The sequence below is a fragment of the Pseudomonas sp. X4 genome, assembly GCF_040784925.1.
GTDB classification, from domain to species: Bacteria; Pseudomonadota; Gammaproteobacteria; order Pseudomonadales; family Pseudomonadaceae; genus Aquipseudomonas; species Aquipseudomonas putida_Z.
On sequence record NZ_CP160798.1, the window covers coordinates 3,724,860 to 3,779,530 of the forward strand.

The 54,671-nt window shown below is 64.2% G+C and carries 56 protein-coding genes and 1 riboswitch (2 of these 57 cut by a window edge); of the genes, 36 read left to right on the top strand and 20 right to left on the bottom strand.

What is annotated here, in order from left to right; all coding sequences use genetic code 11:
* The 7 genes from fghA to rpoS all read left to right on the top strand — a co-directional run.
* Window positions 1-837, top strand: partial view of an S-formylglutathione hydrolase gene (gene fghA, locus ABX298_RS16590; RefSeq protein WP_025337989.1) — the 3' portion only. The gene continues 18 nt to the left of window position 1, outside the view; the window shows 837 of its 855 coding nt (coding positions 19-855); its start codon lies beyond the left edge, outside the window; the stop codon is at window positions 835-837.
* A 175-nt stretch (window positions 838-1,012) separates the two neighbouring features.
* Entirely contained in the window at window positions 1,013-1,486 is a 474-nt protein-coding gene (gene ispF / locus ABX298_RS16595; RefSeq protein ID WP_015269207.1) for a 2-C-methyl-D-erythritol 2,4-cyclodiphosphate synthase, read from the top strand.
* On the top strand, window positions 1,483-2,541 hold the full coding sequence (truD, locus tag ABX298_RS16600; RefSeq protein ID WP_085593278.1) for a tRNA pseudouridine(13) synthase TruD: 1,059 nt from the start codon (window positions 1,483-1,485) through the stop codon (window positions 2,539-2,541). Before ispF ends, truD begins: the two co-directional genes overlap by 4 nt.
* Window positions 2,529-3,278 carry a 5'/3'-nucleotidase SurE gene (surE, locus tag ABX298_RS16605; RefSeq protein WP_025337991.1) on the top strand — a complete coding sequence of 250 codons (750 nt, stop codon included), beginning with the start codon at window positions 2,529-2,531 and terminating at the stop codon, window positions 3,276-3,278. The genes truD and surE overlap by 13 nt, the downstream gene beginning before the upstream one ends.
* Before the next feature lie 35 nt (window positions 3,279-3,313).
* Entirely contained in the window at window positions 3,314-3,952 is a 639-nt protein-coding gene (locus ABX298_RS16610) for a protein-L-isoaspartate(D-aspartate) O-methyltransferase (RefSeq protein WP_015269209.1), read from the top strand.
* A gap of 220 nt (window positions 3,953-4,172) precedes the next feature.
* Complete coding sequence (locus ABX298_RS16615; RefSeq protein WP_084785063.1) at window positions 4,173-5,030, top strand: peptidoglycan DD-metalloendopeptidase family protein; 858 nt, start codon at window positions 4,173-4,175, stop codon at window positions 5,028-5,030.
* 108 nt (window positions 5,031-5,138) lie between these two features.
* Window positions 5,139-6,146 carry an RNA polymerase sigma factor RpoS gene (gene rpoS, locus ABX298_RS16620; protein ID WP_013971277.1) on the top strand — a complete coding sequence of 336 codons (1,008 nt, stop codon included), beginning with the start codon at window positions 5,139-5,141 and terminating at the stop codon, window positions 6,144-6,146.
* Between the two features lie 618 nt (window positions 6,147-6,764).
* On the opposite strand, the gene fdxA is transcribed toward rpoS, so the two are convergent.
* Both fdxA and mutS read right to left on the bottom strand, forming a co-directional pair.
* The gene (gene fdxA, locus ABX298_RS16625) at window positions 6,765-7,088 is read right to left on the bottom strand and encodes a ferredoxin FdxA (RefSeq protein WP_004375459.1); all 324 of its coding nucleotides are present in this window, start codon (window positions 7,086-7,088) and stop codon (window positions 6,765-6,767) included.
* A 140-nt stretch (window positions 7,089-7,228) separates the two neighbouring features.
* Window positions 7,229-9,802 carry a DNA mismatch repair protein MutS gene (gene mutS / locus ABX298_RS16630; RefSeq protein ID WP_075046894.1) on the bottom strand — a complete coding sequence of 858 codons (2,574 nt, stop codon included), beginning with the start codon at window positions 9,800-9,802 and terminating at the stop codon, window positions 7,229-7,231.
* A gap of 639 nt (window positions 9,803-10,441) precedes the next feature.
* Between mutS and ABX298_RS16635 the strand changes: the two genes are divergently transcribed.
* The 3 genes from ABX298_RS16635 to recX all read left to right on the top strand — a co-directional run bounded on the left by ABX298_RS16635 (window position 10,442) and on the right by recX (window position 12,587).
* Complete coding sequence (locus tag ABX298_RS16635; RefSeq protein WP_025337995.1) at window positions 10,442-10,924, top strand: CinA family protein; 483 nt, start codon at window positions 10,442-10,444, stop codon at window positions 10,922-10,924.
* A gap of 103 nt (window positions 10,925-11,027) precedes the next feature.
* The gene (gene recA, locus ABX298_RS16640; protein ID WP_015269214.1) at window positions 11,028-12,095 is read left to right on the top strand and encodes a recombinase RecA; all 1,068 of its coding nucleotides are present in this window, start codon (window positions 11,028-11,030) and stop codon (window positions 12,093-12,095) included.
* A 21-nt stretch (window positions 12,096-12,116) separates the two neighbouring features.
* A complete protein-coding gene (gene recX / locus ABX298_RS16645) occupies window positions 12,117-12,587 on the top strand; it encodes a recombination regulator RecX (RefSeq protein ID WP_085619270.1) in 471 nt (156 codons plus the stop codon).
* 208 nt (window positions 12,588-12,795) lie between these two features.
* Here recX and ABX298_RS16650 read toward each other — a convergent pair whose 3' ends face one another.
* Window positions 12,796-13,914 carry an LOG family protein gene (locus ABX298_RS16650; protein WP_025337997.1) on the bottom strand — a complete coding sequence of 373 codons (1,119 nt, stop codon included), beginning with the start codon at window positions 13,912-13,914 and terminating at the stop codon, window positions 12,796-12,798.
* 161 nt (window positions 13,915-14,075) lie between these two features.
* Here ABX298_RS16650 and ABX298_RS16655 point away from each other — a divergent pair, with 161 nt between their 5' ends.
* On the top strand, window positions 14,076-14,285 hold the full coding sequence (locus ABX298_RS16655; RefSeq protein WP_025337998.1) for a hypothetical protein: 210 nt from the start codon (window positions 14,076-14,078) through the stop codon (window positions 14,283-14,285).
* Window positions 14,286-14,298: 13 nt separating this feature from the next.
* On the opposite strand, the gene ABX298_RS16660 is transcribed toward ABX298_RS16655, so the two are convergent.
* Window positions 14,299-14,718 carry a quorum-sensing-regulated virulence factor family protein gene (locus ABX298_RS16660; protein ID WP_075043996.1) on the bottom strand — a complete coding sequence of 140 codons (420 nt, stop codon included), beginning with the start codon at window positions 14,716-14,718 and terminating at the stop codon, window positions 14,299-14,301.
* A 362-nt stretch (window positions 14,719-15,080) separates the two neighbouring features.
* Between ABX298_RS16660 and ABX298_RS16665 the strand changes: the two genes are divergently transcribed.
* The 3 genes from ABX298_RS16665 (at window position 15,081) to ABX298_RS16675 (ending at window position 16,959) form a co-directional block, all read left to right on the top strand.
* Entirely contained in the window at window positions 15,081-15,791 is a 711-nt protein-coding gene (locus ABX298_RS16665) for a tRNA-uridine aminocarboxypropyltransferase (protein ID WP_075043997.1), read from the top strand.
* Between the two features lie 78 nt (window positions 15,792-15,869).
* Window positions 15,870-16,520 (top strand): response regulator transcription factor ErdR, encoded by a 651-nt coding sequence (gene erdR, locus ABX298_RS16670; RefSeq protein ID WP_025338000.1) that lies wholly within the window; start codon window positions 15,870-15,872, stop codon window positions 16,518-16,520.
* Between the two features lie 73 nt (window positions 16,521-16,593).
* A complete protein-coding gene (locus ABX298_RS16675) occupies window positions 16,594-16,959 on the top strand; it encodes a diacylglycerol kinase (protein ID WP_025338001.1) in 366 nt (121 codons plus the stop codon).
* On the opposite strand, the gene finR is transcribed toward ABX298_RS16675, so the two are convergent.
* The gene (gene finR, locus ABX298_RS16680) at window positions 16,956-17,882 is read right to left on the bottom strand and encodes a LysR family transcriptional regulator FinR (protein WP_004375481.1); all 927 of its coding nucleotides are present in this window, start codon (window positions 17,880-17,882) and stop codon (window positions 16,956-16,958) included. The genes ABX298_RS16675 and finR overlap by 4 nt on opposite strands.
* A gap of 121 nt (window positions 17,883-18,003) precedes the next feature.
* Between finR and fpr the strand changes: the two genes are divergently transcribed.
* Window positions 18,004-18,783, top strand: coding sequence for a ferredoxin-NADP reductase (gene fpr / locus ABX298_RS16685; RefSeq protein WP_004375483.1), 780 nt, complete (start codon window positions 18,004-18,006; stop codon window positions 18,781-18,783).
* Window positions 18,784-18,970: 187 nt separating this feature from the next.
* On the opposite strand, the gene ABX298_RS16690 is transcribed toward fpr, so the two are convergent.
* Window positions 18,971-19,465, bottom strand: a complete 495-nt coding sequence (locus ABX298_RS16690) for a SprT family zinc-dependent metalloprotease (RefSeq protein ID WP_025338002.1) — start codon at window positions 19,463-19,465, stop codon at window positions 18,971-18,973.
* 131 nt (window positions 19,466-19,596) lie between these two features.
* On the bottom strand, window positions 19,597-20,196 hold the full coding sequence (locus ABX298_RS16695; RefSeq protein ID WP_003252385.1) for a Yip1 family protein: 600 nt from the start codon (window positions 20,194-20,196) through the stop codon (window positions 19,597-19,599).
* Window positions 20,197-20,458: 262 nt separating this feature from the next.
* On the opposite strand from ABX298_RS16695, the gene ttcA reads away from it, so the two are divergent.
* Both ttcA and ABX298_RS16705 read left to right on the top strand, forming a co-directional pair.
* A complete protein-coding gene (ttcA, locus tag ABX298_RS16700) occupies window positions 20,459-21,283 on the top strand; it encodes a tRNA 2-thiocytidine(32) synthetase TtcA (protein WP_012270926.1) in 825 nt (274 codons plus the stop codon).
* Window positions 21,284-21,287: 4 nt separating this feature from the next.
* Window positions 21,288-21,959, top strand: coding sequence for a DNA-3-methyladenine glycosylase I (locus ABX298_RS16705; RefSeq protein ID WP_367393353.1), 672 nt, complete (start codon window positions 21,288-21,290; stop codon window positions 21,957-21,959).
* A gap of 132 nt (window positions 21,960-22,091) precedes the next feature.
* Here the strand turns inward: ABX298_RS16705 and ABX298_RS16710 are convergent, their stop codons facing one another.
* From ABX298_RS16710 to arsC, 3 genes are read right to left on the bottom strand one after another with little or no spacing between them, the layout of a single operon-like run.
* Window positions 22,092-22,505 (bottom strand): DUF2069 domain-containing protein, encoded by a 414-nt coding sequence (locus tag ABX298_RS16710; RefSeq protein ID WP_075043999.1) that lies wholly within the window; start codon window positions 22,503-22,505, stop codon window positions 22,092-22,094.
* Window positions 22,498-23,103 carry an NAD(P)H:quinone oxidoreductase gene (wrbA, locus tag ABX298_RS16715; RefSeq protein ID WP_075044000.1) on the bottom strand — a complete coding sequence of 202 codons (606 nt, stop codon included), beginning with the start codon at window positions 23,101-23,103 and terminating at the stop codon, window positions 22,498-22,500. Before wrbA ends, ABX298_RS16710 begins: the two co-directional genes overlap by 8 nt.
* On the bottom strand, window positions 23,100-23,453 hold the full coding sequence (arsC, locus tag ABX298_RS16720; protein WP_075044001.1) for an arsenate reductase (glutaredoxin): 354 nt from the start codon (window positions 23,451-23,453) through the stop codon (window positions 23,100-23,102). Before arsC ends, wrbA begins: the two co-directional genes overlap by 4 nt.
* Window positions 23,454-23,538: 85 nt before the next feature.
* Here arsC and ABX298_RS16725 point away from each other — a divergent pair, with 85 nt between their 5' ends.
* Window positions 23,539-24,003: a TlpA disulfide reductase family protein gene (locus ABX298_RS16725; protein ID WP_015269224.1), complete on the top strand. Its 465-nt coding sequence runs from the start codon at window positions 23,539-23,541 to the stop codon at window positions 24,001-24,003.
* Window positions 24,004-24,129: 126 nt separating this feature from the next.
* Here ABX298_RS16725 and ABX298_RS16730 read toward each other — a convergent pair whose 3' ends face one another.
* The 4 genes from ABX298_RS16730 to ABX298_RS16745 form a co-directional block, all read right to left on the bottom strand.
* Complete coding sequence (locus ABX298_RS16730; protein ID WP_004375489.1) at window positions 24,130-24,534, bottom strand: META domain-containing protein; 405 nt, start codon at window positions 24,532-24,534, stop codon at window positions 24,130-24,132.
* Complete coding sequence (locus tag ABX298_RS16735) at window positions 24,531-24,968, bottom strand: hypothetical protein (protein ID WP_004375491.1); 438 nt, start codon at window positions 24,966-24,968, stop codon at window positions 24,531-24,533. Before ABX298_RS16735 ends, ABX298_RS16730 begins: the two co-directional genes overlap by 4 nt.
* A gap of 31 nt (window positions 24,969-24,999) precedes the next feature.
* Complete coding sequence (locus tag ABX298_RS16740) at window positions 25,000-25,989, bottom strand: 2-hydroxyacid dehydrogenase (protein ID WP_025338007.1); 990 nt, start codon at window positions 25,987-25,989, stop codon at window positions 25,000-25,002.
* A gap of 166 nt (window positions 25,990-26,155) precedes the next feature.
* Window positions 26,156-28,912, bottom strand: a complete 2,757-nt coding sequence (locus ABX298_RS16745) for a response regulator (RefSeq protein ID WP_286919185.1) — start codon at window positions 28,910-28,912, stop codon at window positions 26,156-26,158.
* Between the two features lie 193 nt (window positions 28,913-29,105).
* On the opposite strand from ABX298_RS16745, the gene ABX298_RS16750 reads away from it, so the two are divergent.
* The 7 genes from ABX298_RS16750 to ABX298_RS16780 all read left to right on the top strand — a co-directional run bounded on the left by ABX298_RS16750 (window position 29,106) and on the right by ABX298_RS16780 (window position 37,520).
* Window positions 29,106-29,825 carry a response regulator transcription factor gene (locus ABX298_RS16750; RefSeq protein ID WP_085619258.1) on the top strand — a complete coding sequence of 240 codons (720 nt, stop codon included), beginning with the start codon at window positions 29,106-29,108 and terminating at the stop codon, window positions 29,823-29,825.
* Window positions 29,826-29,828: 3 nt separating this feature from the next.
* A complete protein-coding gene (locus tag ABX298_RS16755) occupies window positions 29,829-31,220 on the top strand; it encodes a sensor histidine kinase (RefSeq protein WP_286101178.1) in 1,392 nt (463 codons plus the stop codon).
* Between the two features lie 159 nt (window positions 31,221-31,379).
* Complete coding sequence (gene cysM, locus ABX298_RS16760; RefSeq protein WP_025338011.1) at window positions 31,380-32,279, top strand: cysteine synthase CysM; 900 nt, start codon at window positions 31,380-31,382, stop codon at window positions 32,277-32,279.
* Window positions 32,280-33,638, top strand: a complete 1,359-nt coding sequence (gene rlmD, locus ABX298_RS16765; RefSeq protein WP_061551293.1) for a 23S rRNA (uracil(1939)-C(5))-methyltransferase RlmD — start codon at window positions 32,280-32,282, stop codon at window positions 33,636-33,638.
* A 96-nt stretch (window positions 33,639-33,734) separates the two neighbouring features.
* Window positions 33,735-35,975, top strand: a complete 2,241-nt coding sequence (relA, locus tag ABX298_RS16770; RefSeq protein WP_015269231.1) for a GTP diphosphokinase — start codon at window positions 33,735-33,737, stop codon at window positions 35,973-35,975.
* A gap of 145 nt (window positions 35,976-36,120) precedes the next feature.
* Complete coding sequence (gene mazG / locus ABX298_RS16775) at window positions 36,121-36,954, top strand: nucleoside triphosphate pyrophosphohydrolase (RefSeq protein ID WP_025338013.1); 834 nt, start codon at window positions 36,121-36,123, stop codon at window positions 36,952-36,954.
* 26 nt (window positions 36,955-36,980) lie between these two features.
* Window positions 36,981-37,520, top strand: coding sequence for a DUF2058 domain-containing protein (locus ABX298_RS16780; protein WP_025338014.1), 540 nt, complete (start codon window positions 36,981-36,983; stop codon window positions 37,518-37,520).
* 30 nt (window positions 37,521-37,550) lie between these two features.
* Here the strand turns inward: ABX298_RS16780 and ABX298_RS16785 are convergent, their stop codons facing one another.
* The 4 genes from ABX298_RS16785 to purM all read right to left on the bottom strand — a co-directional run bounded on the left by ABX298_RS16785 (window position 37,551) and on the right by purM (window position 40,485).
* Window positions 37,551-37,748 carry a hypothetical protein gene (locus ABX298_RS16785; RefSeq protein ID WP_367393354.1) on the bottom strand — a complete coding sequence of 66 codons (198 nt, stop codon included), beginning with the start codon at window positions 37,746-37,748 and terminating at the stop codon, window positions 37,551-37,553.
* A 306-nt stretch (window positions 37,749-38,054) separates the two neighbouring features.
* Window positions 38,055-38,765 carry a DUF3108 domain-containing protein gene (locus tag ABX298_RS16790; protein WP_025338015.1) on the bottom strand — a complete coding sequence of 237 codons (711 nt, stop codon included), beginning with the start codon at window positions 38,763-38,765 and terminating at the stop codon, window positions 38,055-38,057.
* Between the two features lie 8 nt (window positions 38,766-38,773).
* A complete protein-coding gene (gene purN, locus ABX298_RS16795; RefSeq protein WP_025338016.1) occupies window positions 38,774-39,427 on the bottom strand; it encodes a phosphoribosylglycinamide formyltransferase in 654 nt (217 codons plus the stop codon).
* On the bottom strand, window positions 39,427-40,485 hold the full coding sequence (gene purM / locus ABX298_RS16800; RefSeq protein WP_085593182.1) for a phosphoribosylformylglycinamidine cyclo-ligase: 1,059 nt from the start codon (window positions 40,483-40,485) through the stop codon (window positions 39,427-39,429). The genes purN and purM overlap by 1 nt, the downstream gene beginning before the upstream one ends.
* Window positions 40,486-40,825: 340 nt before the next feature.
* Between purM and ABX298_RS16805 the strand changes: the two genes are divergently transcribed.
* The 5 genes from ABX298_RS16805 (at window position 40,826) to ABX298_RS16825 (ending at window position 45,400) form a co-directional block, all read left to right on the top strand.
* The gene (locus tag ABX298_RS16805) at window positions 40,826-41,893 is read left to right on the top strand and encodes a DUF2066 domain-containing protein (RefSeq protein ID WP_085593180.1); all 1,068 of its coding nucleotides are present in this window, start codon (window positions 40,826-40,828) and stop codon (window positions 41,891-41,893) included.
* A 12-nt stretch (window positions 41,894-41,905) separates the two neighbouring features.
* Entirely contained in the window at window positions 41,906-42,979 is a 1,074-nt protein-coding gene (locus ABX298_RS16810; RefSeq protein WP_085665678.1) for an AI-2E family transporter, read from the top strand.
* 261 nt (window positions 42,980-43,240) lie between these two features.
* On the top strand, window positions 43,241-43,948 hold the full coding sequence (gene hda, locus ABX298_RS16815; RefSeq protein ID WP_015269238.1) for a DnaA regulatory inactivator Hda: 708 nt from the start codon (window positions 43,241-43,243) through the stop codon (window positions 43,946-43,948).
* A gap of 125 nt (window positions 43,949-44,073) precedes the next feature.
* Window positions 44,074-44,727 (top strand): C40 family peptidase, encoded by a 654-nt coding sequence (locus tag ABX298_RS16820; protein ID WP_084785065.1) that lies wholly within the window; start codon window positions 44,074-44,076, stop codon window positions 44,725-44,727.
* Window positions 44,728-44,866: 139 nt separating this feature from the next.
* Window positions 44,867-45,400 carry a C40 family peptidase gene (locus ABX298_RS16825; RefSeq protein WP_013971371.1) on the top strand — a complete coding sequence of 178 codons (534 nt, stop codon included), beginning with the start codon at window positions 44,867-44,869 and terminating at the stop codon, window positions 45,398-45,400.
* On the opposite strand, the gene ABX298_RS16830 is transcribed toward ABX298_RS16825, so the two are convergent.
* Window positions 45,366-46,712, bottom strand: coding sequence for a sorbosone dehydrogenase family protein (locus tag ABX298_RS16830; RefSeq protein WP_286101862.1), 1,347 nt, complete (start codon window positions 46,710-46,712; stop codon window positions 45,366-45,368). The genes ABX298_RS16825 and ABX298_RS16830 overlap by 35 nt on opposite strands.
* Before the next feature lie 1,099 nt (window positions 46,713-47,811).
* Window positions 47,812-48,390 (bottom strand): hypothetical protein, encoded by a 579-nt coding sequence (locus ABX298_RS16835; RefSeq protein WP_085619516.1) that lies wholly within the window; start codon window positions 48,388-48,390, stop codon window positions 47,812-47,814.
* 167 nt (window positions 48,391-48,557) lie between these two features.
* Window positions 48,558-48,778, top strand: a riboswitch (cobalamin riboswitch).
* A 119-nt stretch (window positions 48,779-48,897) separates the two neighbouring features.
* Between ABX298_RS16835 and cobO the strand changes: the two genes are divergently transcribed.
* The 6 genes in view from cobO to ABX298_RS16865 are tightly spaced (each overlapping or abutting the next) and all read left to right on the top strand, a layout consistent with a single transcriptional unit that may run on beyond the window.
* Window positions 48,898-49,509 carry a cob(I)yrinic acid a,c-diamide adenosyltransferase gene (cobO, locus tag ABX298_RS16840; protein ID WP_013971375.1) on the top strand — a complete coding sequence of 204 codons (612 nt, stop codon included), beginning with the start codon at window positions 48,898-48,900 and terminating at the stop codon, window positions 49,507-49,509.
* Entirely contained in the window at window positions 49,506-50,801 is a 1,296-nt protein-coding gene (locus ABX298_RS16845) for a cobyrinate a,c-diamide synthase (protein WP_075044014.1), read from the top strand. The genes cobO and ABX298_RS16845 overlap by 4 nt, the downstream gene beginning before the upstream one ends.
* On the top strand, window positions 50,798-51,448 hold the full coding sequence (gene bluB, locus ABX298_RS16850; RefSeq protein ID WP_025338024.1) for a 5,6-dimethylbenzimidazole synthase: 651 nt from the start codon (window positions 50,798-50,800) through the stop codon (window positions 51,446-51,448). The genes ABX298_RS16845 and bluB overlap by 4 nt, the downstream gene beginning before the upstream one ends.
* Window positions 51,445-52,353 (top strand): adenosylcobinamide-phosphate synthase CbiB, encoded by a 909-nt coding sequence (gene cbiB / locus ABX298_RS16855; protein ID WP_015269245.1) that lies wholly within the window; start codon window positions 51,445-51,447, stop codon window positions 52,351-52,353. Before bluB ends, cbiB begins: the two co-directional genes overlap by 4 nt.
* Window positions 52,346-53,338, top strand: a complete 993-nt coding sequence (gene cobD, locus ABX298_RS16860; protein WP_367393355.1) for a threonine-phosphate decarboxylase CobD — start codon at window positions 52,346-52,348, stop codon at window positions 53,336-53,338. The genes cbiB and cobD overlap by 8 nt, the downstream gene beginning before the upstream one ends.
* A protein-coding gene (locus tag ABX298_RS16865; protein ID WP_085721795.1) for a cobyric acid synthase crosses the window boundary here: on the top strand, window positions 53,335-54,671 show its 5' portion. It continues 118 nt past the right edge of the window; the window shows 1,337 of its 1,455 coding nt (coding positions 1-1,337); the start codon lies at window positions 53,335-53,337; its stop codon lies off the right edge, out of view. The genes cobD and ABX298_RS16865 overlap by 4 nt, the downstream gene beginning before the upstream one ends.

Genomic DNA, 54,671 nt, shown 5'->3' on the forward strand with positions numbered 1-54,671 from the left:
TCCTGCCAGAAGAGCTTCGGCGGCTGGCACAAGCGTTACCGGCATCACTCCAAGGTGCTGGGCTGCGACATGGTGTTCGCCGTCTACCTGCCGCCGCAGGCCGAACAGGGCGAGAAGCTGCCGGTGCTGTACTGGCTCAGCGGCCTCACCTGCACCGACGAGAACTTCATGCAGAAGGCCGGCGCCCAGCGCCTGGCCGCGGAGCTTGGGTTGATCATCGTTGCCCCCGACACCAGCCCGCGTGGCGAGCAGGTGCCGGGCGACCCGGACGGTGCCTGGGACTTCGGCCTGGGTGCCGGCTTCTACCTCAATGCTACTCAGCAGCCCTGGGCCCAGCACTACCGCATGCACGACTATGTGGTGGAGGAGTTGCCCGCGTTGATCGAGGCGCACTTCCCGGCTTCGGGCGAGCGCAGCATCAGTGGCCACTCCATGGGTGGGCATGGCGCGCTGGTGTGCGCCTTGCGCAACCCGGGGCGCTACCGCTCGGTGTCCGCATTCTCGCCGATCAGCAACCCGATGGATTGCCCGTGGGGCGAGAAAGCCTTCAGCCGCTACCTGGGTGAAGACCGTGCGCGCTGGCGCGAGTGGGATGCCAGCGTGCTGCTGGCCGAAACCCCGGCCGGCGAATGCCCGCCGTTGCTGGTGGACCAGGGCGACCGCGACGACTTCCTCGAGAAGCAGCTCAAGCCTGAAGCCCTGGAGCAGGCGGCACGCAAAGGTGGGCATGAACTGACCCTGCGCCTGCAGCCTGGCTATGACCACAGCTACTACTTCATCGCCAGCTTCATCGAGGAGCACCTGCGTCATCATGCGGTGGCCTTGGGGCGGGTGTAAGGCGTAGCTGTGGTGCTTGCTTCATCGCAGGCAAGCCAGCTCCCACCTCGACCGCATGGGCCTCGGACCTGTGCCGTACCTGTGGGAGCTGGCTTGCCGGCGATGGGCTGCGAAGCAGCCCCAATGCCTCAAAAGCAGGTAGAATCACGCCCTGACTCATTCAGGGCGTTTTTCTATGCGTATTGGCCACGGCTACGATGTGCACCGTTTCTGCGACGGTGATTTCATTACCCTGGGCGGGGTGCGTATCCCCCACAAATACGGCCTCCTGGCCCACTCCGATGGCGACGTGCTGCTGCACGCCCTGAGCGATGCCTTGCTTGGCGCGGCGGCGCTGGGTGACATCGGTAAACACTTCCCCGACACCGATCCACAGTTCAAGGGCGCCGACAGCCGGGTGCTGCTGCGCCATGTGGTCGGCATCGTCCAGGCCAAGGGCTGGAAGGTCGGCAACATCGACGCCACGATCGTCGCCCAGGCGCCGAAGATGGCCCCGCACATCGAGACCATGCGCAAGCTGATCGCCGAAGACCTGCAGGTCGAACTCGACCAGGTCAACGTCAAGGCTACCACCACCGAGAAGCTCGGCTTCACCGGCCGCGAGGAGGGCATCGCCGTGCATTCGGTAGCCCTGCTGCTGCCAGCATGACCGAACTGGAACTGCTGGGCCCGCGCGCATCGGGCGAACCACTGGGTACCGCCGTCCTCAAGGCGGTGGCCGAGGATTTCCAGGTCGACGAGGTGCTGGACATCCCCCTCTCGGGCCAGGGCGAACACCTGTGGCTGTGGGTCGAGAAGCGTGACCTGAACACCGAAGAGGCGGCCCGCCGCCTGGCCCGTGCCGCTGGGGTGCCGGTGCGCACGATCAGCTACGCCGGCCTCAAGGACCGCCAGGCCCTGACCCGCCAGTGGTTCAGCCTGCACCTGCCCGGCAAGGCCGACCCGGACCTGTCGCGTGCCGAGGATGCCAGCCTGCGTGTGCTCAAGCAGGTGCGCCACCAGCGCAAGCTGCAGCGCGGTGCGCATTCGGCCAACGGCTTCACGCTGCGCCTGACTGCCCTGGCTGCCGATCACCAGGCGGTGGATGCACGCCTGGAACAGCTCAAGCAGCACGGTGTGCCGAATTATTTCGGCACCCAGCGCTTCGGCCACGGTGGCGGCAACGTTCACGACGCTCTCGATTGGGCCGCACGCAAGGCCCTGCCTGAACAGCGCAACGTGCGTTCGCGGTTGCTCTCGGCCGGGCGCAGCTACCTGTTCAACCAGGTGCTGGCAGCCCGTGTTGCCGACGGCAGCTGGGCGCGTGCGCAGGTGGGCGACCTGTTGGCGTTCACCACGAGTCGTAGCTTCTTTCCTGCTGGGGAGTCGGAATGTTCCGATCCTCGTCTGGCGATCCTTGACCTGCATCCGACCGGCCCGCTGTGGGGGGCAGGCGATTCGCCGGCTACGGGGAGTACTGCGCAACAAGAGGATGCGATCGCCGCACGGCAGCCGGCACTTTGCCAGTGGCTGGCCTTGGCGGGCATGGATCACGAACGACGCATTCTGCGGCTCCCTATTGGCGGTCTTACGTGGCATTATCCGGAGCCTGATATCCTGCAACTGGAATTCGTCCTTCCGGCCGGATGCTTCGCCACCGTGGTGGTGCGCGAAGTCGTGGATCTGGTGTCGGCGGGGCAGACGGACAGCTCATGCGTATTCTGATTTCGAACGACGACGGTGTTACCGCACCCGGCATCGCCGCGCTGCACGCTGCGCTGGCGGATTACGCCGAGTGCGTGGTTATTGCCCCGGATCAAGACAAGAGCGGCGCCAGCAGTTCGCTGACGCTGGACCGGCCACTGCATCCGCAGACCTTGGCCAATGGCTTCATCAGCCTCAACGGCACGCCGACCGACTGCGTGCACCTGGGGCTCAATGGGCTGTTGCCACAGGCGCCGGACATGGTCGTGTCGGGGATCAACCTCGGTGCCAACCTGGGCGACGACGTGCTCTATTCGGGCACGGTCGCGGCCGCGTTGGAAGGCCGTTTTCTTGGCGGTACCTCGCTGGCGTTTTCGCTGTTGTCGCGCCAGCCGGACAACCTGCCAACCGCGGCCCATATCGCCCGCCGCCTGGTCGAGGCGCAGTCGCGCCTGGCCTTGCCGCCGCGCACCGTGCTCAACGTCAACATCCCCAACCTGCCGCTGGAGCACATTCGTGGCATCCAGCTCACCCGCCTCGGTCACCGGGCGCGGGCGGCGGCGCCGACCAAGGTGGTCAACCCGCGCGGCAAGGAAGGCTACTGGATCGCCGTGGCCGGGGATGCCGAGGACGGTGGCCCGGGTACCGACTTCCACGCGGTGATGCAAGGCTATGTATCGATCACTCCGCTGCAGCTCGACCGCACCTTCAGTGATGCCTTCGAGCAGCTCGACGGTTGGCTGGAGGGCCTGCTCTGATGCGCGAGGACGATATGCTGCGGCGTGGCATCGGCATGACCTCCCAGCGTACCCGGGAGCGGCTGATCCAGCGCCTGTGCGAGGAGGGCGTTTCGAACACCAAGGTGCTCGACGTGATCCGTCGTACCCCGCGCCACCTGTTCGTCGACGAGGCGCTGGCGCATCGCGCCTACGAAGACACCGCGCTGCCGATCGGCCACAACCAGACCATCTCGCAACCGTTCATGGTTGCTCACATGAGCGAGCTGCTGCTCGAGGCCGGGCCGCTGGACAAGGTGCTGGAGATCGGCACCGGCTCGGGCTACCAGACGGCAATCCTGGCCCAGTTGGTCGAGCGGGTGTTCTCGGTGGAACGCATCAAGGTGTTGCAGGACCGGGCCAAGGAGCGCCTGGTGGAACTGAACCTGCGCAACGTGGTGTTCCGCTGGGGCGACGGTTGCGAAGGCTGGCCGGCGCTGGCGCCGTACAACGGCATCATCGTCACCGCCGTGGCGCCGGAAGTGCCGCAGGCATTGCTCGACCAGCTGGCGCCCGGTGGCCGTATGGTGATCCCGGTGGGGCCAGCCGGCGAAACCCAGCAGCTGATGCTGATCGTGCGCGAGGAGCATGGATTCTCCCGCCGCGTGCTGGGGGCAGTGCGCTTCGTACCGCTGCTCAACGGCCCGCTGGCCTGAACACTGCTGGTTCGAGCCGCGCGATATTTTTGCGCCAGCACCGAATTCTTGCAGCAACGCCCTGTCTATCTGGCGGGGTGAAGCGCTAGCGCACAGCGTGTGCCATGGCTTTGCAGCAGTCTTTCACCAACCCTGCCAATGCGGGCGGGCTTGGTTATAATTGCAATAATATTGCATTTCTTGTCTTCATATCGTTTTCGGCACCATGAGGGGAGCGCGGGTGGGTCACACAGTCATTCGGCAGCGCAAGGACGGGTCGGGTTTCACGCTTCTGGTGATTGCACTGGCCATGGGCACGCTACTGGTGGGTTGCTCGAGCACCAGCAGCAACAGCGCGCGGGTGGTCGACCGCAATAACACCGTGCCCAAGCGCCCGGCGGTAACCACCGGGCAGTACATCGTCAAACCTGGCGATACGCTGTTCTCCATTGCCTTCCGTTATGGCTGGGACTACAAGGAACTGGCTGCGCGCAACGGCATCGCGGCGCCTTACACCATTCGCCCGGGGCAAGCGATTCGTTTCAGCAGCGGCTCTACCGGCAGCACCACGGTGGTGTCCAGCCCGTCGTCGTCGAGCAAGACCACGGTCATCCGGCGGCCTGTGGGAAGCACCAGCACACCCCCTGCCAGTACCAGCAAACCGGCCACGCCGGCAGCCTCCAGCAGCGCCCCGGTAGTCGCCACGGTGCCTGCCGCGGAGCGTGCGGTAGGCGGCTGGACCTGGCCTGCCAATGGCGTGCTGATTGGAAAATTCGCTTCAAACGGTAGTTTGAATAAAGGCATTGATATCGCCGGTGATTTGGGACAGCCTGTTTTTGCTGCGTCTGATGGTGCAGTGGTGTACGCCGGGAGTGGCTTGAGGGGCTACGGCGAACTGATCATCATCAAGCACAGCGATACCTACGTCAGTGCCTACGGCCATAACCGCAGGCTGTTGGTTCGGGAGGGGCAGCAGGTCAAGGCAGGGCAGTCGATTGCTGAAATGGGGTCCACGGGCACAGATCGGGTGAAGCTGCATTTCGAGATTCGCCGCCAGGGCAAACCCGTCGATCCGCTCCAGTTCCTGCCACGTCGTTGACCGTTGTACCCGGCCTGTTCCTGTGATGTAGAGGGGACAGGCTCCAGCGCTGCCAGGGAGATAGGTGCCGCTCGAGTCTGAGTTCGAACTCAGCAAAGGACTATAACAATGGCTCTCAGTAAAGAAGTGCCGGAGTTTGACATCGACGATGACCTGCTTCTGATGGAGACGGGTATCGTTTTGGAAACGGATGTGGTGTCAGACGAACCTGCTGTATCTTCGGTTCGGACGAGGGCCAAGTCGGGCTCTTCGCTCAAGCAACACAAGTATATCGATTACAGCCGGGCGCTCGATGCCACCCAGTTGTATCTCAACGAGATCGGATTCTCGCCTCTGCTTTCGCCGGAAGAGGAAGTGCATTTTGCGCGCCTGTCGCAAAAGGGCGACCCTGCCGGCCGCAAGCGCATGATCGAAAGCAACCTGCGCCTGGTTGTAAAAATTGCCCGTCGTTACGTGAACCGCGGCCTGTCGCTGCTCGACCTGATCGAGGAGGGCAACCTGGGGTTGATCCGTGCCGTCGAGAAGTTCGACCCGGAGCGTGGTTTCCGGTTCTCGACCTATGCGACCTGGTGGATTCGCCAGACCATAGAGCGGGCGATCATGAACCAGACCCGCACCATTCGCCTGCCGATCCACGTGGTCAAGGAACTGAACGTCTACCTGCGCGCTGCGCGCGAGCTGACCCAGAAACTGGATCACGAACCCTCGCCAGAAGAAATCGCCACGCTGCTGGAGAAACCGGTCGCCGAGGTCAAGCGCATGCTGGGCCTGAACGAGCGGGTGTCTTCGGTGGATGTGTCGCTCGGCCCGGACTCGGACAAGACCCTGCTCGATACCCTGACCGACGACCGCCCGACCGACCCGTGCGAACTGCTGCAGGATGACGACCTGTCGCAGAGCATCGACCAATGGCTGGGCGAGTTGACCGACAAGCAGCGTGAAGTGGTGGTGCGCCGCTTTGGCCTGCGCGGGCATGAAAGCAGTACCTTGGAAGATGTCGGCCTGGAGATTGGCCTGACCCGTGAGCGGGTGCGGCAGATCCAGGTCGAGGGGCTCAAGCGTTTGCGTGAGATCCTCGAGAAGAACGGCCTGTCCAGTGAGTCGTTGTTCCAGTAGCGGAAGCCTGCAACACAAAGCGCCCCGATGATTTCGGGGCGTTTTTGTATGTTTCGATCAGAGGTGCCCCATTCAAAATTGCCGGGGGCGCTTTGCGCCCCTTTCGCGACACAAGGCCGCTCCCACAGGTATTTCATCGCCTTCGAATGCGCCACTATCCTGTGGGAGCGGCCTTGTGTCGCGAAAGGGCTGCAAAGCAGCCCCAAGACATTATGTACTGCGCTACCCCAGTAACATCGCATGTAAGCCTTTGCTTACTTGTTTTGTAAGCCTTCTATGTACGCTTCAGTAAATCATTGTCGTATCCAGATCCTGCGTTTTCCCAACTCATTGAAAAACCTGGCTTATTCAGCTGTGAGGAAATGTGTCACCTGCAACACCCTGTGAGGTTTAGCGGTTGCTCGCCCGGCTCAAGTCGCTAGTATTCGAACTGTGCACAGGGACATGCACAGGCTTTCAGGAGGAAAGCCAGGGACGTCGCAAGAGGCGATTTCATCAGGATGATGTTTGGGACAAGCAGGGACTACGGAAAAAATGTGGGCGGGTCAAACCGCCCCTTTTTTTTGCCCGCAGAAAACAAAAAAGGCCCCAAGGGGCCTTTTTCGTGTCCGGACGCTATCAGCGCTCCAGGTCTGCAATCTTGCCAGTCTTGCCATCCCACTCTTCAGCGTCCGGCAGGGCGTCCTTACGCTCGGTGATGTTCGGCCAGATTTCCGCCAGTTCGGCGTTCAGCTCGATGAAGTTCTCCATGCCCGCAGGCACTTCGTCTTCCGAGAAGATGGCTTGCGCTGGGCATTCCGGCTCGCACAGAGCGCAGTCGATGCACTCGTCCGGGTGGATGACCAGGAAGTTCGGGCCTTCGTAGAAGCAGTCCACCGGGCAGACTTCCACGCAGTCGGTGTATTTGCATTTGATGCAGTTGTCGGTGACGACGAAGGTCATTTCTAATTCTCTCCTCAGGCGACGGCGGCGGCCCTTCCTCTCAGGGCCGCGCGGTTTGCGGGCATGTGGCTGCAGGCCAGGCTAATAACCTGCAGCACCAGCAAACCGCGGCGGATTCTACCAGCTTGTAGTGGGCGCCGTTATAACAGGTTCTTTAGTTGATATAGCATTTCGATAGCTTGACGCGGGGTCATGTCGTCCAGCTGCAGCTTGCCCAGCTTCTCGATGGCGGGGTGTGGCAGGCTGGCGAACAGGTCACTCTGGTGCGGGACCTGTGGCACGTCCTTGGCCTTTTGGGCCGGGGGCTGTTCATGCGGCAGGCTGGTGGTTTCCAGCCTTGCCAAGTGTTCACGGGCACGCTGGATGACGGCCGTCGGCACGCCGGCCAGCTGCGCCACGGCCAGGCCGTAGCTCTGGCTGGCAGGGCCAGGCAGCACGTGGTGCAGGAATACGATGCGTTCGTTGTGCTCGGTGGCGTTCAGGTGCACGTTGGCCACCAGCGGCTCGCTTTCCGGCAGCACGGTGAGCTCGAAGTAGTGCGTGGCGAACAGCGTGTAGGCACGCAGCTGGGCCAGGCGCTCGGCGGCGGCCCAGGCCAGCGACAGGCCGTCGAAGGTACTGGTGCCACGGCCCACTTCGTCCATCAGCACCAGGCTGCGGTCGGTGGCGTTGTGCAGGATGTTGGCGGTTTCGCTCATCTCGACCATGAAGGTCGAACGGCCGCCGGCCAGGTCGTCGCTGGAGCCGATGCGGGTGAAGATGCGGTCGACCAGCGACAGCTCGCAGCTGGCTGCCGGCACGAAGCTGCCGATATGCGCCAGCAGCACGATCAGGGCGGTCTGGCGCATGTAGGTGGACTTACCGCCCATGTTCGGGCCGGTGATGATCAGCATGCGTGTGCTGTTGTCCAGGCCCAGGTCGTTGGCCACGAATGGCGTGGTCAATACCTGTTCCACCACAGGGTGGCGGCCCTGCTCGATGCGCAGGCACGGCTCGTCGACGAAGCGCGGGCAGTTCAGGTCCAGGTTCAGTGCACGTTCGGCGAGGTTGCTGAGCACGTCCAGTTCGGCCAGGGCGGCGGCGCTGTCCTGCAGCGGTGCCAGGTGGCTGATCAAGGTTTCCAGCAGGGCGTCGTAGAGCATCTTTTCGCGGGCCAGGGCGCGGCTCTTGGCCGACAGGGCCTTGTCCTCGAACGCCTTCAGCTCCGGGGTGATGAAGCGCTCGGCGCCTTTCAGGGTCTGACGGCGGATGTAGTCGCCCGGGGCCTGCTCGGCCTGCTTGGTCGGCAGCTCGATGAAGTAGCCATGCACCCGGTTGTAGCCGACCTTGAGGTTGGCCAGGCCGGTGCGGGCCTTTTCCCGGGCTTCCAGGTCGATCAGGAACTGGCCCGCGTTCTCGCTGATCGCCAGCAGCTCGTCCAGTTCGTTGTCATAGCCGGCCTTGAGCACGCCGCCATCGCGGATCACCGCCGGCGGGTTGTCGATGATCGCCCGTTCCAGCAGGCTGGCCAGTTCGGGGTAGGTGCCGGTAATGGCGGCCAGGCGTGCCAGGTGCGGCGCCTCCAGCTCGGCCATGGCGTTCTGCAGCTCGGGCAGCGCGCCCAGGGCATCGCGCAGGCGTGCCAGGTCGCGTGGGCGGGCGTTACGCAGGCCGATACGGGCGAGAATCCGCTCGATATCGCCGATTTCCTTGAGCTGCGGCTGCAGCTTCTCGAAGCGGTAGCCGTCGAGCAGGCAGCGGATCGAATCCTGGCGTGCCTGCAGCACCTTGAGGTCGCGCAACGGGCGGTTCAACCAGCGGCTCAGCAATCGGCTGGCCATGGCGGTCTGGCAGCGGTCGATCACCGACTGCAGGGTGTTGTCACGGCCGCCGGCCAGGTTGATGTCCAGCTCCAGGTTGCGGCGGCTGGCGCCGTCGAGGATGACCGTGTCGTCCAGGCGTTCGTGGCGCAGGCTGCGCAGGTGCGGCAGGGCGGTGCGCTGGGTTTCCTTGGCGTAGATCAGCAGGCAACCGGCGGCGCCGATGGCCAGGGTCAGCTTGTCGCAGCCAAAGCCCTTGAGGTCCTTGGTCGCGAACTGCTGGCACAGGGCCTTGCGCGCCGAGTCGCGGTCGAAGTCCCATGGCGCACGGCGACGGGCGCCCGGGCGTTTCTCGGCAGGCAGGTCGCGCGGCCAGTCGTCGGGGATCAGCAGCTCGACCGGGTTCAGGCGCTCGAGCTCGGCCAGCAGGTTTTCCCAGCCCTTGATCTCCTGCACACTGAAGTTGCCACTGGTGATGTCCAGTACGGCCAGGCCGAACAGGCGCTCGTCACCGAGCAGCGCGGCAATCAGGTTGTCGCGACGCTCGTCGAGCAGGGCCTCGTCGCTGACCGTACCCGGGGTGATGATGCGCACCACCTGGCGTTCCACCGGGCCCTTGCTGGTGGCGGGGTCGCCAATCTGCTCGCAGATCACCACCGATTCGCCGAGCTTGACCAGCTTGGCCAGGTAGCCTTCCAGCGAATGGAACGGAATCCCGCACATGGGGATGGACTGGCCGGCCGACTGACCGCGCGCGGTCAGGGTGATGTCCAGCAGTTTTGCGGCTTTTTTCGCATCTTCGTAGAAGATCTCGTAGAAGTCGCCCATGCGGTAGAACATCAGCTGGTCCGGGTGCTGGTTCTTCAGCTTCCAGTACTGCTGCATCATCGGGGTGTGTGCGGAGAAATCGGAAATTGCTTTATTCATCAAGGGCTTAGAAAGTAGGTCTCAATATTGTGGGGCAAATTGGGGCGTTCTGTGTTGCATGCGCGACGCCGAGACCCACCGGATTTTCAAGCCGCATAGGTTAACACGGCTACCCGGCAGGCTGTACCTGCAAGTCCGGCGAGTGTGCAGGGATGCACTGAAGGCATGTTGACAGAAGCGCAACTGGGCCGAGCACCGTCGCTCACCGATGAAGAATATCTGGCGTAGTGTGCTGCGGCTGAATTTCTGATTGGGTGTGGGCTTGAGGTGCATGCCTTGAGCGGTATGGTGCCTGTGAGATCGAGCGCCGCCCGCGCGGCGCATCGCCGGCAAGCCGGCTCCCACATCTGTTTCGGGCCAGTCATGCCTGTGAGGCCTCCGCTGCCCGCCTTGTTTGCCCGACTCGATATTGAGGCGATACCCAAGGGTCGCGCGCCGCTGCCCCAGGAGTAATTGGCCCGAAACAGATGTGGGAGCCGGCTTGCCGGCGATGCGCCGCGCGGGCGGCGCTCGGTCTCATGGGCGATAAAAATCTCAAGGCGAACACCCCAGGTCCCGCGCGCCGTTCGATGCCCTTTCCTCGCATCCAAAATGCTAGGGTAGAGGCCAGCCTTCAAGGAGCCCGACATGGACCCGATCACCACGCTTGCCACCCGCCTGGGTGAACACCTGCGCCGCTTCAACGCGCAGGTGACCACCGCCGAATCCTGCACCGGTGGCGGCATCGCCGAGGCCATCACCCGCGTGCCCGGCAGCTCGGCCTGGTTCGAGGCTGGGTACGTGACCTATTCCAACACCCAGAAAACCCGTCAGTTGGGAGTGCCCGCGGCGTTGTTCGGCCAGGTTGGCGCGGTCAGCCAGGAAGTGGTCGAAGCCATGGTCCGCGGCGCCCAGGCCGCCAGCGGCGCGCGCTTTGCCGTGGCGGTGAGCGGCGTGGCCGGGCCGGACGGTGGTTCGCCGGCCAAACCGGTGGGCACCGTGTGGCTGGCCTGGGGCGACGGCAACCATGTGTTCAGCGAGCGGCGCCAGTTCGACGGCGACCGTGAGGCAGTGCGCCGACAGACGGTGATCGCCGCGTTAGACGGCTTGTTACAGCTTGGTGCCGAGTAAATCGACGACAGGGGTTTGCGCGGGCGCTTGCCTGTGGAATAATACTGGCTACTTATACAGGTATTCCGGCCGTCAGGGCCAAGTCGAACACGTGAGGATTTCAATGGACGACAACAAGAAGCGCGCCTTGGCTGCGGCCCTGGGTCAGATCGAACGCCAATTCGGCAAGGGCGCCGTCATGCGCATGGGCGACCACGAGCGCCAGGCTATCCCTGCCATCTCCACCGGCTCGCTGGGCCTGGACATCGCACTGGGCATCGGCGGCCTGCCAAAAGGCCGTATCGTCGAGATCTACGGCCCGGAATCGTCGGGTAAGACCACGCTGACCCTGTCGGTCATCGCCGAAGCCCAGAAAAACGGCGCCACCTGCGCCTTCGTCGACGCCGAACACGCCCTCGACCCCGAGTACGCCGGCAAGCTGGGCGTCAACGTCGACGACCTGCTGGTTTCGCAGCCGGACACCGGCGAACAGGCCCTGGAAATCACCGACATGCTGGTGCGTTCCAACGCTGTTGACGTGATCATCGTCGACTCCGTGGCTGCTCTGGTACCGAAGGCCGAGATCGAAGGCGAGATGGGTGACATGCACGTGGGCCTGCAGGCGCGCCTGATGTCCCAGGCGCTGCGCAAGATCACCGGTAACATCAAGAACGCCAACTGCCTGGTCATCTTCATCAACCAGATCCGTATGAAGATTGGCGTGATGTTCGGCAGCCCGGAAACCACCACTGGTGGTAACGCCCTGAAGTTCTACGCCTCGGTGCGTCTGGATATCCGCCGTACCGGCGCGGTCAAGGAAGGCGACGAGGTGGTCGGTAGCGAAACCCGCGTCAAGATCGTCAAGAACAAGGTTTCGCCGCCATTCCGTCAGGCCGAGTTCCAGATCCTCTACGGCAAGGGTATCTACCGTAACGGCGAGATCATTGACCTGGGTGTTTCCCAAGGCCTGGTCGAGAAGTCCGGGGCCTGGTACGCCTACCAGGGCAACAAGATCGGTCAAGGCAAGGCAAACGCTGCCAAGTACTTGGCTGAGAACCCGGCTATTGGTGCCGAGATCGAGAAGCAGATTCGCGAGAAGCTGCTGACCTCTGGTGCTGTTGCGGCTGCTGGTAAGGCTGCTGCTGCCGAAGCCGATGCCGATGACATGGCCGACGCTGACGCCGGTTATTGATTGCGCGGTAGATAGCCGAACATGTCCGCCGTACTCGACACCCCCGTCGCCATTCGGCGGACAGCCATGGACCTGCTCGCGCGACGTGAGCACGGTCGCGTCGAGCTGACGCGCAAGTTGCGTCAGCGCGGCGCTTCGGACGAGCTGATCGAGCCTGAACTCGACCGGCTCGCCGAAGAAGGGCTGCTTAGCGAAGCCCGTTACCTCGAAAGTTTCATCCGATACCGTTCCAGCTCCGGCTACGGCCCTGCGCGTATTCGCGAAGAGCTAGGCCAGCGCGGTTTGGCGCGTGCTGATATCGAGCAGGCGCTACGCGAAAGCGAGGTGGATTGGGGCGAGCGCATGCGTGACGTATGGCAGCGCAAGTTTGCTGGTCAGCGCCCGCAAGATCCCCGCAGCCGTGCCCAGCAGACCCGGTTTCTGGCTTACCGGGGTTTCCCCATGGACATGATCGGCCGCCTGCTCAGTGGGCGTGATATCGACGACTACTGAAGACTGGGGCCGCTTTGCGGCCCTTCGCGGGCTTGCCCGCTCCCACAGGTTTGGTGCAAGGTTCAGAAAATGCGCAGTCCCTGTGGGAGCGGGCAAGCCCGCGAATACCGGCAACGCCGGTGCCATCCACCGCGTTGCGTTCTTCGCGGGCGCGTCGGACCGCCGCTCCCACAGGTTGCGCGGCGCGCTTTGGAAATTTGTTCGACAATCAACTGACCTTCAACGCCTCCCTGGCCCGCTGTGTGGTATGCATGGGCTGCGGCTTGGCCCAGTTCTCCGGCAGGTTGATGAAGTCCACCAGCTCGCGCAGCCTGCCCTGGTCCCGGCCATTGAAAGCAAATGACAAACGGGTCAGGTGGCTGAAATTGCCCACTTCGTGCTCGGCACTGCTGTCAGGTTGCTGGTGATACTTGCCACTCAGGCGCAAGTCGGCAAAGCCTTCCTGGATGTCATACAGCGCCGCCTCGCTGAGCGGGTGATGCATGCGGATCACGAACTGGCTCTTCAGCCAGCGGCTGGAGTGGTAGTTGCTGTAGAACTGGTTGATTTCTTCCACTGCCTCGTCAGCGCTGTGCACCAGGCGCAGCAGTTTCAGGTCGCTGGGCAGGATGTAGCGGTTTTCCTCCAGTTGGCGGCTGATGAAGTCCAGGCAGTCGCGCCAGAAGCTGCCACCTGGCGAGTCCAGCAGCACCACCGGTACCAGCGGACTCTTGCCGGTCTGGATCAGGGTCAGCACCTCCAGCGCTTCATCCAGAGTGCCGAAACCACCCGGGCACAGCACCAGGGCATCGGCCTCCTTGACGAAGAACAGCTTGCGGATGAAGAAGAAATGGAACGGCAGCAGCTTGTCGGTGCCGTCCACCGTGGGGTTGGCGTGTTGTTCGAAGGGCAGGGTGATGTTGAACCCCAGGCTGTGGTCGCTCCCGGCGCCTTCGTGGGCAGCTGCCATGATGCCGCCGCCAGCACCGGTGATGACCATCAGGTCGGAGCGCGCCAGGGTTGCGCCCAGTTCGCGGGCCAGAGCGTACATCGGATGCTCTAGCGGAGTGCGCGCCGAGCCGAACACGGTCACCTTGCGCCGGCCCTTGTAGCGTTCCAGGGTGCGGAACGAATGGTCCAGTTCGCGCAGGGCCTGCAGGGTGATCTTGGCGCTCCAGCGGTCGGTGTCGTCATGGGCCATGCGCAGGATGGTCAGCATCATGTCGCGGTACAGCGGCAGGTTGGGGCTGTTCGGTGCCACCAGTTGCAGTTGTGCGTCGATGTTGCTCAGGTCGATGTTGTTGTCGCGGAAGTGGCTGAACAGCAGTTCACTCGATTGGTAAGGCATGCAACGTCTCCTTCTGCACCAATACCTCTGACCTCAATCTAGACCCTTGCGGTCAATTGTGCCGGAGGGTTCGGCACAGCCGCCCGTCGGCATGCAGCCACGGGGGATGCGGGTTTGGTTAACTGGGTAAAGCGAAACGTGTCGATGCAGGAGGTGGCGGTATGCATCGCTTGATCATCGAAGTGGACCGGCAGCTTTACCAGCAGCTGGAGAATGCGGCCCAGGTGCATCACCTGAGCCTGGAGGCCGAATGCCGGCGCAGGCTGTCGGGGCTGGAATGCCAGTCGCGCTACCTGCAGGCGCTGCTGGCAGAGATGCGCGCCGATGCCGCTGAAGGGCGCTGGCGCGCCCGTGAAGACGAGAAGGCGTAGCGATCGAAGTTGGTTACTTCTTCTTGTTGCCGGCCACGCAGCTGGCATTGTCGAACGCCTGGTCCATGATCGGCTGGTTGGTCTTGTAGACCGTGAAGCGGTAGACCATGACCGCGCCTTTGGACATCAGGTTGCGGAAACCGCTGTTGCGGCAGACGCTGTCACCCAGCTGGCTGCGTACCTGTTCGGGGTTGGCCTGCATGCGCTCGGCATGCTCCTGGCGCACGCTCAGGTGGTTGACCAGTGCCTTGCCTTCCACGGTGTAACCCTGGTCGAGGATGTCCTCGTTGATGGCTCGCGGGGTGCCGACACTGCTCTCTTTGGCAACCTTCTGCAGCGTGTTGTTCAGGTCGTATTCCTGCTTGGAAGCCGCCTGGGCTGCCAGGGGCAGGGCGAGCAGCAGGCTCAGGGCGGGGACGATACGGCGCAGCATGAATCTCTCCTGGTTCGATGACTGGCGCTTTGACATGCGCGGGTCGACGGCGTTCCGTGAAAACCCCACTGTGGCTGCAATTGGGGCCGCAGTGCGGCCCATCGCCGGCAAGCCAGCTCCCACAGGGATTGCACATGGCCTGGGGGCAATGCGGTCGAGGTGGGAGCTGGCTTGCCGGCGATGGGCTGCGCAGCAGCCCCAGAAGCGCGCAGGCGCGAGGCTGGGGTAGGGTAGAAACAACGATTATAAGGGCCGCGCCGCCACCTGCACAGCAATTGCCCCCTGTTCTGGTAGACTGGCGCCCTTAGTTTTTTCCGAGTCATCCTTGTGTCCATTCCCAACCTGTCCAGAGGCCTGCCGGCATGAGCCATGCGGTAGCGCGCCTGCGCGCCGAACGCCTGGCCCGCAGCAACAAGCCCTTCATCGCCCGTGGTTCGCGTGCCGAGCGCTGCCCCGATTGCCGGGTCATCGCCACTCATTGCCTGTGCGCCTGGAAGCCGCGGGTGCAGGCCGAGTCCGGCGTGTGCCTGCTGATGCATGACACCGAGCCGCTGAAGCCCACCAATACCGGCTGGCTGATCGCCGACCTGATCGAGGACACCTCGGCCTTCGGCTGGCTGCGCACTTCGGTCGACGAACGCTTGCTGGCGTTGCTGGGCGATCCGCATTGGCAGCCCTACATCGTCTTCCCCGGCGAATTCGTTGCCCAGGAGCGGGTGGTCAGCGAGGTAGTACGCGAGCCGGGCAAGCGCCCGCTGTTCATCCTGCTGGATGCCACCTGGACCGAAGCGCGCAAGATGTTCCGCAAAAGCCCGTACCTTGACCGCTTCCCGGTGTTGAGCCTGCAGGCCGAGCAGATGTCTCGCTACCGCCTGCGCCGCTCCAAGCGCGACGATCACTTCTGCACCGCGGAAGTCGCTGCCATGTGCCTGGACCTGGCCGGTGATACCCAGGCCTCGCAGGCGCTGGACGCCTACCTGGATGTGTTCAGCCTGCATTACCTGAGCGGCAAGCGGCGCCTGCCGCTGGACGAGCAGGACGACACCCACCAGCGTTTGCATACCTTCCTATAGTCCAAGGGGCACAACCCCTGCTTTGGTTCATAATGACCCTTACCCGAGTGCCCGACACAGAACAGGATCCCCAGATCGATGGCCACTTACGAAATCCTGATTGCCGATGACCACCCGCTGTTCCGTGGCGCCTTGCGCCAGGCCGTTACCCTCGGCCTGGGCCCGGATGTACGCCTGGTTGAAGTCGCCAGCATTGCCGAACTGGAAACCCGTCTGAGCGAAAAAGCCGACTGGGACCTGGTGTTGCTGGACTTGAACATGCCGGGTGCCTACGGTTTTTCCGGGCTGGTGCTGCTGCGCGGGCAATACCCGCAGATCCCCGTGGTGATGGTATCGGCGCAGGAAGAGGCCGCAGTGGTGGTCAAGTCCCGCGAGTTTGGCGCCAGTGGCTTCATTCCCAAGTCCAGCACCCTGGAAGTGATCCAGGATGCGGTGCGCAAGGTGCTCGACGGCGAGGTCTGGTGGCCGCCGCAGGCGTTCGAAAAGGTCGATGTCTCGGCCGAGGCCAAGGCCGCCAGCGAAGGCCTTGCCAGCCTCACGCCGCAGCAGTTCCGCGTGCTGACCATGGTCTGCGAAGGCTTGCTGAACAAGCAGATCGCCTATGAGCTGAACGTGTCGGAAGCGACCATCAAGGCTCACGTGACCGCGATCTTCCGCAAGCTGGGTGTGCGTACCCGCACCCAGGCGGCGTTGTTGCTGCAACAACTTGAATCGGTTGCCAGCAGCTGAGTGCGCGTGGCTTCACGCTTTTTTGACCCGTGCCGGTCTAGTCTGCTGGCCTTTCCGTTGTGAAGTGACTCACATGACATCGCCATTCAAGGGCCAGACCGGCCTCAAACGTATCCTCAACGCCGCCGGCTATTCGCTGGACGGCCTGCGCGCCGCCTTCAAGGGCGAGGCCGCGTTCCGCCAGCTGGTGCTGCTCAACGTGCTGTTGGTCCCGGTCGCCTTCTGGCTGCCGGTCAGCCGTGCGGAGCGGGCGATCATGATCGCCGTGTGCCTGTTGGGCCTGATCGTCGAACTGTTCAATTCGGCGGTGGAAGCAGCCATCGACCGCATTTCGCTGGAGCGCCACCCACTGTCGAAAAACGCCAAGGACATGGGCAGCGCCGCGCAACTGGTGGCACTGACCATGGTGGCGCTGGTGTGGGGTGTGATCCTGCTTTAAGCGATCGGTGGCAATACGATCTCGTCACTGCGGGTGAAGCCCGCAGTGAAGTTGCGGCACAGTTCGAGAAATTCGCGCATGGCCGAGGTCTGGTACTTCTGTTTGTGCCAGATGAAGTAGAACTGGCGCATCAGGTCCAGCTCCGGGGTTTCTACCGCTACCAGGCTACCGCGGCGGAAGGCGTCACGCAGGGCCAGGCGCGAGATGCAGCCGATGCCCAGGCCCGACTCCACCGCGCGCTTGATCGCTTCGGTGTGTTCCAGCTCCAGGCGGATGTTGAGGTTGGTGCGGTGGTGGCGCATGGCCTGGTCGAAGGTCAGGCGCGTGCCCGAGCCCTGTTCACGCAGGATCCACGCTTCCTGGGACAAGGTCTGTACATCGGCGCGGCCCAGCTTGGCCAGCGGGTGCTGTGGCGCGCAGAACACCACCAGCTCGTCCTCGACCCAAGGCTGCACTTCCAGGTCCGGGTGGTTGCAATCGCCTTCGATCAGACCCAGATCAATTTCGTAATGCGCCACCTGTTGCACGATATGCGCAGTGTTCTGCACATGCAGCTTCACCTGGCTTTCCGGGTGCACCTGCATGAAGCTGCCGATCAGCAGGGTGGCCAGGTAGTTGCCGATGGTCAGCGTGGCGCCGACCGCCAGCGAGCCGAAACCGGACTTGCCGTTGAGCAGGTCTTCGATTTCCTTGGCCTGGTCGAGCAGGGCCACGGCCTGCGGCAACAGTTGCTGGCCCAGGGCGTTGAGGCTCAGGCGCTTGCCGGCGCGGTCGAACAGCTGGCAGCTGGACTGGCGCTCAAGCTCGGTGATCGAGGTGCTGGCGGCCGACTGCGACAAGGCCAGCACACTGGCGGCGCGCGAAACGCTCTGGTGCTGGGCCACGGCAACGAAGACTTGCAGCTGACGAAGTGTAAATCGCATATCGATATAACCGATAACACATATCTTGATAATCCAGTTAACAGATATTGTCGCTGCCCCTAAACTATCGCGCAACTGCGCGTCTTGCGCGCGCCGCGTCTTTCTTCAGGAGCCCCATTAAATGAGCAACATGAACCACGAACGTGTCCTCAGTGTGCACCACTGGAACGACACCCTGTTCAGCTTCAAGTGCACTCGCGACCCGGGCCTGCGCTTCGAGAACGGTCAGTTCGTGATGATCGGCCTGCAACAAGAAAGCGGCCGTCCGCTCATGCGCGCCTATTCCATCGCTTCGCCGAACTGGGAAGAGCACCTGGAGTTCTTCAGCATCAAGGTGCCGGACGGTCCGCTGACCTCGCAGCTGCAGCACCTGAAGGAAGGCGACGAGATCATCATCAGCAAGAAGCCTACCGGTACCCTGGTACTCGACGACCTGAACCCGGGCAAGCACCTGTACCTGCTGAGCACCGGCACTGGCCTGGCACCGTTCATGAGTGTCATCCAGGACCCGGAAACCTACGAGCGCTTCGAGAAGGTGATCCTGGTCCACGGCGTGCGCTACGTGAATGAAGTGGCCTACCGCGAGTTCATCACCGAGCACCTGCCGCAGAACGAATTCTTCGGTGAGTCGGTTCGCGACAAGCTGATCTACTACCCGACCGTGACCCGTGAACCGTTCGAGAATCAGGGCCGCCTGACCGACCTGATGCGCAGCGGCAAGCTGTTCAGCGACATCGGCCTGCCACCGATCAACCCGCAGGACGACCGCGCGATGATCTGCGGCAGCCCGAGCATGCTCGACGAGACCAGCGAAGTACTGGACAGCTTCGGCCTGAAGATCTCCCCGCGCATGCGCGAGCCGGGTGATTACCTGATCGAGCGTGCCTTCGTCGAGAAGTAAGGCGCAGGCTGATGCAAAGAAGGCGACCCTTGGGTCGCCTTTCTTGTGCCTGTGATTCATGTATCGCCTGTTCCGGCCCTATCGCCGGCAAGCCAGCTCCCACAGGAATCCCACAACATTTGAAACCTGTGCCGAACCTGTGGGAGCTGGCTTGCCGGCGATGAGGCCAGTGCAGGCAAACCCCAATCTATTCCACGCGCGTCTCGCCGCTATACACCAATATCTCCCGACACCGCTTGCACAGGTAGCGCCGCCCCTGGCGCACCAGCTTGTGCCGCTGCGCGGTAAACGGGAAGTCGCTTTGCGGGCACGGGCAGCGGTAGATGTAGCGGGTCACCACGCGCCGTTGCACTTCGTAGTTGTGGCAACGGTTGGGCGGCAGTTCATACACCCCGCGCATGATCAGCTGCCACTCCTCGCCATGGGCCTGGATGCGGTCGCCGAACAGCTGGTGGGCCACCAGATGCGCCACTTCATGGGCCACGGTCTGGCGCAGGAAGTCTTCCTGGTTTTCGCGGTAAAGCTGCAGGTTGAAGCGCAGCAGGTTCTCGTGCAGGTGGGCGACACCGGCTTTTTGCCCGCGCAGCTTGAAGCTGACTTCCGGGCGCGGGAAGGGGCGTTTGAAGAAGGTTTCAGCTTGCTGGTAACAGGTTTCGACGCGTTGTCTGAGCAGCTCGGGCATGGCGGGGTGGTTCTCCTGACCGGGCATTATGCCGCAACCCCGGGCAGCCTGCCGAGCCACCGGTCAGCGCACAGCCAGAGGCCGCCTTGCGGCGGCCCCAGGTTGATGCCCCAGTGTTGGTCGAGTCTGTTCTAGTTGGTGTAGACGGGCCCCACGCCCAGTCCCCAGATGATCACCGTGGCGGCCATGATCGCCACCAGTACCACAAGGCCCACTGCCAGCACCGAGCTGGAGAACAGGAAGCCTTCGTCGGACGGTATGTTCATGAACGTCGGCAAGCCGACGTACAGCAGGTACACCGTGTAGCAGATGGCGGCGGTGCCGATCAGCATGCCCAGCCACAGGTGCGGGTACAGTGCCGCCAGGCCGCCGATGAACAACGGGGTGGCGGTGTAGGTGGCAAAGGCGATGCACTGTGCCATGGACGGGTTGGCATCGTAGGTGCGGGCCATCCAGTGGATGAACGCCCCCATTACCGCCACCCCGGCAAGCATCGCCAGGTACGACATGATGCTCATCCAGATGGCGCTTTCCATGGTCAGCATCACCGCTGGCCGGTCGCCGATCACCCAGCCGACCTGGGTGGTACCGATGAACGCCGAAACGGCGGGGATCGCAGCCAGGATCAGGGTGTGCGTCAGGTACATGTGGCTGATGGTTTCTTCTTCGCCACGAATTTCCCGCCATTCCTGGTCGGGATGGGTAAACAGCCCCACAACGTGATGAATCATGCCGATCACTCCTCTCAATGTTGCCAAACGCCCCCCAGATGGAGCGCAAGCGGCCCGAGGCCCGAACACCGAAGCAAGCGGTAATGTGGCCTTATGTCGCAGTATAGGAAGCCGTTACCCGCATAAACCGAGCTTTTTAGAGCAAATTGCGCTGTAAGGCGCGCTGTTGATTACAATGAAGTCTTTATCGGAATGCCTACAGCGCCGCCGCGTTTGTGCGTAAAATAGCCGGCTTTTGTCACACCTCGCGGATCCAAGCGCTATGGGCACCCTCTCGGTCAACCAGAACAAACTGCAAAAACGCCTGCGTCGTCTCGCCGGCGAAGCCATCACCGACTACAACATGATCGAGGATGGCGACAAGGTCATGGTCTGCCTGTCCGGCGGCAAGGACAGCTACACCATGCTCGACGTTCTGTTGCACCTGCAGAAGGTGGCACCGATCAAGTTCGAGATCGTCGCGGTGAACATGGACCAGAAGCAGCCGGGTTTCCCCGAGCATGTGCTGCCGGCCTACCTCAAGGAACTGGGTGTCGAGTACCACATCGTCGAGAAGGACACCTACTCGGTGGTCAAGGAGCTGGTCCCCGAGGGCAAGACCACCTGCTCGCTGTGCTCGCGCCTGCGCCGTGGCACCCTGTACACCTTCGCCGACGAAATCGGCGCGACCAAGATGGCGCTGGGGCACCACCGCGACGATATCGTCGAAACCTTCTTCCTCAACATGTTCTTCAACGGCGCGCTCAAGGGCATGCCGCCGAAGCTGCGCGCCGACGATGGCCGCAACGTGGTGATCCGCCCGCTGGCCTACTGCAGCGAGAAGGATATCCAGGCCTACTCGGACATGAAGGAATTCCCGATCATCCCGTGCAACCTGTGCGGTTCGCAGGAAAACCTGCAGCGCCAGGTGGTCAAGGACATGCTGGTGGAGTGGGAGCGCAAGCACCCGGGGCGTACCGAGAGCATCTTCCGTGCCCTGCAGAACGTGGCGCCGTCGCAGCTGGCTGACCGCAACCTGTTCGACTTCACCAGCCTGAAGATCGACGAAAACGCTACCCCGCGTTTCCTTGACGTGCTGAACATCTGAGCCCATGCGCGATTACCAGTGGTTGCACGAGTACTGCCTGAACCGCTTCGGCTCGGCCCAGGCCCTGGAGGCCTTCCTGCCGCAGCCGCGCACACCGGCGCAACTGCGTGATATCAGCGACGACCGCTACCTGTCGACCTTGGCCCTGCGCGTGTTCCGCGCCGGGCTCAAGCACAGCCTGGTGGATGCCAAGTGGCCGGCGTTCGAGCAGGTGTTCTTCGGCTTCTACCCGGAGAAGGTGGTATTGATGGGCGCCGAGCACCTCGAGCGGCTGATGCACGACGAGCGCATCATCCGCCACCTGGGCAAGCTCAAGAGCGTGCCGCGCAATGCGCAGATGGTTCTTGACGTGGCCAAGGAGAAGGGCAGTTTCGGCGCCTTCATCGCCGACTGGCCGGTGACCGACATCGTCGGTTTGTGGAAGTACCTGGCCAAGCACGGCAACCAGCTGGGCGGGTTGTCGGCACCGCGTTTCTTGCGCATGGTCGGCAAGGATACGTTCATCCCTACCGATGACATGGCTGCGGCGTTGATTGCGCAGAAGGTGATCGACAAGCCGCCGACCAGCCAGCGGGACCTGGCCTTGGTGCAGCAGGCGTTCAACCAGTGGCATGCCGAGAGTGGGCGGCCGTTGTGCCAGTTGTCGGTGATGCTGGCGCATACCGTCAACCATTGAGATTTTGGGGCTGCTTTGCAGCCCAATCGCCGGCAAGCCAGCTCCCACAGGTACAGCACAGGTCTCAAGCCTTGCGCTGTACCTGTGGGAGCTGGCTTGCCGGCGATTGGGCCGCAAAGCGGCCCCCGGATATCAACTGCCTTCGCCCGCCATGCGCCGCTCATGCTGGAACTTCCAGCGCACATACAGCAGCCCGGCAATGAACAGCCCCAGGCTCACCAGCACTTCTACCCAGCCAAATACCGCCCGCGCCGGGTCGAACGCCGCCAGCACCCCCTTGATGAAATAGATATTCACCACGAAGCAGGTCCAGGCATGTGCCCGGGCGCTGCCCGTCAGCATGCCCGGCAGCAACAGCAGCAACGGCACCAGTTCGATCGCCAGGATCACCTCGACCCGCGCCCCGTGCAGGTTGGCGAACCACAGGTTGTTCACCACCAGCAGGGCAATCAGGCCAAAGAAAAACGCCAGGCTCAACGCCCGCGTCAGGCGCAGACGCGGTGCCAGCCATTCCAGCGCCGGCAATACCTTGGGCTTTTTAGCCACGTGCGGCCTCCAGGGCCTTGGCGGTGTTCGCCAGGCGTTGGCCAAGGGCGCGGCACAGGGCTATCTCGTGCTGGTCGAGCTCGCGCTTGCCATCGGCGCCAGCATGATGGCTGGCGCCATACGGGGTGCCGCCGCCGCGGGTCTCGAGCAGTGCCGATTCGCTGTACGGCAGGCCCATTACCAGCATGCCGTGGTGAATCAGTGGCAGCATCATCGACAGCAGGGTGGTTTCCTGCCCGCCATGCAGGCTGGCGGTTGAGGTGAACACGCCCGCCGGCTTGCCGACCAGTTCACCGCCCAGCCACAGGCTGCTGGTGCCATCCAGGAAGTACTTGAGCGGCGCTGCCATGTTGCCGAAGCGGGTCGGGCTGCCCAGTACCAGGCCGGCGCAGTGGCGCAGGTCGTCCAGGGTGGCGTAAAGCGCGCCACTGGCCGGGATGTCCGGGGCCACTGCTTCGCACTCGGTGGAAATCGCCGGCACCGTGCGCAGGCGGGCTTCCATGCCGGCCAGCTCGATGCCGCGGGCGATGTGCCGGGCCATCTCGCTGGTCGAACCATGGCGGCTGTAATACAGCACCAGGATGTAGGGCTGGCTCACGGCAGGATCTCCAGTACTTTCTCGGGCGGTCGGCCGACCACGGCCTTGTCACCGACGACCAGGATCGGCCGCTCGATCAGCTTGGGGTGCCGGGCCATGGCCTCGATCAGTTGTGCGTCGGTCAGTGCCGGGTCGGCCAGGTTCAGCTCCTTGTACTCGTCCTCGCCGGTACGCAGCAGCTGGCGTGGGGCGATGCCCAGCTTGCCGAGCAGGGCCTTCAGGGTGGCAGCGTCGGGCGGGCTCTCGAGGTAGCGCACGATGGTCGGCGCCAGGCCGCGAGCTTCGAGCAGTTCCAGGGCGCCGCGGGATTTCGAGCAGCGCGGGTTATGATAGAGCGTGAGGTCGGTCATGTCGGGTCGCATCCAGCTGGGTGTGGCGGCTATTCTAACCGCAGCGACTGACCAATTTGCTTTAAAACTCGAGAAGGATTGACCCATGGCAAGGCGTCTGGCAGCAGTACTGGCCATCACCGCGAGCCTGTTGCTCGGTGGTTGCGGTGCCGATTATGGCGTGGACCAACACGGTAATACGGTTAAGGCCGAACAGATCGATGGGCACTGGCTGGTGCTCAACTACTGGGCCGAATGGTGCGGGCCGTGCCGTACCGAAATCCCTGAACTGAACGCGGCAGCCAAGCAGTGGGCGGCCGACGGTATCAAGGTGGTGGGGGTGAACTTCGATGGCTTGCAGGGGCAGGAGCTGAAGCAGGCTGCCGAAACCCTGGGCATCGCTTTCACCGTATTGGCGCAGGACCCGGCCGAGCGCTATGACCTGCCACGTAGCGAGGCATTGCCGGTGACCTACATCATCGATGACAAGGGCAAGGTGCGGGAACAGCTGATGGGCGAGCAGACCCTGGAAGGGCTGCAGGCCAAGATCAAGGCACTGAAGGGCGCCTGAAGTCAGCCTGTACCGGCCCTATCGCCGGCAAGCCAGCTCCCACAGGTACTGCACAGCATATGAATCCTGTGCAGTACCTGTGGGAGCTGGCTTGCCGGCGATAGGGCCGGTACAGGCAATAGCGATTCAGCCTTCCTCAGGCCAGAAGCGCAGCGGCTTGCCTTCGGCCGGCCAGAAACGCATCTGCTCGATAGGCGACACATCCCAGCGCTGCACTGTTTCCAGCGCCTGCAGGAAGCGCTTTTCCTGCTCCATCAACGCCGGTGCGCAGAGCTTGCGGGTCTTGCCGACCTTGCCGAAGCTCAGGTGCTCGCCGTCCAGTGTGTACGGCGCAAACCAGTGGTTGCAGCCGCCGTTGCCATAGGCACGGCCATCGCTGGCCAAGGTCAGGGTCAGGTGGCTGTAGTCGATCAGCGGCCGTTCGCCAATCCACTCCAGCACGTAGCTGCGCTCCTGCTGCAGCTTGGAAGGTTCCGCGGCGCAGCCGAGCAGGCCGGTGGCAATCAGCACGCCGGTCAGCAGATTCTTCACTCGGCGCTCTCCTGGCAACGCGGGCACAGGTGTTTTTCGCCACGGCTGGCCCAGCCCAGCTCGGCAACGCGCGCGCTGGCGGCAGGCTGGCGGGCTTTCTTGCCCAGCTTGGCGTCCACCGCGAACTCGAAGTCCAGCACGGCGTCGCAGCTGTCGCACGCAACCTGCCAGGTGAGGATTTCCAGCTCGTTGAACACCGGGCCGCTGGCCACGGCAACCCACTGGCCGCGCGGGTTGATCAGGTGGCGCACGCTCTCCACTGTCAGGCGCATGGACAAGTCCTTGCTGCCCTTGAGGGTGACCAGCAGGGTGTCGCCTTTGTGCATCGAACCGCCGTTGCCGGTGACCTGATAGCGGCCCGGCACCAGGGCGCGGCACTCGATCAGGGTGTGTTGCGGGTTGAAAAGGGTGTAGCGGAAATCGTGCTCGACCATGGGTCCTCCAGAAATGCCGCGTATCCTAGCACTAACCCATCACCAGATTCTGTGGATTGCCTGCCGCCCAGCGGTTGATGTTGTCCAGCGTGGTCGCGGCGATGGCATCCAGTGCCTCGCGGGTAAGGAACGCCTGGTGGGCAGTGATGATCACGTTGGGGAAGGTCAGCAGGCGGGCCAGTACGTCGTCCTGCAGCGGCAGGTCGGAGCGGTCTTCGAAGAACAGCTGGGCTTCTTCTTCGTAGACGTCCAGGCCCAGGTAGCCGAGCTGGCCGCTCTTCAGCGCGTCGATCAGCGCCGGGGTGTCGACCAGCGCGCCGCGGCCGGTGTTGATCAGCATGGCGCCGGGCTGCAGCTGGGCCAGGCTTTGTGCATTGATCAGGTGCCGGGTGTGCTCGGTCAGCGGGCAGTGCAGGCTGATGACGCGGGCTTCGCGCAGCAACTCGGGCAATGGCAGGTAGCGCGCGCCCAAGGCCAGCAGGTCGGGGTTGGGGTAAGGGTCATAGGCCAGCAACTGGCAGCCGAAACCGGCCATGATGCGGGCAAAGGCGGTGCCGATCTGGCCGGTACCGACCACGCCGACGGTCTTGCCGTGCAGGTCGAAGCCGGTCAGCCCGTGCAAGGTGAAGTCACCCTCGCGGGTGCGGTTGTAGGCCCGGTGCAGGCGCCGGTTCAGGGCCAGGATCAGTGCCACGGCGTGTTCGGCCACGGCGTGCGGCGAGTAGGCCGGCACCCGCACTACGGTCAGGCCCAGGCGCTGGGCGGCGGCCAGGTCGACATGGTTGTAGCCGGCCGAGCGCAGGGCGACCAGGCGCGTGCCGCCTGCGGCCAGGCGTTGCAGCACCTGGGCGTCGAGCTCGTCATTGATGAAGGCGCAGACCACCTCGTAGCCATCGGCCAGGGCAGCGGTGTCGAGGGTCAGGCGGGCGGGCTGGAAGTGCAGGTCCAGGGTAGTGCCGCTGGCGGCACGGGTGAAGCTTTCCTGGTCGTAGTGCTGGCTGCTGAACAACAGGGCGCGCATGGTGGCTTCCTTTGCAATGGTCTGGGGATTGTAGCCAGCGGGTTGAAAGGGGTGTTGACCTGGACCGGCCCTATCGCCGGCAAGCCAGCTCCCACAGGTACAACACAGCCTTCAAGAGCAGTGATTTCCTGTGGGAGCTGGCTTGCCGGCGATAGGGCCGGTGAGGTCAGGCGCTCAATCTGGCCTGCGCCGCCAAGCGGTTGATTGCCGCATCCAGTTCGTCCAGTGCCTGCTGTGCCAGCGGGTTTTCCTGCTTGAGCAAGGTCTCGCTGCGCTGGCACGCGGCCCGCAACTGCGGCACGCCGCAATAACGCGAGGCGCCGTTCAGGCGGTGCACCTGTTCGATCAGGCCGTTGCGGTCGTCGGCCTCCCGGGCAGCGCGTATGGCTTCGCGGTCGGCTTCCAGCGAGGTCAGCAGCATGCTCAGCATATCCGCCGCCAGGTCCGCCTTGCCGGCGGCCAGGCGCAGGCCTTCCTCGGGGTCCAGCACCTTCAGGTCATCACCGTTGGCCAGTTGCTCGGCCAGGCGTTCCTGCTGTGGCGCGCCCAGGCTCAGGCCGGTCCATTTCATCACCACCTGGGCCAGCTGCCGTTCGCTGATCGGCTTGGTCAGGTAGTCGTCCATGCCACCGTGCAGCAACGCGCGCTTCTCGTTGGCCATGGCGTGGGCAGTGAGGGCGACGATCGGCAGCGGGTTGCCACTTTGGGTGTTTTCCCACAAGCGGATCTGCTCGGTGCAGGCGCGGCCGTCCATGCCGGGCATCTGCACGTCCATCAGCACCAGGTCGAACGGCTCGTCCTGCACCGCCTGCACCGCCGCATAGCCGTTGTCGACGGCCAGCACCTCGGCGCCCAGGTCTTCGAGCAGGGTCTGCACCAGCAGCAGGTTGGCGGGGTTGTCGTCGACGCAGAGGATCTTCGGCTGGCGCTGGCCGTTGACGCTGTTCACCTCGCCCTGCGGGCGGCGCGGTTGCACCAGTTCCAGCAACAGGCGGCGCAGTTTGCGCGTGCAGGTCGGCTTGGACAGCAACTGGCCATGGCCGTTGGGCAGGTACGGATGGTACAGCGCCTGCTCGGTGGTCGGGCACAGCACCACGCACTGGCAATGGTAGCGCTCGAGCTGCTGGTGGTAATGGCCCAGTTGCTCGGGCGACAGGTTGCCAAGGTTGGCCCCGAGCACGGCGAACTCGAACGGCAGGCCAGCCTGGCTGGCGGCCTGCACACCCTGCAGCAGCTGGTCGTAGGAGGCGAACAGGCTGACGCTGAGGCCGCAGTCTTCCAGCTGGTGTTCCAGCGCCTGGCGCGCCAGTTCGTGGCCGTCGACGATGGCCGCGCGGCGGCCCAGCAGCGGTTGCAGCGGCAACTCCTCGACACCATCGTGGGCCTTGGGCAGGTTGAGGCTGATCCAGAACTGCGAACCCTCGCCCGGGGTGCTGTCGACGCCGATCTCGCCGCCCATCTGCTCGATCAGGCGCTTGGAAATCACCAGCCCCAGGCCGGTGCCGCCGGGCTGGCGGGCCAGCGAGTTGTCGGCCTGGCTGAAGGCCTGGAACAGCGTACGCACATCCTGCGGCGACAGGCCGATGCCGGTGTCCTGCACGCTGATGCGCAGCTGTGCACTGTCTTCGTGTTCGTCTTCGAGCATGGCGCGCACGACGATGGTGCCTTCGCGGGTGAACTTGATGGCGTTGCTGACCAGGTTGGTAAGGATCTGCTTGAGCCGCAACGGGTCGCCGATCAACGACGACGGGGTATCGCGGTAGATCAGGCTGAGCAGCTCCAGCTGCTTGGCGTGGGCGGCCGGGGCGAGGATGGTCAGGGTGTCCTGGATCAGGTCGCGCAGGTTGAAGGGGATGCTGTCGAGCACCAGCTTGCCGGCTTCGATCTTGGAGAAGTCGAGGATCTCGTTGATGATCCCGAGCAAGTTGTCGGCGGACTTCTCGATGGTGCTCAGGTAGTCCAGCTGGCGCGGTGTCAGCTCGCTTTTCTGCAGCAGGTGGGTGAAACCGAGGATACCGTTGAGCGGGGTGCGGATTTCGTGGCTCATGTTGGCCAGGAATTCCGACTTGATGCGGCTGGCTTCCAGGGCTTCCTTGCGCGCCATGTCCAGCTCGATGTTCTGGATCTCGATGGTTTCCAGGTTCTGGCGCACGTCCTCGGTGGCCTGGTCGATGCTGTGCTGCAGCTCTTCGTGGGCGTTGTGCAGGGTTTCGGCCATGCGGTTGATGCCGCGCGCCAGCTCGTCCAGCTCATGGCTGCCCAGGGCTGGCAGGCGTTCCTCGAGGTGGCCGTCCTTGAGCTGGTTGACCGCGTGCTTGATGCGCTTGATCGGGTCGTTGATGGTACGGCTCATGCGCAGTGCCAGCAGGCCGCTGAGCACCAGGCAGGCGAGGATCAGCAGCAGGCTGGTGAACAGATTGCGGTAGCCGCGCAGCAGGGTGCCGTCGTGGGACAGCTCGATCTCGACCCAGCCCAGCAGGCGTTCGGATTCGGCCGGCACGGCATCGGTGGCCAGGTCGCGATGGTGGCCGAACACCGGCATCAGGTAGCGGGTGGCGTCATTGCCGCTGCGCTGCAGCAGCTGGGTGCCGCTGCCGCCGCTGGGTGGCTGGTTGAGCATGCTCGGGCCGGCGTGGGCCAGGCGCGTGCGGTCCGGGGCCAGGAAGGCGACCGCACGCACATCGGCCTGCTCCAGGGTTTGTGCGGCAATGCGCTCAAGTTGCGCCGGTGCCAGCTTGGCCATGGCGGGCGCGGCCAGTGGCGCCAGTTGCTCGGCGATCATCTTGCCGCGTTGCAGCAGCTGGGTGCGCAGGTCGTTCTGTTGCAGCCAGGTGAAGTAACTACCCAGCACCAGGGCCATCAGGCCGGCGGGCAGCAGGGCCAGCAGCAGGACCCGGCTGCGAATTCCCAAGCGATCGAGCACACTCGCCTCCTGTCATGTGCCTGGACGCCGTCAAGCGATGACGGCCAAGCCGGGAAGTTACTCCGCCTGCCGCGCTATTGCACCTCTTTAGTACGTGTTTTGCGCCCTTGCAGGGGCATTGGTCGCAGGGCGGTTGCCTGGCAGGCGCTGGATACTCAATAATTACGTAATTGAGAATGCATGGCAGTTGCCAATGAATCCTGTAGCTATTCACAACTCCAATATCCTCGCCATCGAGGATGACCCGGTCCTCGGTGCCTACCTGCACGAAGAGCTGCAGCGCGGCGGCTTCCAGGTGACCTGGTGCCGCAATGGCCTGGAGGGCCTGGAAACGGCGGGGCGCCAGGCTTTCGACGTGGTGCTCATGGACATCCTGCTGCCCGGGCTGAACGGCCTGGATGCCCTTGCGCAGTTGCGCAAGCGCAGCGCCACGCCGGTGATCCTGATGTCGGCGCTGGGCGCCGAGGCCGACCGCATCAGCGGTTTCCAGCGCGGTGCCGACGACTACCTGCCCAAGCCGTTCAGCATGGCCGAGCTGCAGGTACGCATCGAGGCCATCCTGCGCCGCGTCGCCCTCGAGCGGCGCCATCAAGCCCCGCAGGCGCGTGCCGGCAGCGGCGAACTGCAATACGACGAGGCGCTGTATGACGTGCGCCTGGAGGGTCGCCTGGCCGGCCTGACTCCCAGCGAATACCGCCTGCTCGACATCCTCAACCGCAACCTCGACGAAGTGCTGAGCAAGCCGTTCCTCTACCAGCAAGTGCTGCAGCGGGGCTATTCGCGGCATGACCGCAGCCTGGACATGCACGTCAGCCAGATCCGCCGCAAGCTCAAGGGTATCGGCTATCACGAACGGCAGATCCGCACCGTGTGGGGCAAGGGCTACGTACTCAGCGCCAGCGAGGCGGAGTGACCCATGCTCGACCGCCACTCGCTGTTCTGGAAACTGGCGATCCTGCTGGTGGGCTTCTGCCTGCTGATGATCGGCCTCAGCTACACCTGGGGCCGGCACATGGAAACCCAGAACGCCTTCCTCTCGGAACCGGCGCGGCAGGCCTTGCGTGGCTATGCTGCCGAGGCCGAGCAGGCCTGGCGCAGTGGTGGGCGGGCAGGGCTGGACCGTTGGGTGGCGGCGATGCACCAGCGCGAACGCGGCTGGGTTGGGGTGCTCGATCTCAACCTGCGGCCGCTGGACAGCGCCAGCCTCGACCCGCAGATCATGCAGCGGCTGACCCGCCTGCGCGGTGTCGACTGGCCGATGAGTCGGCGCAGCGTCGAGCAGCCGTGGCTGCGCATACCGTTCCCGGGTGCTCCGGAGCAGGGCCTGCTGGTGATCGAACTGCCGCAGCGCTTCAACCCCGGGCAGTATCGGATGCTATGGCGCATCGTCACCAACGGCATCATCCCCGGGCTGTTCACCCTGCTGTTGTGCGTGGGCCTTTACCGCATGCTGATCGTGCCGTTGAACCAGTTGCGCGAGCAGGCCAATGCCTGGCGCGCCGACCAGTTGTCGGCTCGCCTCGACCCACGCACCATCGCCCGGCATGACGAGCTGGGCGAACTGGCCCGGGCCTTCGACCAGATGGCCGAGCGGCTGCAGGGCACGGTAGCCATGCAGCAGCAGTTGCTGCGTGACCTGTCCCACGAAATGCGTACGCCACTCAGCCGGCTGCGGGTGGCCTGCGATGGCGAAACCGACCTGCAGCGCCTGCGTGAACGCCTGACGCGGGAGGTGGACTGCATGCAGCAGCTGGTCGAGGACACCCTGCAACTGGCCTGGCAGGACGCCGAACGTGCGCCGATGAACCTGGAGCCGATCGAGGTGCAGGCGCTGTGGGAGCTGCTGGCCGAGAATGCCAGCTATGAAAGCGGCTGGTCGCTGGCGCGGCTGCGCTGCGAGGTGCCGGCCGACTGCTGGGTGCAGGGCAACCTGAACCACCTGGCCCAGGCGCTGGAGAACCTGTTGCGCAATGCCATTCGTCATTCGCCGGCCGATGGTGTGGTGCGCCTCGGTGGGCAGCGTGAAGGCGGGTATTGGCGGTTGTGGCTGGAAGACGAAGGCGGTGGCGTGGCTGAAGAAGACCTGGAGCGGATCTTTGCACCGTTCTCGCGGCTGGACGGTTCGCGTCCCGGGGATGGCGGTTTCGGCCTGGGGCTGAGCATTGCCCGCAGTGCCATCCAGCGCCAGGGTGGCACCTTGTGGGCGCAGAATGGCAAACGCGGGCTGCGGTTGTGGATGAGATTGCCGTTACATGTGCCGGCCCCTTCGCGGGTGAACCCGCTCCCACAGGTTCATCACTACTCTTGAGGCCAGTGGAGTCCCTGTGGGAGCGGGTTCACCCGCGAAAGGGCCGGTACAGGCTATCCATATAGCTTGTAGCTATATTCACCACAGATTGCGTGATATGGCCGGGAAGGGTTTGCCGGTATGATAGGCACCCCTGCCGTCCGGATTGTGAAATACGCCATGACCTTGCAGTACCCAACCATCGCCGATTGCGTCGGCAATACGCCCCTGGTTCGCCTGCAGCGTATCGCTGGCGAAACCAGCAACACCCTCCTGCTCAAGCTCGAAGGTAACAATCCCGCCGGCTCGGTGAAGGACCGCCCGGCACTGTCGATGATCACCCGCGCCGAACTGCGCGGCCAGATCAAACCCGGCGACACCCTGATCGAAGCCACCTCCGGCAACACCGGCATCGCCCTGGCGATGGCTGCGGCGATCAAGGGCTACAAGATGATCCTGATCATGCCCGACAACTCCACCGCCGAGCGCAAGGCCGCCATGACCGCCTACGGCGCCGAGCTGATCCTGGTGACCAAGGAGGAGGGCATGGAAGGCGCCCGTGACCTGGCCGAGAAGCTGCAGGCCGAAGGCCGCGGCCTGGTGCTGGACCAGTTCGCCAACGGCGACAACCCCATCGCCCACTACAACAGCACCGGCCCCGAGATCTGGCAGCAGACCCAGGGCACCATCACTCATTTCATCAGCTCCATGGGTACCACCGGTACCATCATGGGCTGCTCGCAGTACCTCAAGGAACAGAACCCGGCGGTGCAGATCGTCGGCCTGCAACCAATGGAAGGCTCGGCCATTCCGGGCATCCGCCGCTGGCCCGAGGAATACCTGCCGAAAATCTTCGACGCCAGCCGTGTCGACCGCGTGGTCGACATGTCGCAGCAGGAAGCCGAGGAAACCACCCGCCGCCTTGCCCGTGAAGAGGGCATTTTCTGCGGCGTGTCTTCCGGTGGTGCAGTCGCGGCCATGCTGCGCCTGTCCCGCGAGGTGGAAAATGCCACGATGGTCGCCATCATCTGCGACCGCGGCGACCGTTACCTGTCCACCGGCCTGTTCGACCCGAGCTAAATGTCCAAGAAGAAAAGCAACAGCGGCCTGCGCTTCCAGCCGGCCGGCGGCAACCGCAGCCCCCAGGTCCCGGTGGGCAAGAAGCAGCGCCTGGAAATCGAGCGCCTGGCCGGTGACGGCCGGGGCATTGCCTTCCACGAAGGGCGCACCTGGTTCGTCAGTGGCGCCCTGGCCGGCGAGGCCGTGGAGGCGCGGGTGCTCAATGCCCGCGGCAAAGTGGTCGAGGCCCGCCTTGAGCGCCTGCTGCAGGCCAGCCCCGAGCGCCGTCAGGCACCATGCCGGTATTACGAGCGCTGCGGTGGCTGCAACCTGCAGCACCTGCCGCATGAAGCGCAACTGGCGCTCAAGCAGCGCACCCTGGCCGAGCAGCTGCAGCGGGTGGCCGGCGTGCAGCCCGAGGAATGGGCCGCACCGCTGAGCGGGCCGGAGTTCGGTTACCGGCGCCGCGCCCGCGTGGCCGTGCGCTGGGACGCCAAGGCGCGCCAGCTGGAGGTCGGCTTCCGCGCCGAAGCCAGCCAGGACATCATTGCCATCGACGATTGCGCGGTGCTGGTACAGCCCTTGCAATCGATTCTGCGCCACTTGCCGACCGTGCTGCGCTCGCTGAGCAAGCCGCAGGCGCTGGGCCATGTGGAACTGTTCAGCGGCACTGCCGAGGCGCTGCTGGTGCGCCATGTCGCGCCGTTGCCGGCTGAAGACCTGGCCAGGCTGCAGGCGTTCTGCGAGCAGGCCAATGCCCAGCTGTGGCTGCAGGGCGAAGGTGAGCCGGCGCCAGTGGACCCGGCCGCGCAACTGGGCTTTGCCCTGGCGCCCTGGCAGCTGGAACTGGCCTGGCGCCCGGGTGACTTTGTGCAGGTGAATGCCCAGGTCAACACGGCGATGATCGAGCAGGCCCTGGCCTGGCTGGCACCCCAGGCCGACGAGCGCGTGCTGGACCTGTTCTGCGGCCTGGGCAACTTCGCCCTGCCGCTGGCCCGCCAGGCGCGCGAGGTGGTTGCAGTGGAAGGTGTGCAGGCCATGGTCGATCGGGCCGCGGCCAATGCCCGGAACAACAATGTGCATAACGCACGGTTTTTTCAGGCCGATTTATCGCAGCCTTTGGCGGGCGCCGGATGGGCCGCCGAGGGCTTTTCTGCGGTACTCTTGGATCCACCGCGCGACGGTGCTTTCGAGGTGGTGCAAGGCATCGCCCGCCTCAAGGCCAGAAGGCTGGTCTATGTATCGTGCAACCCGGCCACGCTGGCGCGAGACGCCCAGGTGCTGGTCGGCCAGGGGTACCGGTTAAAAAGGGCCGGGATTCTCGACATGTTTCCTCAGACGGCGCATGTCGAGGCCATGGCGTTATTCGAAGCGGGCTAGCTGACTGGCCCCTTGGTGCGGCTTTCACGGAAGGGTGGCCGCACGGTGATTGCCAGCGCACCCGCGTGGTGCGCTGTATGGAAAGGTAAAACAAAGATGGTACAGGTGAGAGTGCACCAGCCGGTCAACACCGACGGCAGTATCAATCTCGAAGCATGGTTGGACCATGTGGTAAGCGTCGATTCGGCACTGGATCGCGCAGCGCTGAAAGAGGCCTGCGAGTTTGCCCATGAGGTCGAGAAAAAGGGCAACCCGGCCAAGCATTCCTGGGCGGACGGTACGTCCAGCTTCCAGGCAGGCCTGGAGATTGCCGAAATCCTCGCCGACCTCAAGCTCGACCAGGATTCCCTGGTGGCGGCGGTCATCTACCGCTCGGTGCGTGAGGGCAAGGTGACCCTTGCCGAGGTCAGCCAGCGCTTTGGCCCGGTGGTGTCCAAGCTGATCGACGGTGTGCTGCGCATGGCTGCGATCAGCGCCAGCCTTAGCCCGCGCCAATCGCTGGTGCTGGGTTCGCAGGCGCAGGTCGAGAACCTGCGCAAGATGCTCGTGGCCATGGTCGACGACGTGCGCGTGGCACTGATCAAGCTGGCCGAGCGTACCTGCGCGATCCGTGCGGTCAAGGCCGCCGACGACGAGAAACGCCTGCGTGTCGCGCGCGAGGTGTTCGACATCTATGCGCCGCTGGCGCACCGCCTGGGTATCGGCCACATCAAGTGGGAGCTGGAAGACCTGTCCTTCCGCTACCTCGAACCCGACCAGTACAAACAGATTGCCAAGCTGCTGCACGAGCGTCGGCTGGACCGCGAGCGCTTCATCAGCGAGGTGATGAACCAGCTGCAGAACGAGCTGCTGGCCACTGGCGTCAAGGCTGACATCAGCGGCCGGGCGAAACATATCTATTCGATCTGGCGCAAGATGCAGCGCAAAGGCCTGGAATTCAGCCAGATCTACGACGTGCGCGCGGTCCGCGTGCTGGTGCCGGAAATCCGCGACTGCTACACCGCGCTGGGCATCGTGCACACCCTGTGGCGGCATATTCCCAAGGAGTTCGACGACTACATCGCCAACCCCAAGGAGAACGGCTATCGCTCGCTGCACACCGCGGTGATCGGCCCCGAGGGCAAGGTGCTGGAAGTGCAGATCCGTACCCACGGCATGCACGAGGAAGCCGAGCTTGGGGTTTGCGCCCACTGGCGTTACAAAGGCACCGACGTCAAGTCCAGTTCCAACCATTACGAAGAGAAGATCTCCTGGCTACGCCAGGTGCTGGAGTGGCACGAAGAGCTGGGCGACATCGGTGGCCTGGCCGAGCAGCTGCGGGTCGACATCGAGCCGGACCGGGTCTACGTGTTCACCCCGGACGGCCACGCCATCGACTTGCCAAAGGGTGCCACGCCGCTGGACTTCGCCTACCGCGTGCACACCGAAATCGGCCACAACTGCCGCGGCGCCAAGATCAACGGGCGCATCGTGCCGCTCAACTACAGCCTGCAGACCGGCGAGCAGGTCGAGATCATCACCAGCAAGCATGGCAACCCCAGCCGTGACTGGTTGAACTCCAACCTGGGCTACGTCACCACCTCGCGGGCGCGGGCCAAGATCGTGCACTGGTTCAAGCTGCAGGCGCGCGACCAGAACGTCGCGGCCGGCAAGACCTTGCTCGAACGCGAGCTCAGCCGCCTGGGCCTGCCGCAGGTGGATTTCGAGCGCCTGGCCGAGAAGACCAACGTCAAGACCGCCGAGGACATGTTCGCCTCGCTCGGTGCTGGCGACCTGCGCCTGGCGCACCTGGTCAATGCCGCCCAGCAGCTGCTGGAGCCCGAGCGCATCGAGCAGATCGAACTGGTACCGCGCAAGCCTACCGGGCCACGTACCGGCAAGCGTGGCGACATCCAGATCCAGGGCGTCGGCAACCTGCTGACGCAGATGGCTGGCTGCTGCCAGCCGCTGCCAGGTGACGCCATCGTCGGCTACATCACTCAGGGCCGCGGCGTGAGCATCCACCGCCAGGACTGCGCCTCGGTGCTGCAGTTGGCGGGCAAGGAACCGGAGCGCATGATCCAGGTAAGCTGGGGGCCGATCCCGGTGCAGACCTACCCGGTCGACATCGTCATCCGTGCCTACGACCGCCCGGGCTTGCTGCGCGATGTGTCACAAGTGCTGCTGAACGAGAAGATCAACGTGCTGGCGGTGAACACCCGCTCGAACAAGGAAGACAACACCGCGCTGATGTCGCTGACCATCGAGATTCCAGGCCTGGATGCGCTGGGGCGCCTGCTGGGGCGGATCTCGCAGTTGCCGAATATCATCGAGACGCGGCGTAATCGCACCCCTTGATAAACTGGATTGGGGCCGCTGTGCGGCCCATCGCCGGCAAGCCAGCTCCCACAGGTACTCCGCAGGCCTCAAGTCCTGTGCAATACCTGTGGGAGCTGGCTTGCCGGCGATCGGGGGCAAAGCCCCCGCCGAGGAATAGCTGACCATGACCTACACCCTCGAAGACCTGCTGCACCTCATGGCCCGCCTGCGCGACCCGCAGTACGGCTGCCCGTGGGACCTGAAGCAGAACTACGCGAGCATCGTCCCGCACACCATCGAAGAGGCCTACGAGGTTGCCGACACCATCGAGCGTGGCGACTTCGAGCACCTGCAAGGTGAGCTGGGCGACCTGCTGTTCCAGGTGGTCTACTACAGCCAGCTGGCCCGCGAGGAAGGGCGTTTCGAGTTCGACGGCGTGGTCGACAGCATCACCCGCAAGCTCATTCGCCGTCACCCGCATGTATTCCCCACCGGCGAGCTGTACGCGCCGGTGGACACCCCCAGCCTGAGCGAGGCCCAGGTCAAGTCACGCTGGGAAGAAATCAAGGCTGAAGAGCGGGCGGAAAAGAGCCAGCCCGAACAGCTGTCGCTGCTCGACGACGTACCAGCGGCATTGCCGGCGTTGTCGCGGGCAGCCAAACTGCAAAAGCGCGCGGCCACGGTCGGTTTCGACTGGCCTGCGGCATTGCCGGTGCTGGACAAGGTCCGCGAAGAGCTGGACGAAGTGCTGCAGGCCATGGCCGACGGCGATGCCGATGCGCTCGAGGATGAAATCGGCGACCTGCTGTTTGCCGCCGTCAACCTGGCCCGCCACCTCAAGCATGACCCGGAACACGCCCTGCGCCGTGCCAATCGCAAGTTCGAGCGGCGTTTCCGCTTCATCGAACAGGCATTGCGCGACAGTGGCCGACCCATCGAAGATTGTAACCTTGACGAACTGGATGCCCTTTGGGGTGAAGCCAAACGTCAGGAAAAGAACCTGCCCAGCTGCGGCTGAGCTGTTGCATAAGTGAGTGAACATTCATGAGCCTTTCCCTTCGCGACCAACTGCTCAAAGCCGGTCTGGTCAACCAGAAACAGGTTTCCCAGGCCAACAAGGCCGAGAAGAAACAGAAACGCCTGGAGCACAAAGGCCAGGTCGAGGTGGACGACAGCCAGCAGCGCTTGGCCAAGGAAGCCATGGCCGAGAAAGCCAAGCGTGACCAGGAGCTGAACCGCCAGCAGCAGGAAAAAGCCGAGCAGAAGGCCCGCGCCGCGCAGATCAAGCAGTTGATCGAAGCGACTCGCCTGCCGAAGCTGAGCACCGAGGACTACTACAACTTCGTCGACGACAAGAAGGTCAAGCGCATTGCCGTCAATGCCCTGATGCGGACCAAGTTGAGCAATGGCGCGCTGGCCGTGGTGTCGTTTGCCGGCGGTTACGAGGTGATCCCTCGTGAGGCGGCGGTGAAGATCCAGGAGCGCGACCCCAACCGTATCCTGTTGCTGAATACCCATGTCGAGGAAGCGGACGAGGACGACCCGTACGCGGCCTACAAGATCCCTGATGATCTGATGTGGTAACCACGAAAAACCCCGCCTTGGCGGGGTTTTTCATTTGAAGATGGAACATTGCGTGGCGCGCTGGTTTTCCAGGTTTTCCAGCTCTGTACGGTACTGGTGTGCTTCATGTTCGTTGTGGAACATCCCCACCAGCTGGCCCTGTTGGTGCACATCCCAGATCCGCACACCAGCGGTCAGGGTTTCGTGGGACATTTTCGATTCGTCGCGTTCGGTTACTTGGACTGTCATCGTTAAACTCCACTGCTTCAGTTGGCTGCGACACTGTGTCGCACAACCTCTTTATAGAGTTTGTTAGCAGGCTAAGTAAATAAAACCGGCATGAAACAAGTTTCATGGAAGCTGAAAGGTGTATTGCCTGGGCTGGCCCTATCGCCGGCAAGCCAGCTCCCACAGGTACTGCACAAGGGCTCAGGCTCTGAGGTCCCTGTGGGAGCTGGCTTGCCGGCGATAGGGCCAGTACAGACAGGCCAGAAACGTCAGGCAGAAAAAAGCCCCGCACAAGGCGGGGCTTCGGGTACTGCTGGCAGCGCTGGCTCAGTTGCCCTTCACCGGCTTGCCATCGACCGTGCCATCCTGCAGCACGATCACGTATTCCTTGCCATCGGTCTCGACCTGGCGCAGTTGCACCAGCAGGTAGTCCCAGTTCTTGGCGAACCACAGCTCGGTGATGCGCTTGCTCTGGCTTGGGTCGCGCACGCGCTCGACCTTCACCGCATCGACCTGGCCGGTCTTGGTAGTGACCTTTTCGGTGCCCAGCACGCGGAAGTCGTAGGTGTCGATCTCGTCACCGTCGACTACCTGGTAGGTCATGCTCTTCTTGCCGGCGGCCACGTCATGCTGCAGGGCCAGCTGGTAGGACGACTTGTCCAGCACGCCACGGTTCAGCGGCAGGCTGATGGCATCGCCACGGTCGCTGCCGGTGACCTTCTTGCTGTTCCAGTCGAAGGTCAGGTCGACCTTCTTGGCCTTGCCCAGGCCGCCACGCTCGAAGTGATACTTCTGCGGCAGCAGGGTGTCGTTGTCCAGGCGCAGGGTGCTTTGCTCGGTCAGGCTGGCGATCATCATGGAAGCCTTGAAGTTAAGGTCCCAGGTACCGTTGGCATTCTTGACCAGGCTGCGTTCGGCGGTGCCGCTCATGGGCAGTTGCTTCCAGTCTGCGGTGTAGCTGGCCGAGAAAGGCTTCAGATCAGCTGCCTGGAGGGGCAGGGCGAGCACGGCGAGAGCCAAGAGCAGGGCGCGACGCATAAATTCTCCTAGGATCGAATCAAGTGACCGCTGGCCGCCAGGGGCTGGCCATCCAGTAATGCACCCTGTTCGCCAAGGCGCAAGCGCCCTTCGGCGAACCAGCGCACCGCCAGCGGGTAGATCAGGTGTTCCTGGCGGTGTACCCGCTGGGCCAGGCTTTCGACGGTGTCGTCAGACGCCACCGGAACCACAGCCTGTACGACCAGTGGGCCGCCATCGAGTTCCTCAGTCACGAAGTGTACGCTGCAGCCGTGCTCGGCGTCGCCTGCCTCCAGCGCCCGGCGGTGGGTATGCAGGCCCTTGTACTTGGGCAGCAGCGACGGGTGGATGTTGAGCAGGCGGCCCTGGTAGTGGCGCACGAAGTCGCCACTGAGGATGCGCATGAAACCGGCCAGCACCACCAGGTCTGGGGCGAAGGCGTCGATGCGCGCCATCAGCGCGGCATCGAAGGCTTCACGGCCGTCGAACTGGGTGTGCTCGAGCACGACGCTGTCGATGCCGGCCGCCGCGGCGCGTTGCAGGCCGTAGGCATCGGCGCGGTTGGAAACCACCGCACGGATGCGCACCGGGCTGTCCTGGCCTTGGCAGCTGTCGATCAGGGCTTGCAGGTTGCTGCCGGAGCCCGACAGCAGTACCACTACATTGCAGGTCTTGCTTGGCATCAGTGTGCCTTGAGGTTCTGCAGCTCGACCTGGGCAGCGCCCTCGGCGGCTTCGGCGATGTGGCCGATCACCCATGGCTGCTCGCCAGCGGCGCGCAGTTCGTTCAGGGCAGCTTCTACCTGATCCTGGGCCACGCAGATGACCATGCCGACGCCGCAGTTCAGCACGCGGTGCATTTCATGCTCGTCGACGTTGCCTTTTGCCTGCAGGAAGTCGAACACCGCCGGGCGCTGCCAGCTGGCCACGTCGATGACCGCCTGGGCGTTGGCCGGCAGTACGCGCGGGATGTTGTCCAGCAGGCCGCCACCGGTGATGTGGGCCATGGCCTTGACCGCGCCGGTGTTCTTGATCAGTTGCAGCAGCGGCTTGACGTAGATGCGGGTCGGCGCCATCAGCAGGTCGGTCAGTGGCTTGCCGTCGAGCTGGGTGTTCTCGATGTCGGTGGCGGACACTTCGAGGATCTTGCGGATCAGCGAGTAGCCGTTGGAGTGCGGGCCCGAGGACGGCAGGGCGATCAGTGCGTCGCCGGTGGCAACCTTGGAGCCGTCGATGATCTCGGCCTTTTCCACCACGCCGACGCAGAAGCCGGCCAGGTCGTAGTCTTCGCCTTCGTACATGCCAGGCATTTCGGCGGTTTCACCACCGACCAGCGAGCAGCCGGCCAGTTCGCAACCGGCACCGATGCCGGTGACCACGGTGGCGGCCACGTCGACGTTCAGTTTGCCGGTGGCATAGTAGTCGAGGAAGAACAGCGGCTCGGCGCCGCACACTACCAGGTCGTTGACGCACATGGCGACCAGGTCCTGGCCGATGCTGTCGTGCTTGTTCAGGTTCAGTGCCAGGCGCAGCTTGGTGCCGACGCCGTCGGTGCCGGAGACCAGCACCGGCTGCTTGTAGCCGGCCGGGATCTCGCAGAGGGCGCCGAAGCCGCCCAGGCCACCCATGACTTCAGGGCGTGCGGTGCGTTTTGCCACGCCCTTGATGCGTTCGACCAGTGCTTCGCCGGCGTCGATGTCTACACCGGCGTCCTTGTAGCTCAGGGAGGGTTGCTTGCTCATTGATCCAGGCCTTTAGGAGGGAGGGATTCTTAAAAACGACCATGACGGCCAAGGCCGGCTGGTAAGCGGCGGCTGCCTGAAACGTCAGTGGTCTGTGAAGGCGCGCGATTTTATCAGGGTTGCCGGGCAGCGGCCATCCTCAGGCCGACGGGCAGGTGCCGAAAGCATTAAAAAAACATCCTTTCACGGGCCGCGACTGGTTGCCGCGCGGGTGGCTGTATAAGGTATAGGAAAGGTGGCAGGCAGAAATGCCCGGTGCCACGGAGCATTTCTTGCCCGTGGCGGTCACAGCCTGCAGGTAGCGCCACGTCGCTCCATGTGTTCTGGACAGGAATCCTCCATGCGTCTTTTCAATATTCTGGCAGTCGGTTGCCTGGCCCTGATCTCGGCCACTGCCCAGGCTGAAAGTGTCTCCGGCCTGTACCAGGTGCGCGAACCGGTATCCGGGCAGGGCGCCGAAGCCCGTGCCGCGGCTACCGCCCAGGCCCTCGATACCCTGGTAACGCGCCTGACCGGCGACCCCAAGGCAGCGCAAAGCCCGGCATTGGCCGGGCTGCGCAAGGACCCGCAGCAAATCATCAACCAGGTCGCCAGCGAAGCCGGGCCACCCGAGTCGGTGCTGGTCGAGTTCGACCCGGGCAGTACCGAACGGGCCTTGCGCAAGGCCGGCCTGGCCTTGTGGGGCAGCAACCGCCCCTCGATCCTCGGCTGGTGGCTGAACGACAGTGCCGAAGGCAGCAACCTGGTCGGTGACGGCCAGGCCAGTGCCCAACCCCTGCGCCGCGCCGCGCAGCACCGTGGCCTGCCGTTGCGCCTGCCGCTGGCCGACCTGCAGGAGCAACTGGTGGCCAATGCCGAGCAGATCGAAGGCAGCGACCCTGCGGCGCTGCGCGAAGCCTCAGGGCGCTACGGCGCCGATGCCTTGCTGGCGGTGCATGCCCGGGAAGCCGACGGCAAGTGGCAGGGCAAATGGCAGCTGTGGCTGGGTGACCAGCGTGAACAAGGCACTGCCGAAGGTGCCGACCCGGCAGCACTGGCCGACGCCGTGATGCTGGCGCTCAGCAGCCGCCTGGCGCCGCGCTACGTCACCCGCCCGGGCGCCAGCAGCCAGTTGCAGGTGCAAGTGCAGGGGATGAACCTGCAGCGCTACGCCGAGCTGGCCCGCGTGCTCGAACCCTTTGGCCCGCGCCTGCAGATGGCCGAAGGCAGCACCCTGACCTACGGCGTGACCGCCAACCGCGAACAGCTGCGCGCCCAGCTTGGCCTGGCCAAGCTGCAGGAAGTACCGGTAGAGCAGGCGCCCGCTGTGCAGCCCCCTCCAGCTCCGGCAGACGCTGCCGGCGCTGGGCAACCAGTGCCGGCCCAGCCAGCACCCAAGCCGTTCGACGGTTTGCGTTTTCGCTGGTAAGGGGAGCACACCGTGACCGACGTACGTCGTTGGATCTGGCTGGGCGTTGCCCTGCTGGTCGCCGTGCTGCTTTACAGCCTGCACAATATTCTTACCCCGTTCCTGGTCGGCATCCTGCTGGCCTACCTGGCCGACCCGCTGGTCGACCGCCTGGAGCGCCTGGGGCTGTCGCGCACCTGGGGCGTGGTGGTGGTTTTCGGCCTGTTTACCTTGCTGTTGCTGGCCTTGCTGCTGGTATTGGTGCCGCTGCTGGCCAAGCAGCTGGTGCGCCTGTACGAACTGGCGCCGCAGATGCTCGACTGGCTCGAGCACGTGGCGCTGCCCTGGGTGCAGAGCCGCCTGGGCCTGGCTGACGGCTTCTGGAAGTTCGACAAGATCAAGGCCGCCATCGGCACGCACATGGGCCAGACCACCGATATCGTCGGCGTGCTGCTGTCCCATGCCACTGCATCGAGCCTGGCGCTGATGGCCTGGCTGGCCAACATGGTGCTGATCCCGGTGGTGGGCTTCTATCTGCTACGCGACTGGGACCTGATGATGGCCAAGCTGCGTGGCCTGTTGCCGCGCCAGCGTGAGCCGCAAGTGATGGGCCTGGCGGGCGAATGCCATGAAGTGCTGGGGGCGTTCGTGCGCGGGCAATTGATGGTGATGGTGGCCCTGGGCATCATCTATTCGGCCGGGCTGATGCTGGTGGGGCTGGAGCTGGGGCTGCTGATCGGCATGCTCGCCGGGCTGGCTGCCATCGTGCCGTACATGGGCTTCATCATAGGTATCGGCGCGGCCTTGGTGGCTGGCCTGTTCCAGTTCGGCGGCGACCTGTACCCGATGCTGGGCATCGTCGCGGTGTTCATGGTCGGGCAGGCGCTGGAAGGCATGGTGCTGACCCCGCTGCTGGTCGGTGACCGTATCGGCCTGCACCCGGTGGCGGTGATCTTCGCGATCCTGGCCGGCGGTGAGCTGTTCGGCTTTACCGGGGTGTTGCTGGCGCTGCCGGTGGCGGCGGTGATCATGGTGCTGCTGCGGCATGTACATGACCTGTACAAGGAATCGGACATGTATGCCGGGGATATCGACCCGGAGTTGTGATCCCGGGGCCGCGTTGCGGCCCTTCGCGGGCTTGCCCGCTCCCACAGGTGTGTCGCTGAGGCCATGATTTACGCGCCCCCTGTGGGAGCGGGCAAGCCCGCGAAGGGCTGCAAAGCAGCCCCAAAACAGCCAAAAAAAGTCGCAACTCGTTGATTTTACTTGTGCTATCCGCTGCCGTGATTGTGCGCCCCGCGCTGCGGGTATAGACTTTGCACATTGTTCACCAAAGGCCCCCTGCGGTCCTGTCGACCGCCCGCGAGCATGAAACCACCGATCCAGTTGCCCCTGGGTGTGCGCCTGCGCGATGACGCCACCTTCATCAACTACTATCCGGGCGCCAATGCCGCGGCATTGGGCTACGTCGAGCGGCTATGCGAAGCCGACGCCGGCTGGACCGAGAGCCTTATCTACCTGTGGGGCAAGCAAGGTGTTGGCCGTACCCACCTGCTACAGGCCGCCACCCACCGCTTCCAGCAACGCGGCGAGCCAGCCGTCTACCTGCCACTGGCGCAATTGCTCGATCGTGGCGTAGAGCTGCTCGACTACCTGGCCCAGTACGAACTGGTGTGCATCGACGACCTGCACGTGATCGCCGGCAAGGCTGATTGGGAAGAGGCCATGTTCCACCTGTTCAACCGCCTGCGTGACAGCGGCCGGCGCCTGCTGCTGGCTGCCTCGGCATCGCCGCGCGAACTGCCGATCAAGCTGCCCGACCTGAAGTCGCGGCTGACCCTGGCCCTGGTGTTCCAGATGCGTGGCCTGTCCGACGAAGACAAGCTTCGTGCCCTGCAACTGCGTGCTTCGCGCCGTGGCCTGCACCTTACCGACGAAGTCGGTCACTTCATCCTCACCCGTGGCGCACGCAGCATGAGTGCGTTGTTCGACCTGCTCGAACGTCTCGACCAGGCCTCGTTGCAGGCACAACGCAAGCTCACCATCCCGTTCCTCAAGGAAACCCTGGGTTGGTAACCCCGAAAACGCTGGGCCAGAGCGGCAAAACAAAAAAGTCACATCTTTTTCGATAAAATTTGCAAATGGCAATGATAGAGGGCATAGTTTCACCCTTCTAAAGGATTACAGACACGGTCGTGCCCATGCTGAAGCGCTTCGCACCCCTCGTGCCACTCGCACTCGTGACCCTGCTTTTTGGCTGCGCGGCCCAAGGCCCAGCTTCTCATTCAGAGCCGCAGCCCCAGGATCACTCCCCGATCGCCGCACAATCGGCGTTCAAGGCCAAAGCCTCGTCCTCGTCGGTATTCGGCGAGCCGGAAGAGCTGGCCACCGAAGATGACCTGGAGGCTTTCTCCAGCAGCAAGCCTTATCAGTTGCCAGCTCTGGCTGACAGCATTCTCGAGCGAGGCATGTCGCTGATCGGCACCCGCTACCGCTTCGGTGGTACCTCGGAGAAGTCCGGCTTCGACTGCAGTGGTTTCATCGGCTACCTGTTCCGCGAAGAGGCGGGCGTGACCCTGCCGCGTTCCACGCGTGAAATGATCAACGTCGATGCCCCGAAAGTGGCCCGCAACAAGCTCAAGCCAGGTGACCTGCTGTTCTTCAGCACCAATGGTCGCGGCCGCGTGAGCCATGCCGGCATCTACCTGGGTGACAACCAGTTCATCCATTCAAGCAGCCGCCGCAGTGGTGGCGTGCGCATCGACAGCCTCGGTGACCGCTACTGGAGCAAGACCTTCATCGAAGCCAAGCGTGCCTTGGCCATGGCGCCGACCACCAATATCGCGCGCAACTGATAGCAAAATGATATATCCTGCCGCGGCGGCGATGCTTTGAAAAAAGCTCGCCGCCGTGCGCATTTATAGAAAGCGTCTAATCTAAATTCTCAATTCTTTTCGGCTGCGGCCCAGCGGACTCAGACAGGATGTTCTGGCCATGGTAAAGATGGCGCGCTTCGCATTTCTCTCCTTGGCAGCCTTGCTGGCTGCCTGCTCCAGCCGTGCGCCTGCGCCGGCCCCTGTGGTACAGCCGCAGGTAACCTATAGCCAGCCCAGCCCTTCGCCGATTGCCGATGACGTGCTGATGCGTGCTATCGGCCTGGTGGGCACACCTTATCGCTGGGGCGGCAACACACCGGACTCCGGTTTCGATTGCAGTGGTCTGATCAAGTACGTTTACCGTGATGCTGCCGGCATAAGCCTGCCGCGTTCGACGCGTGAGATGATCGTCATGCGCGCGCCAACCGTGGATGCCAAGTCGCTGCAATCCGGTGACCTGGTGTTCTTCGCCACCAGTGGCGGCTCGCAGGTCAGCCATGCTGGCATTTATGTGGGGGAAGGGCGCTTCGTGCATGCACCCTCCAGCGGCGGCACGGTGCGTCTTGACTACCTGTCCAACAGCTACTGGGCCAAGGCTTACCTGCAGGCCAAGCGCGTCATTCCGCAAGGGCATCTGGCGCAGAACCCCTGAGGACAGGCGGGGCTTTGCTTACCCGCCAGACCACATTGCCGACATCATCGGCTACCAGCACGCCGCCACGCCCGTCGGTGATTACGCCGACCGGGCGCCCTTGGGCCTTGCCATGCTCATCCAGAAAACCGGTAAGCAGGTCCACAGGCTTGCCCGAGGGTTTTCCTGACGGGTCGAACGGTACGAAAATCACCTTGTAGCCACTGTGTGGCTTGCGGTTCCACGACCCGTGCTGGCCTACGAATGCCCCTTGTTCGAAGGGCGGTGGTAGCCCATTTGGTTCGGCGAATGCCAGCCCCAGCGATGCCGTGTGAGGGCCCACGGCGTAGTCGGGCACCAGCGCCTGGGCCACTTTTTCAGGCGCTGGTGGTTGCACGCGCTCGTCCACGTGGCGGCCGTAGTAGCTGTAGGGCCAACCATAGAAACCGCCGTCCTTCACGGAAGTGATGTAGTCCGGTACCAGATCGCTACCGATCTCGTCACGCTCGTTGACTGCCGTCCACAACGCGCCGCTGTGCGGCTCCCAGGCCAGGCCGTTAGGGTTGCGCAGGCCGGTGGCGAACAGGCGGTGCTGGCCGCTGGCGGGGTCCACTTCCCAGATCGCGGCGCGTCCCTGTTCCTTGTCCATACCGTTTTCGCCTACGTTGCTGTTGGAGCCGACCGTCACGAAAAGCTTCTTACCATCGGGGCTGGCGATGACGTTCTTGGTCCAGTGATGGTTGAGCGGCCCGCCTGGCAACTCGACTACCGGCTGGCCTTCATTGCGAATTTGCATGGCACCGGGCTCGTAGTGAAAGCGCAGCAGCCTGTCGGTGTTGGCGACGTAGAGATCCTTGCCGACCAGGGCCATGCCGAACGGTGAGTTGAGCTCTTCGATGAAGGTCGTGCGGATTTCAGCCACCCCGTCGTGGTCGGCATCCCGTAGCAGGGTAATGCGGTTGGCGCTGGGCACGCCTGCACCTGCCCGCTTCATCACCTTCTTCATGACCCAACCGCGCAGGCCCTTGCCATCTTCGGGTTTGGGCGGGGCATTGGTTTCAGCTACCAGCACGTCGCCGTTGGGCAGCAGGTATAGCCAGCGAGGGTGGTCGAGCCCGCTGGCGAACGCTTTCACCTGAGTGCCTGGTGCTGCTTCGGGCTTGACGTCCTTGGGCCAGCCCACTGCCGGTGCGATATTCACAGTGGGGAGGGTGGTCTTGACTGGAGCAGGCAGCTGGGGCGTTGGGCCACTGCCGTCGAGTACATTCAGCAGGGCGGTTTCGCCGCAGGCAGTCAGGCTGGCGGCCAATAACCAAGGCATCAGGTGTTTCATGGGTGGCATCCTCCTAAGAAGGCCTATGGAACTGAGAGGTCGGCGGCGTTCGCCGGGTTCCCGGGAACCATCCAACTGCCGTTGCCGTTGCCGTTGCCGTTGCCGTTGCCGTTGCTTTTGCTTTTGCTTCTAAGCGCGCGATAGTTCAGGCGCCGCCGATTGCGACTTCAGGAGGCCGAGCGAAGGGACTGCGGAGGGAGGTGACGGGCATGGATGCCCGTCAAGCGCTGAGGCCCCATGGATGGGGCCTGCAGCGCGTACTCCCGGGAGCAGGCCCGTAGCGAGGGAACCCCGGAGCGCAGCGTAGGGGCCGGATGATAGGAGCCAGCGTTTTTTGGTTACTTTTTGTCGCGTTTGACAAAAAGTGACCCGCCGTAAGGGCGGAAAGGTGATTAAGCGCCACCTTCGCAAATGAATGTTGACCTTGTTGTTGATGCCCACGCTTGAAAGCGAAGAGCGAAGAGCGAAGAGCGAAGAGCGAAGAGCGAAGAGCGAAGAGCGGAAAAGTACTGGTCTTGATCTCGCGCATAGTCCATTTACGATGGCGACGCTTACTCACCTTTTCGCCCTTACGGCGAGTCACTTTTTGTCAAACGCGACAAAAAGTAACCAAAAAACGCTGCGCTCCCATCATCCGGCCCCTGCGCTACGCTACGGGGTTCCCTCGCGCCGGTCTTGCTCCCGGGAGGACGCGCTGCAGGCCCCATCCATGGGGCCTCAGCGCTTGACGGGCATCCATGCCCGTCACCTCCCTCCGCAAGACCTCTGCTCGGCCTCCTGAAGTCGCGAAGATCAAGATCAAGATCAAGATCAAGATCAAGAGCAAGAGCAAGAGCAAGAGCAAAAATCGTCAGAAACCGCAGCCGTGTAATACCAGTAATCGGAATTGGCTCCTCATGATGGCTGTGCCTGGGGCACCTGCGGTGGCTCGCTTCACTACGACAGGAGACTTAAATGGGGCTCTGTGGGAGCGGGCGCGCCCGCGAACACCGGCGCAGCCGGTGCCAGCCACCGCGCTGGATTCTTCGCGGGCACGCCCGCTCCCACAGAAACCACGTCGCGCTTGCGAAACGAGTTCCGGTCCCGGCCCGAAGTTGCTTCAAGCCTGCTTGAGCAACAACGCTACCCCCGGGAAATACTGCCCCAGCTCGTTGTGCAATTTGCGATAGGCATACGGGAAGTACCAGGCGATGGCACAGGCGGTATGTTTCTGCAGATCGTCGACCAGGTCCTGCAGTTCCTCGGGGCTGGCATGCTGGCCAGCCTTCCACGGGCTGATGAACAGCGCACCGGCTTTCAACTGGCTGGGGTAGGCCACCTGGCGCGCGAGGGCAGCGGTCTGCTGCAGAGCGTCGGCCATGTCCAGCCGGGCAACTTTTGGCCAGCGCTGGCTGACACTGAGGTACAGCGCTTCATCGGCACTACTGATCGACAGGTCGCAGCGCCCTTCGTGTTCGCCTTCGTCGCGCTGCTTCTTGCCGGCAAACTGCTGCAGCGCCGCCAGTTCGGCCTGCCACGCCGCTGCGGCAAGCAGCCCGGTATTGGCCGCGGCGCCATGCCAGTAAGGGGCTTCGGCATCGCCGGCAAACTGGTTGAAGCGGTCGATACAGTCGCCCCAGCGCTCCAGCACCGGGGCGAGAAACTCCAGGCGCGGGTTGTTGATGATCTGGCCTCGCATGCTGCGCTCTCCTGTTATCGTTGTGATCGCGTTCAGCTGAAAGTGATGGCTATGTGATATCACTGTATTCAGTGTGGCACAACCAGGTGAATTGGCCATTACCCGGGCGGTGCCTGTTCGACTGCAAAGCGGTCCGCTTCGATTGACGCTCCCGGTGCAACCCTCTAACCTTCGCGCGTGTTTCAGGTGCCCTGCCAGCCCCGACTGGGCAGGGTGAAACTGGGAAGCCGGTGGGTGCCAGCATGGCGCGATTCCGGCGCTGCCCCCGCAACGGTAGGTGAGTCGCGGCCGCGCAGGGCCACTGGGTGCCAGCACCCGGGAAGGCGCGCAGGCTTGGGCCAAGGCCCGCTCACAAGCCCGGAGACCGGCCTGATACTGCCAACGGCATCACGGAGGGTGATGCGCGGTGCACCGTGGCGTACGGCCACGGCCCCTGCGCGTTCTCCGTCTGCCCGCCTTTTACCTGTCGCCGCGCGTTGCCGTGGCGCCAGCCAGCGGAGAACCCTGATGAGCGAATCCACCGAACGCGACGAACGCCACCTGGCGCGCATGCAGCGCAAGAAGGCGATCATCGACGAACGCATCGCCAATTCCCCCAACGAATGCGGCCTGCTGCTGGTGCTGACCGGCAATGGCAAAGGCAAGAGCAGCTCGGCCTTCGGTATGCTCGCGCGCGCCCTGGGCCATGGCATGCAGTGCGGTGTGGTGCAGTTCATCAAGGGCCGCAACAGCACCGGCGAAGAGCTGTTCTTCCGCCGCTTCCCCGAGCAGGTGCGCTACCACGTGATGGGCGAGGGCTTTACCTGGGAAACCCAGGACCGCCAGCGCGACATTGCCGCCGCCGAAGCGGCCTGGGCCGTGTCGCGCCAGTTGCTGCAAGACCCTAGCGTGCAGTTCGTGGTGCTCGATGAACTGAACATCGCCCTCAAGCACGGCTACCTCGACCTTGACCAGGTGCTGTCCGACATCCAGGCCCGCCCACCGATGCAGCATGTGATCGTCACTGGCCGTGCCGCGAAACCCGAGATGATCGAGCTGGCCGACACCGTGACCGAGATGGGCATGCTCAAGCACGCCTTCCAGGCCGGCATCCGTGCACAGAAGGGCGTGGAACTGTGAGCCAGCCGCGCCATTGCCCCGCCGTGCTGATCGCGGCACCGGCCTCTGGCCAGGGCAAGACCACCGTCACCGCCGCCCTGGCCCGCCTGCACCGCAACCTTGGGCGCAAGGTGCGGGTGTTCAAGTGCGGGCCCGACTTTCTCGACCCGATGATCCTCGAGCGGGCCAGCGGCGCGCCGGTGTACCAGCTCGACCTGTGGATGATCGGCGCCGAGGAAAGCCGCCGCCTGCTGTGGGAAGCCGCCGGCGAGGCCGACCTGATCCTGATCGAAGGGGTGATGGGGCTGTTCGACGGCACGCCGTCCAGCGCCGACCTGGCGCGCCACTTCGGCGTGCCGGTGCTGGCGGTGATCGACGGCACGGCCATGGCCCAGACCTTCGGCGCGCTGGCCCTGGGCCTGGCACGCTACCAGGCGGACCTGCCGTTTGCCGGTGTGTTGGCCAACCGGGTCGGCAGCCTGCGCCACGCGCAACTGCTGGAAGGTAGCCTGACCGAGGGCCTGCGCTGGTATGGCGGCTTGTCCCGCGAGCGCGGTATCGAGCTGCCCAGCCGCCACCTGGGGCTGGTCCAGGCCAGCGAGCTGAACGACCTGGACGCGCGCCTGGATGCCGCTGCCGAGGCGCTTGGCGCCAGTTGCGATGCTGCCTTGCCGCCGCCAGTGACCTTTGCCGAACCCGAGCCGCAAGCCAGTACTGCCTCGTTGGCCGGTGTGCGCATTGGCGTGGCGCGGGACGAGGCCTTTGCCTTCACCTATGGCGCCAACCTCGACCTGCTGCGCAACCTGGGCGCACAGCTGGAATTCTTCTCGCCGCTGCATGACCGCGAACTGCCGGCAGTGGACAGCCTGTACCTGCCGGGCGGTTATCCCGAACTGCACCACCACGCCCTGGCCGGTAATGCGCCGATGAACGAGGCGATCCGTGCCCATCACGCCCAGGGCAAACCGTTGCTGGCCGAGTGCGGCGGCATGCTGTATCTGCTCGATGCCCTGACCGACGTGGCCGGCGAGCGTGCCGAGCTGCTCGGCCTGCTGCCGGGCGAAGCGACCATGCAGAAGCGCCTGGCTGCCTTGGCCTTGCAGGCGGTGGAACTGCCTGAAGGCACCCTGCGCGGTCACACCTATCACCATTCGCTGACCAGTACCGCACTGGAGCCGATCGCACGTGGCCTGAGCCCCAATGGCGGGCGTGGCAACGAAGCGGTGTACCGCCTGGGTCGGCTGACGGCTTCCTACGTGCACTTCTACTTCCCCTCCAACCCGGATGCGGCGGCGGCGCTGTTGCGACCATGAGCGAACACGCCTACAGCGACGCCGAGCGCGCCGCGATCTACCGGGCCATCGGCGAGCGCCGTGACATGCGCCATTTCGCCGGTGGCGAGGTAGCCCCGGAACTGCTGGGCCGCCTGTTGGCTGCCGCGCACCAGGCGCCCAGCGTCGGGCTGATGCAGCCCTGGCGTTTCATCCGCATCACCCGGCGCGACCTGCGTGCGCGCATCCAGGCCTTGGTGGAAGCAGAGCGGGTGCGTACCGCCGAAGCGTTGGGCGAACGCTCCGACGCCTTCATGAAACTGAAGGTGGAGGGCATCAATGACTGCGCCGAGTTGCTGGTGGCCGCCCTGATGGACAACCGCGAGCCACATATCTTCGGCCGCCGCACCCTGCCGGAAATGGACCTGGCCTCGCTGGCCTGCGCCATCCAGAACCTGTGGCTGGCAGCCCGTGGCGAAGGCCTGGGCATGGGCTGGGTGTCGCTGTTCGACCCGCAGGCGCTGGCGGCGCTGCTGGGCATGCCGGCCGGGGCCAAGCCGGTCGCGGTGCTGTGCCTGGGGCCGGTGACCGAGTTCTACCCGGCACCGATGCTGGTGCTGGAAAACTGGGCCGAGGAACGGCCCTTGAGTGAAATGCTCTTTGAGAACCAATGGGGAGAGCGCCAATGAGCGTGGCCTTGCTGACCGTGGCCGGGGTGGCCCTGGATGCCTTGCTGGGCGAACCGCAGCGGCGCCATCCGCTGGTAGCCTTCGGCAACATGGCCAGTAACCTCGAGCGCCGCCTGAATGCCGGTGGGCGCGGCTGGCGCAGCCACGGGGTGAGCGCATGGTTCCTGGCCGTGGTGCCGCTTACCCTGGTGGCACTGATCCTCTCCTGGCTGCCGTACATCGGCTGGCTGGTTGACGTGCTGGCGCTGTACTGCGCCGTCGGGCTGCGCAGCCTGGGCGAACACGTGTTGCCGGTGGCCAGTGCCTTGCGCCAGGGTGACCTGCAAGAAGCGCGGCGCCGTGTGGGCTACCTGGTCAGCCGCGAAACCCGTGAACTGGACGAACCTGCGGTGGCCCGGGCGGCCACCGAATCGGTACTGGAGAATGGCAGCGATGCGGTATTCGCCGCGCTGTTCTGGTTCGTGGTCGCCGGCGCACCGGGCGTGGTGCTGTACCGCCTGAGCAACACCCTGGACGCCATGTGGGGCTACCGCAACGAGCGCTTCGAACGCTTCGGCTGGTGCGCGGCGCGCGTCGACGATGTGCTCAACTATATCCCTGCCAGGCTGGTGGCGTTGACCTACGCGCTGCTGGGCAAGACCCGCCTGGCCCTGGCCTGCTGGCGCAAGCAGGGCCCGCTGTGGGACAGCCCCAATGCCGGGCCGGTGATGGCCGCCGGTGCTGGTGCGTTAGGTGTGGAACTGGGTGGCCCGGCGGTGTACCACGGCGAGCTGCATGAGCGGCCACGCCTGGGTGACGGGCCAATGGCCGACGCCGACGCCATCGAGCGCGGCTGGGGCCTGGTGCAGCGCGGCGTATGGCTGTGGCTGCTGGTGATCTGCCTGGGGGCCTATATCAATGCTTGAACACGGAGGCCGCCTGCTGCGGGCGGTACGGCAATACGGCATCGCCCGCGAGCAGTGGCTCGACCTGTCCAGCGGCATTGCGCCATGGCCTTTCCCGATTCCACCGATTCCCGTGGAGGCCTGGGCTCGCCTGCCGGAGACCGAGGACGGCCTGGAGGACGCCGCGCGTGCGTATTACGGCGCCCGCCAATTGCTGGCGGTGGCCGGTTCCCAGGCCGCGATCCAGGCCTTGCCGCTGTTGCGCGCAGCCGGCCGGGTAGGGGTGTTGACGCCATGCTATGCCGAGCACCCATACGCCTGGCAACGGGCGGGGCACCAGTTGCTGGAGCTGGACGAAGCGCAGGTCGAGGCGACGCTCGACAGCCTTGACGTACTGGTGCTGGTCAACCCCAACAACCCCACCGGCCGCCGGGTGCCGCGTGAACGCCTGTTGGATTGGCATGCGCGCCTGGCCGCCCGCGGTGGTTGGCTGCTGGTCGACGAAGCGTTCATGGACAACACCCCGGCGGATGGCGTGGTCGATTGTGCCGAGCGCCCGGGGCTGATCGTGCTGCGCTCGTTCGGCAAGTTCTTCGGCCTGGCCGGCGTGCGCCTGGGGTTCGTTGCCGCCGAACGCAGCCTGCTGCTGCGCCTGGCCGAGTTGCTGGGGCCGTGGACCGTCAATGGCCCGACCCGGGTGCTGGCCCAGGCCAGCCTGGCCGACCACGCCGCCCAGCGTGCGCAGGTCGAACGCTGCGCTGCCGCCAGCCAGCGGCTGGCTATGCTGTTGCGCAGCGCCGGCCTGGCGCCCAGCGGCGGTTGCGACCTGTTCCAGTACGTACGCAGCGAGCACGCTGCACAACTGCATGACTTTCTTGCCCGCCGCGGCATCCTGGTGCGGTTGTTCGAGCACCCGCCGGCGGTACGCCTTGGGCTGCCTGCCCATGCGGCGGACGAACAGCGCCTGGCCCAGGCCCTGGCGGCCTATCAGAAGGAAACGGCATGACCACCCTCATGGTGCAAGGCACCACCTCCGACGCCGGCAAGAGCACGCTGGTGACCGCACTGTGCCGCTGGCTGTTGCGCCAGGGCGTCGGCGTGGTGCCGTTCAAGCCGCAGAATATGGCGCTGAACAGCGCGGTGACCGCCGACGGCGGTGAAATCGGCCGGGCCCAGGCAGTGCAGGCCCAGGCCTGCCGGCTGCAACCGCACACCGACATGAACCCGGTGCTGCTCAAGCCCAACAGCGACACCGGCGCCCAGGTGATCATCCATGGCCGTGCCGTCACCAGCATGAACGCGGTGGCCTACCACGACTACAAGGCCATCGCCATGCAGGCGGTGCTGGCCTCGCACCAGCGCCTGAGCGCCGCCTGGCCGGTAGTCATGGTCGAAGGCGCGGGCTCGCCGGCGGAGATCAACCTGCGTGCCGGTGACATTGCCAACATGGGCTTTGCCGAAGCGGTGGACTGCCCGGTGATCCTGGTTGCCGACATCAATCGTGGTGGTGTGTTCGCCCATCTGGTCGGCACGCTGGAACTGCTGTCGCCCAGTGAGCAGGCGCGGGTAAAGGGCTTTGTCATCAACCGCTTCCGCGGCGACATCGCCTTGCTGCAGCCGGGGCTGGACTGGCTGGAGCAGCGCACCGGCAAGCCGGTACTGGGCGTGCTGCCGTATGTCACCGATCTGCATCTGGAAGCCGAAGACGGCATCGACGCACGCCAGGGGGCAAAGGCCGAGCGCGTGCTCAAGGTGATCGTCCCGGCACTGCCGCGTATCAGTAACCACACCGACTTTGACCCGCTGCGCCTGCACCCGCAGGTGGACCTGCAGTTCATCGGCGCGGGCCAGCCGATCCCGGCCGCCGACCTGATCATCCTGCCGGGCTCCAAGAGTGTGCGCGGCGACCTGGCGCAACTGCGTGAGCGCGGTTGGGACAAGGCCATCGACCGGCACCTGCGCTATGGCGGCAAGCTGATCGGGATCTGCGGTGGCCTGCAGATGCTGGGCCGCGAAGTGCATGACCCGCTTGGTCTCGAAGGTGCCGCCGGCTCCAGCCCGGGGCTTGGCCTGCTCGATTACGCCACGGTGCTCGAAGCCGAGAAGCAACTGCGCAACGTTGCCGGCACGCTGAACCTGGAGGCAGTCCCGGTTGCCGGTTATGAAATTCATGCTGGCGTCACCACGGGGCCTGCCCTGGAGCAGCCAGCCGTGCAACTTGCCGATGGCCGTTGCGATGGTGCTGTCAGCGCTGATGGCCAGATACTTGCCACCTACCTGCACGGCCTGTTCGAAGGTAGCCAGTCGTGCGCGGCGCTGCTGCGCTGGGCTGGGCTGGA

What these genes read in the sequence shown, in the direction of transcription:
- ispF (WP_015269207.1), top strand. Translation starts at nt 1,013, where the DNA reads ATGCGTATTGGCCACGGCTACGATGTGCACCGTTTCTGCGACGGTGAT.
- truD (WP_085593278.1), top strand. Translation starts at nt 1,483, where the DNA reads ATGACCGAACTGGAACTGCTGGGCCCGCGCGCATCGGGCGAACCACTG.
- surE (WP_025337991.1), top strand. Translation starts at nt 2,529, where the DNA reads ATGCGTATTCTGATTTCGAACGACGACGGTGTTACCGCACCCGGCATC.
- ABX298_RS16610 (WP_015269209.1), top strand. Translation starts at nt 3,314, where the DNA reads ATGACCTCCCAGCGTACCCGGGAGCGGCTGATCCAGCGCCTGTGCGAG.
- rpoS (WP_013971277.1), top strand. Translation starts at nt 5,139, where the DNA reads ATGGCTCTCAGTAAAGAAGTGCCGGAGTTTGACATCGACGATGACCTG.
- fdxA (WP_004375459.1), bottom strand. Translation starts at nt 7,088, where the DNA reads ATGACCTTCGTCGTCACCGACAACTGCATCAAATGCAAATACACCGAC.
- ABX298_RS16635 (WP_025337995.1), top strand. Translation starts at nt 10,442, where the DNA reads ATGGACCCGATCACCACGCTTGCCACCCGCCTGGGTGAACACCTGCGC.
- recA (WP_015269214.1), top strand. Translation starts at nt 11,028, where the DNA reads ATGGACGACAACAAGAAGCGCGCCTTGGCTGCGGCCCTGGGTCAGATC.
- recX (WP_085619270.1), top strand. Translation starts at nt 12,117, where the DNA reads ATGTCCGCCGTACTCGACACCCCCGTCGCCATTCGGCGGACAGCCATG.
- ABX298_RS16650 (WP_025337997.1), bottom strand. Translation starts at nt 13,914, where the DNA reads ATGCCTTACCAATCGAGTGAACTGCTGTTCAGCCACTTCCGCGACAAC.
- ABX298_RS16655 (WP_025337998.1), top strand. Translation starts at nt 14,076, where the DNA reads ATGCATCGCTTGATCATCGAAGTGGACCGGCAGCTTTACCAGCAGCTG.
- ABX298_RS16660 (WP_075043996.1), bottom strand. Translation starts at nt 14,718, where the DNA reads ATGCTGCGCCGTATCGTCCCCGCCCTGAGCCTGCTGCTCGCCCTGCCC.
- ABX298_RS16665 (WP_075043997.1), top strand. Translation starts at nt 15,081, where the DNA reads ATGAGCCATGCGGTAGCGCGCCTGCGCGCCGAACGCCTGGCCCGCAGC.
- erdR (WP_025338000.1), top strand. Translation starts at nt 15,870, where the DNA reads ATGGCCACTTACGAAATCCTGATTGCCGATGACCACCCGCTGTTCCGT.
- ABX298_RS16675 (WP_025338001.1), top strand. Translation starts at nt 16,594, where the DNA reads ATGACATCGCCATTCAAGGGCCAGACCGGCCTCAAACGTATCCTCAAC.
- finR (WP_004375481.1), bottom strand. Translation starts at nt 17,882, where the DNA reads ATGCGATTTACACTTCGTCAGCTGCAAGTCTTCGTTGCCGTGGCCCAG.
- fpr (WP_004375483.1), top strand. Translation starts at nt 18,004, where the DNA reads ATGAGCAACATGAACCACGAACGTGTCCTCAGTGTGCACCACTGGAAC.
- ABX298_RS16690 (WP_025338002.1), bottom strand. Translation starts at nt 19,465, where the DNA reads ATGCCCGAGCTGCTCAGACAACGCGTCGAAACCTGTTACCAGCAAGCT.
- ABX298_RS16695 (WP_003252385.1), bottom strand. Translation starts at nt 20,196, where the DNA reads ATGATTCATCACGTTGTGGGGCTGTTTACCCATCCCGACCAGGAATGG.
- ttcA (WP_012270926.1), top strand. Translation starts at nt 20,459, where the DNA reads ATGGGCACCCTCTCGGTCAACCAGAACAAACTGCAAAAACGCCTGCGT.
- ABX298_RS16705 (WP_367393353.1), top strand. Translation starts at nt 21,288, where the DNA reads ATGCGCGATTACCAGTGGTTGCACGAGTACTGCCTGAACCGCTTCGGC.
- arsC (WP_075044001.1), bottom strand. Translation starts at nt 23,453, where the DNA reads ATGACCGACCTCACGCTCTATCATAACCCGCGCTGCTCGAAATCCCGC.
- ABX298_RS16725 (WP_015269224.1), top strand. Translation starts at nt 23,539, where the DNA reads ATGGCAAGGCGTCTGGCAGCAGTACTGGCCATCACCGCGAGCCTGTTG.
- ABX298_RS16735 (WP_004375491.1), bottom strand. Translation starts at nt 24,968, where the DNA reads ATGGTCGAGCACGATTTCCGCTACACCCTTTTCAACCCGCAACACACC.
- ABX298_RS16740 (WP_025338007.1), bottom strand. Translation starts at nt 25,989, where the DNA reads ATGCGCGCCCTGTTGTTCAGCAGCCAGCACTACGACCAGGAAAGCTTC.
- ABX298_RS16750 (WP_085619258.1), top strand. Translation starts at nt 29,106, where the DNA reads ATGAATCCTGTAGCTATTCACAACTCCAATATCCTCGCCATCGAGGAT.
- ABX298_RS16755 (WP_286101178.1), top strand. Translation starts at nt 29,829, where the DNA reads ATGCTCGACCGCCACTCGCTGTTCTGGAAACTGGCGATCCTGCTGGTG.
- cysM (WP_025338011.1), top strand. Translation starts at nt 31,380, where the DNA reads ATGACCTTGCAGTACCCAACCATCGCCGATTGCGTCGGCAATACGCCC.
- rlmD (WP_061551293.1), top strand. Translation starts at nt 32,280, where the DNA reads ATGTCCAAGAAGAAAAGCAACAGCGGCCTGCGCTTCCAGCCGGCCGGC.
- relA (WP_015269231.1), top strand. Translation starts at nt 33,735, where the DNA reads ATGGTACAGGTGAGAGTGCACCAGCCGGTCAACACCGACGGCAGTATC.
- mazG (WP_025338013.1), top strand. Translation starts at nt 36,121, where the DNA reads ATGACCTACACCCTCGAAGACCTGCTGCACCTCATGGCCCGCCTGCGC.
- ABX298_RS16780 (WP_025338014.1), top strand. Translation starts at nt 36,981, where the DNA reads ATGAGCCTTTCCCTTCGCGACCAACTGCTCAAAGCCGGTCTGGTCAAC.
- ABX298_RS16785 (WP_367393354.1), bottom strand. Translation starts at nt 37,748, where the DNA reads ATGACAGTCCAAGTAACCGAACGCGACGAATCGAAAATGTCCCACGAA.
- ABX298_RS16790 (WP_025338015.1), bottom strand. Translation starts at nt 38,765, where the DNA reads ATGCGTCGCGCCCTGCTCTTGGCTCTCGCCGTGCTCGCCCTGCCCCTC.
- purN (WP_025338016.1), bottom strand. Translation starts at nt 39,427, where the DNA reads ATGCCAAGCAAGACCTGCAATGTAGTGGTACTGCTGTCGGGCTCCGGC.
- purM (WP_085593182.1), bottom strand. Translation starts at nt 40,485, where the DNA reads ATGAGCAAGCAACCCTCCCTGAGCTACAAGGACGCCGGTGTAGACATC.
- ABX298_RS16805 (WP_085593180.1), top strand. Translation starts at nt 40,826, where the DNA reads ATGCGTCTTTTCAATATTCTGGCAGTCGGTTGCCTGGCCCTGATCTCG.
- hda (WP_015269238.1), top strand. Translation starts at nt 43,241, where the DNA reads ATGAAACCACCGATCCAGTTGCCCCTGGGTGTGCGCCTGCGCGATGAC.
- ABX298_RS16820 (WP_084785065.1), top strand. Translation starts at nt 44,074, where the DNA reads ATGCTGAAGCGCTTCGCACCCCTCGTGCCACTCGCACTCGTGACCCTG.
- ABX298_RS16825 (WP_013971371.1), top strand. Translation starts at nt 44,867, where the DNA reads ATGGTAAAGATGGCGCGCTTCGCATTTCTCTCCTTGGCAGCCTTGCTG.
- ABX298_RS16830 (WP_286101862.1), bottom strand. Translation starts at nt 46,712, where the DNA reads ATGAAACACCTGATGCCTTGGTTATTGGCCGCCAGCCTGACTGCCTGC.
- ABX298_RS16835 (WP_085619516.1), bottom strand. Translation starts at nt 48,390, where the DNA reads ATGCGAGGCCAGATCATCAACAACCCGCGCCTGGAGTTTCTCGCCCCG.
- cobO (WP_013971375.1), top strand. Translation starts at nt 48,898, where the DNA reads ATGAGCGAATCCACCGAACGCGACGAACGCCACCTGGCGCGCATGCAG.
- bluB (WP_025338024.1), top strand. Translation starts at nt 50,798, where the DNA reads ATGAGCGAACACGCCTACAGCGACGCCGAGCGCGCCGCGATCTACCGG.
- cbiB (WP_015269245.1), top strand. Translation starts at nt 51,445, where the DNA reads ATGAGCGTGGCCTTGCTGACCGTGGCCGGGGTGGCCCTGGATGCCTTG.
- cobD (WP_367393355.1), top strand. Translation starts at nt 52,346, where the DNA reads ATGCTTGAACACGGAGGCCGCCTGCTGCGGGCGGTACGGCAATACGGC.